The following is a 42,409-nucleotide window of genomic DNA, read 5'->3' as shown; positions in this document are numbered from 1 at the left end:
TCCGCCAGCCACCCCGTCTCCGAGGCGACCTTTCCAGCCTACCAGACTGGAATCTTCCCTGCAACCGCGACATTCTCCAACTCCGAAGAAGAACAGGAAGTCCGCCAGGCGCAGGACCGCTACTCTACCCCCACCACCCCGGCAAGATCAACTCACCGACCGGAAGGGCATTTCGCTCGCCAGCACCGACGCGCTGACCTGCAATAAGTTACACACCGTTGAGGCTGAGTCCCAAATCGCCAGGTCAGCGGTCCGACTGTGCGGTCAAGCGCCGATCTTGGCGCCGGCGAAGGTCTTCTTACCGCGGCGCAGGACGAGCCACTTGCCGAACAACAGGTCATTCGAACCCGGCGTCCAGTCCGCGTCGGTAACCTTGACGTTGTTCACGTAGGCACCGCCCTCGTCGACGGCCCGGCGAGCGGCCTTGTTGCTGTCGGCGAGTCCGGACGCGACGAGGAGCTCGACGATAGAGGGCGTGGCACCGGCGTCGAACTCGGCGAGGCCCGTCTCCCCCAGCGCGGCGGCGAGGGTGGGCTCATCGAGCTCGTTGAGTTCGGCGCGCCCGAACAGTGCGCGACTCGCCAGCTCCGCGGCGGCCGTCTGGTCTGCACCGTGGATGAGGGTCGTCAGCTCTCGAGCGAGGCGCTTCTGCGCCTCGCGGAGGAATGGCTTCTCGGCCGTGAGCTTCTCGAGCTCCTCGATCTCCTCCCGGCTCAGGAAGGTGAACCACTTGAGGAACTTCACGACATCGGCGTCAGCCGTGTTCACGAAGTACTGGTACCAGGCGTACGGACTGGTGAGCTCAGGATCGAGCCACACGCTGCCGCCCCCGGTCGACTTGCCGAACTTCTTCCCGTCGGCCGAGGTCACCAGCGGCACCGTCAGCGCATGGGCCGTACCACCGTCGACCTTCCGGATCAGGTCGACGCCGCCGATGATGTTGCCCCACTGGTCGGATCCGCCGATCTGGAGCACGCAGCCGTACTTGCGGTACAGCTGCAGGTAGTCGTTGGACTGCAGAAGCAGGTAGCTGAATTCGGTGTAGCTGATTCCGTCGGATTCGAGGCGCCGCTTCACCGTGTCACGCGCGAGCATGACGTTGACGGAGAAGTGCTTGCCGATGTCGCGCAGGAACTCGATGGTCGACATCGGGGCGGTCCAGTCGTTGTTGTTGACCAGAACGGCACCTGTGTCGGAGTCGTCGATGGTCACGAACCGCTGGAGCTGGCCGACGATCTTGTCCGCCCACCCCGCGACCGTGTCCACGGAGTTCATCGTCCGCTCGCCGACGTCGCGCGGATCACCGATGAGTCCGGTGGCGCCGCCCGCCAGCACCACGGGACGGTGACCGGCGAGCTGGAACCGGCGCAGAGTCAGCAGCGGGACCAGGTGTCCGGCGTGCAGGCTGGACGCGGTCGGATCGAAGCCGGCGTACAGCGAGATCGGCTTCTCCAAGGTCTCGCGCAACGCTCCCTCGTCGGTACTCTGCCCGATGAGTCCGCGCCAGATCAGGTCGTCGAGGATGTTCTCGGCCACCGGCGGTTCACGCTTCCTTTCCGGTGAAGCGGGCGTGCTCCTCATCTGAGACCGCACGCGCGTCGTCGATCAGCATGTCGGGGATCCCGTGGGCGTCGATGGCATAGGCGACGCGCAGACGCGGGTTGTAGAGTTCGTCGCCCGCATCGATCAATTCACCCAGATCCTGGGGGCACACCAGTCGGTCGCGAACCACCGGATCGATGCCCTCGGCACGTGTTGCCATCAGCTCCCACTTCGTCTCGTCGATCGCGCCGCTCATCGCCTGTCGCGAGCGGCGCCTACCGCCTTCAGGCTACTCGGCGCCACCATCGTCTCCGGCGGGGAGCGCCGTCCAGTCGATGGTCGCGGCCGCGGACGCCGTGTAGCGGCGATAGCGACCGTCCTGGTCCCGATACCAGACCCGCGGTCCGGGCTTCGGCAGACCGCGCGCCGCGATCCGGCTGGTCATGGCCCGGAACGACTCCGACAGCGGGATGGAGTCGGCGACCCACACCAGGTGCGGGCGCTCGGCCGCGGGAAGCTCGCCCAGGCCGACGCGGATCTGGGTCGGAGTGAGCGACGTCGCGCCGCCGCGCAGCGTGACGGCGGCGACGGCGAGCTGCTCGCCCGGCTCGCCGACCGCGTACACCGCGGCGAGTTTGATGTCCGGGATCAACGAGAGCGCATGTTGGATGGGCACCGGATAGATCGGGCCCGACCGGCTCCGGATCACCGCCTGCGCCGATCCCATGTACCAGAGGTCGCCGTCGGCGTCGGATTGGAACAGACTCCCCCCGACCTCCCAGCGATCGTGCGGGCGGAACACGTCGCGCAGGACCAGACCCGCCGCCTCGAAGCGCTGGCCGGCGTGCGCGACCAGCATGCCGACCTCGCCCGGCCCCGCTTCCCGGACGAAGCCGGTGTCGCGGTCGATCTCCATGCGCTCGGCCACCGGGTCGTAGGCGGCGACGCGCACCGGGTTGGTCTCGGGCAGGGCACGGCCCATCGCTCCGATCTTGCTGTCGTCGACATTCGCCAGGATCGCGGATCCGTCCGCGGTGGCGAAGAACTCGAGCACCCGCGCATTCGGCAACGTCTCGCGCAACCGAGTCCACACCCCCGCCGACAGTCCGGAACCCATGAACAGGCGGACGCTGCCGAGCTGACCGGGATCGAACTCCGGCGCGTCGACGATGTCGGCCAGCATGTTCCAGGTGTACGAGACCACGGTGACGCCGTAACGGCGCACTTCACGGGTGAATCGCTCGGGATCGATCCCCGTGGACAGCGCGATGCGCGACCGCCCGGCGGCGGTGGCTCCCAGCGTGGTCAGCAGACCCGAGGCATGGTGAAGTGGCGGCAGGCAGTAGACCGTGTCCCGGTTCGACAGTCCGGCCGCGGCGGCAGCACCGAATGCGGACATGGCGAAGCGATGGTTGGTGACCGACCACCGATTGAGCCGGCCCTGCGTCTCGGTGAACAGGATGAACGCGAGGTCGCCCGCCAGTCCGGGGTCCGGGCGGTACCAGACCGGCATACGGACGCGTTCCGGGTCGATCTTCTCCATGTCGACGATGTGCTCACCGTCAGCGCGCTCGATGGCACGGGCGTCGCTGCTGCCTCCACCCAGCACCAGCACCCGGTCGCACACGGCGGCCGCACGGTCGAGGTGAACCGGATCGGAGACGATGATCCGCGTCTCCGCCAGGGTGAGCATCTCCGGCAGCGCGTCGCTCGACGAGAGCAGCACCGCCACGGCGCCCAGTCGCGACAGCGCGGCGATCGTCACCAGGGCGGACGGGCGCGGGTCCATCATGAGGCCGACGTGCACCCCCGGCCGGATGCCGCACTCGATGAGGCCGGCGACCACGTTGTCGATCCGCGCGTTGACCTGAGTGTGCGTCAGCACCCGGTCCTCGAACAGAAAGACCTCGTCGTGGGGCGTGCGCTTCGCGTTCTCGCTCATCAGCTTGCCGAGCGAGACGCGGGTCGACGGCTGGATCTGGCCGAGCCGGAACAGCCGCGGAACGGTGCGCACCGACTCGGTCGCCACGGCCCGGGTGGTGCGCTGGAGCGAATTGACCGCCTCGAGAAGCTCCTTGGAGACCGCGGTGCCCGCACCGGCGACCTGTCCGACACCGTAGGTCAGCCGGTTGCTCCAACTGATCCCGCTTCCGGACTCGCTGCGAGTCCTGCTCATCGGCGTCACCGCCGCCGGCTGCTCTCCGTTGCCCTCGCGCCATTGGATCCACTCGCCGACCGTCGGCCAGGTGAGACGTCCGGCGTTCGATCCGACGACGAGACCGAAGTGCCCGACCGGCGCGGCGGTCTCGTACACCTCGGCGTCGGGCGCGGCGCGGACGATGCCGCGCACGGCCAGTGGCTGACCGATGTCGTCGGTCTCACCGACGAAGGCGAGGACCGGGCAGGTGATCTCGGTCATCGACACCACTTCGCCGTCGATGACGAAGCCACCCGACATCATGCGGTTGTGAACCACGAACTGGCGGAGCAGTTCGGCCACGGCCGGACCCGACCACGCGACCCAGCCCTCCTGCTCGATGAATCGTCGCTGGTCCTCGCGCGGCAGCAGGGCGTCGCGATCGTGGAGTTTGCGCAGGAAGTCGATCCGGCTGCGGGCCGTCTTGACCGGATCGGCCAGCTGGAACCCGGTGCGTGCCAACCAACTCGGGATCCACAGTCGGTTGAAGACATTGTCGGCGACGAACTCCGCACCGGGAACCACGAGCTGTGCGGGCAGGCCCAGCGGAAGGGCCGCCAGTACGTCGACCGGACTACCGAAGGTGACCACGCTGGCAAGTCCCTCTGAGCGCCGGTAGGCCGCCGTCTGATAGGCGAACATGCCGCCCTGCGAGTATCCGCCGAGGTGAACGTCCTGGCCGACGACCCGCCGGACCAGATCGATCACCCGGCTGATCGCCACCACGTGGTCGGTGAGCGTGCGCTCCATCCCGCCCTCTTCGTGGTCGGGCGAACCGAAGTCGACCACCCAGGGAATCACCTTGTGCCGGTACAGAACCGAGACTGCGCCGTTCTCCTGCGTCACGTCGTAGACGTTGGCCGACACCATCATCGGCGGGATCAGGATGATGTGGGCGAAGCCGTCGCCGGCGTCGTCTGGAAAGTACCGGCGGAGGCGGTACATCTTCTCGGTCTCGACCACCTTGTAGGGTGTCGGCTCGGTGCCGGTATCCAGGCCCCCCATCCGAATGACTTCGAGACCGTTCTGTGCGGTCGCGACGATCCGTCCGACCGTGCCGGCGACATTTGGCAGACCCTTCACCGCGGTAACTCCCCTCACCACTTCCGATGCCGCGGCCGCCGACTGATTCGGCGTGTGCGAGCACGTGCAGTGTACTAGTCGCCGAATCCGTCACGGCCGTCACCGACTGTGAAGTACCCGCGAGTCGGCGCGTACGGTGATGCCGGTTACCTGCCCGGACACGCCGCGCCGGAGTCAGGCGAGCGCCGTCCGGAGGTCGGCGATCGTGGCGTTGGCCACCGAGATCTGGCGCTCCACCTGCGACGAGGCGGTACCGCCGAAGGCATTGCGTGACTCGATCGAGCCCGAGACCGTCAGCACCTCGCGCACCTGCGGCGTCAGCGCCGGATTGATGCGGGCCATCGTCTCATCGTCGAGTTCGTCGAGTCCGACCCCGCGGCTCTCGGCCTCACGGACGCAGGCGCCCGCCACCTCATGCGCGACCCGGAAGGGAACACCTTGGCGGACAAGCCATTCCGCGATATCGGTCGCGAGGGTGAAACCGGCCGGCGCGAGTTCGGCCATCCGGTCCGGATGGAAGGTCAGGGTGCCGACGAGTCCCGCCATCGCCGGCAGCAGCAGTTCCAGCTGCGCGACGGAGTCGAAGACCGGTTCCTTGTCCTCCTGCAAGTCGCGGTTGTACGCCAACGGCTGGGCCTTCAGCGTGGAGAGCAGACCGGTGAGGTTGCCGATCACTCGACCGGCCTTGCCGCGTGCCAACTCGGCGACGTCGGGATTCTTCTTCTGCGGCATGATCGAGCTGCCCGTCGACCACGCGTCGGCCAACGTCACATAGCCGAACTCCGGGGTGCTCCAGAGGATCACGTCCTCCCCCAGGCGGGACATGTCGACCGCGACCATCGCGAAGACGAAGGCCGCCTCGGCGGCGAAGTCGCGGGAGCTGGTCGCGTCGATGGAGTTCTCGGCCGCACTGGCGAAGCCGAGGTCGGCGGCGATAGCCTCCGGGTTCAGCCCGAGCGACGAGCCGGCGAGCGCACCCGACCCGTAGGGCGAGACGGCGACGCGCCGATCGGCGTCCACCAGACGCGCGACGTCGCGCAGCAGGGGCTGGGCGTGCGCGAGGAGAGTATGGCCGAGGAGCACCGGCTGGGCCGCCTGCAGGTGCGTCTTACCCGGCATCACCACACCCGGGTTGGCGGCGGCCTGGTCGACGAGCGCCTGCGCGAGGTCGAGCACGCCCGCGCCCACCCGCCGCATCGCTGCCCGCAGCCACATCCGGAACAGGGTCGCGACTTGGTCGTTGCGGGACCGGCCCGCGCGCAGCCTGCCACCGAGTTCGGGGCCGACCCGTTCGATCAGCCCGCGTTCGAGCGCGCCGTGTACGTCTTCGTCCGACTCCGCGGGCACGAACACGCCCGCGGCGACGTCCGCGGCCAGACGATCGAGTCCGGCCTGCATGGCCTCGGCGTCCGAGTCCGTCAGTAGACCCGCCGTCGCGAGGACGCGGGCGTGCGCCTTCGACGCCTGGATGTCGTACGGGGCCAACGCCCAGTCGAAATGCGTCGACTTGCTCAGCGCGGCCATCGCCGCGGCCGGGCCGTCGGCGAACCGGCCGCCCCACAGAGCCCCCTCGTTGGTGCCCTCGTGGCTGTTCTCGGACGATGTGGTGTCGGATGTCGACATGAGGGCAGTACTCCTCGCGTGGGTGTGTTTCGGTTCGGTGGTCGGTGAGCGCGTTCGCTCAGCCTACGATCTGGAGACCAGTCCCTCGATCCGCGCGGCCAGATCGGCGCCCGTGAGCGGCCGTCGGGCCAGGACGAAGATGGTGTCGTCGCCGGCGATGGTGCCGACGACTCCGGGCAGTCGCGCGCGGTCGAGCGCGCTGGCGAGATAACCGGCGGCGCCGGGCGGTGTGCGGAGCACCGCGACGTCGCCGGACGAGTCGGTCGACACCAGCAGTTCGGACACCAGTCGCGAGACCCGGTCGGTTCCGCCGGACACGCCGCGGACCGGACTGCCGTCCTCGGGGACGGTATAGACCCCCGCGCCGCCGTCGGCGGCGCGCAGCTTCACCGCGCCGAGTTCGTCGAGATCGCGCGACAGCGTCGCCTGGGTGGCCTCGATCCCCAGCTCGGCCAGCTTCTGCTGCAGTTCGCCCTGGCTCCGGATCTGTTCGGTCGCCAGGATCTCGACGATCCGGGCGTGCCGGCCGGCCCGCGTGGCGGCGAGCCTCGCCGACTCGGCCCGGCGGGCAGCGGTTCGGTCGGGGTCCGCGCGGTCCACTAGCGGTCCATCAACCAGGCCAGCAACGCCTTCTGGGCGTGCAGGCGATTCTCCGCCTCGTCGAAGACGACGCTCGCCGGACCGTCGATCACCTCGTCGGTGATCTCCTCGCCCCGGTGCGCGGGCAGGCAGTGCAGCACGATCGCCTCGTCCGCGGCGTACCCGAGCAGCTCCGAGTTGATCTGGTATGGACGGAAGGGACCGACCCGGTCGAGCCCGTCGCCCTCATGCCCCATCGAGACCCACGTGTCGGTGACGAGGACGTCGGCGCCGGTCGCCGCAGCGATCGGGTCGCCGATCAGTTCGACGCTGCCGCCGGTCTCGGCCGCGCGCCGCCGCGCCGCTTCGACCACGGCCGGATCCGGTTGGAAGGCCGTCGGTCCGCTGACCCGGACATGCATGCCCGCGGTGACGCCGCCGAGCATCAGGGAATGGGCCATGTTGTTGGCGGCGTCTCCGAAGTAGGTCAGCGTCAGGCCCGCGGCCCGACCCTTCCGCTCGATGATCGTCTGCAGATCGGCGAGCACCTGGCACGGGTGGAAGCTGTCGGACAGAGCGTTGACGACGGGAACGGTCGCGTACTCCGCCACCGCCTCGAGGCGGTCCTGACCGAAGGTGCGCCACACGATCGCGTCGACGAACCGCGACAGCACCCGGCCGGTGTCTGCGAACGACTCGTCACGGCCCATCTGCGTGTTCGCGCCGTCGACCACGACGGCGTGCCCGCCGAGCTGGCTGATGCCGACTTCGAAGGAGAACCGGGTCCGCGTGGAGTTCTTGTCGAAGATGACTCCGACAGCGCGAGGGCCATCCAGCGGGCGGAACCCGAAGCGGTCGCGCTTCATCCGCGCCGCCAGCTCGAGCACCTCCGCCTGTTCGGCGGGTGTCAGATCGTCGTCGCGCAAGAAGTGCCGAGTGTTCTCTGTCATGTCACGCATTCCCATTCTGTGCGTCGATCGCAGCGTCGAGGATGTCCGGCAGGTCGGCGACGAATCCGGCCGCCTGCTCGTCGGTGAGGATGAGCGGAGGCGCCAGCCGCAGCACGTCGGGCGCGGGTGCGTTGATCAGGTACCCGGCCGCCCGCGCGGACTTCTCGACGCTCGCCGAGATGCCGGAGTTCAGCACGACGCCGAGAAGCAGACCGTCGCCGCGCACACCCGCGATTTGCGGATGGCCGAGCTCCTCGATGCCGTCGGCGAGCGATTTCCCGACGCGCTCGACGTGCGAGAGGAGGTCGTGGTCGTCGATGTAACGCAGGACGGCGAGCGAGGCGGCGGCGCACGCGGGATTGCCTCCGAAGGTGGTGCCGTGCTGGCCGGGCTCGAACAGCGCCGCCGCCGGCCCCGTCGCCACCACGGCACCGATCGGCATGCCGCCGCCCAGGCCCTTGGCGAGGGTCATGACGTCGGGCACGATTCCCGCGCGCTGGTGCGCGAACATCCAGCCCGTGCGGCCGATACCGGTCTGTACCTCGTCGAGCATCAGCAGCGCACCGTGCTCGGCGGTGATCGCCCGTGCCTGAGCGAGGTAGTCCGGGGGCGGGACCACCACGCCGTTCTCGCCTTGGATCGGCTCCAGGATCACCGCTGCGGTCCGCTCGGACACGGCGGCGCGGAGCGCCTGCGCATCGCCGTAGGGAACGAAGTCGACGCCGGCGGGCATCGGTTCGAAGGGGGCGCGCTTGGCCGGCTGCCCGGTCATCGCGAGCGCACCCATGGTGCGGCCGTGAAATCCCCCCTCGGCCGCGATGATCTGCGGTCTGCCGGTCCTGCGGGCGAGCTTGAAGGCCGCCTCGTTGGCCTCCGTGCCGGAATTGCACAGGAAGGCGCGGGCCCCGTGGCCGACGGCCGCGCAGAGCCGCTCGCCCAGTTCCACGACCGGCCGCGAGATGTACAGATTCGACACGTGGCCGAGAGTCGAGAGTTGAGCGGTCACCGCCTCGACGATGGCCGGGTTCGCATGGCCGAGCGCGTTCACCGCGATGCCGCCGAGCAGGTCGAGGTACTCCCGGCCGTCGGCGTCGTACACGACCGCGCCGTCGCCGCGCACCAGCGCGACCGGCGGGGTGCCGTAGTTGTTCATCAGCGCAGCGGACCACCGCTGCTGCAGGGGTGCGGTCACTGCCGTCCTCCATCGGGATCGTCGGCGACGACGGTGGTTCCCGACGTCGACGCGGTGAGCAGGGCGGCCAGCACGGAATGCGCTTCACGGCCGTCGATGACGTGTGCGGCACCGATCCCCTCCTGAACGGCGCGCATGCAGGCCTCCATCTTCGGCACCATGCCGGAGTCGAGGGAGGGCAGAAGTGTCGCGACCTCACCCGCGGTGATCGTCGAGACCAGCGACGAGCGGTCCGGCCAGTCGGTGTAGAGACCCTCCACATCGGTCAACATCACCAGATGCTCGGCACCGAGCGCTGCAGCGACGGCGCCCGCGGCGGTGTCGGCGTTGATGTTGTGCACCTGGCCGTCGGCATCCGGCGCGATGGTCGAGATCACCGGGATCCGGCCGGCCGCGATCAGGTCGTCGACCGCGGAGGTGTTGACCGCCGCGATGTCGCCGACCAGCCCGATATCGGTGGGCTCTCCGTCGACCATCACCGTCCGGCGCGTCGCCGTGAACAGGTGGGCGTCCTCGCCGGTGATGCCGACGGCGTACGGTCCGTGCGCGTTGATCAGGCCGACGAGTTCACGGCCCACCTGGCCGAACAGGACCATCCGGACGACGTCCATGACCTCGGGCGTGGTGACGCGGAAGCCGCCGCGGAACTCGCCTTCGAGACCGAGGCGTGCGAGCATCGCGGAGATCTGCGGACCGCCGCCGTGCACCACCACCGGATGGATGCCGCACGCGCGCAGGAGGACCATGTCGGCGGCGAACGCCGTCTTCAGGTCAGCGTCGACCATCGCGTTTCCGCCGTACTTGACGACGACGCGCTTGCCGTGGAGCGCCTGCAGTGCGGGCAGCGATTCGGCGATGACGCCGGCCTTCTGCAGCGGTGTGGCGGTGCTCAGCGGTGAGGTGTCAGTGTTCGTCATGACGAGTAGGCCGAATTCTCTTCCACGTAAGCGTGCGACAGGTCGGTGGTGCGAATGGTCGCCTCGGCGTTCCCGAGGCCGAGGTCGGCGACGACCTCGATGCGATCGCCGGAGAGGTCGACATCGCGGGCCCCGGGTACTCCGGTGCCGTTGCGGCAGATCGGAGAACCGTTGAACGACACCGTGATCCGATCGGGATCGATGGTCACGGGCGCGGCGCCGATGGCGGCGAGGACGCGGCCCCAGTTCGGATCGGAGCCGAAGAGCGCGGTCTTGACGAGCGAGTCGCGCGCCACCGACCGCGCGATCACCAGCGCGTCGTCCTCGGTCGCCGCGCCGGTCACGGTGATCGCGATCCGCTTGGTGACGCCCTCGGCGTCGTTCTGCAGCTGACCGGCCAGATCGTCGCACACGGCGAAGACCGCGGCGTCGAGCTCGGCCTGGGAGACCTCGATCTGGCTGGCGCCGGACGAGAGCAGCAGCACTGTGTCATTGGTGGAGATGGAGCCGTCGACGTCGAGACGGTCGAAGGTGCGCGCGGTGGCGCGGCGCAGCGCGAGGTCGACCGACTCCGCGCTCACCTTGGCGTCGGTGGTCAGCACCACCAGCATGGTCGCGAGCGACGGGGCGAGCATGCCCGCACCCTTCGCCATGCCGCCGACGTTCCAGCCGCCGGTGTGGTGCAAGGCCACCTGCTTCGGGACGGTGTCGGTGGTCATGATCGCGTAGGCGGCGTCGGTCCCGCCTTCGAGTCCGCCGCCCATCTCGTGCACGATCTCGGTGACTCCGGCGAGCACCTTGTCCATCGGCAGCCGCTCGCCGATCAGGCCGGTCGAGCAGACGGCCACCTCGACGGGCCCGGTCTCGGTACCCCAGCTCGACAGCGTCGACGCGACCGCTTCCGCGGTGGCGTGCGTGTCCTGAAAGCCCTCGGGCCCGGTACATGCGTTCGCTCCACCGGAATTGAGGATCACGGCGCGCAGAGACCGGTTCTCGATCACCTTCTGCGACCACAGCACCGGTGCGGCCTTGACCTGATTGCGAGTGAACACCGCCGACGCCGCCAGGTCGGGGCCCTCGTTGAACACCAGCGCGAGGTCGGGCTTCCCGTTGGCCTTGATCCCCGCCGCGATTCCCGCCGCCCGGAAGCCCAGCGGCGCCGTGACGCCCTGGCGGCGGGTCATCCGCGAGCCGACCAGGAGATCGATGTCCGGCACGGGAACGGTCTGGGTGTCTGTCACGGTCGGGTCCTTCACGCTGTTCGAGCCTGTCTCTGCTTCGGTCACGGTGCCACTCCCACGGTCGCCAGGCCCTCGCCTTCGCCCCAACCCAGGGCCAGGTTCATCGACTGGACGGCCGCACCGCCGGTGCCCTTGGTCAGGTTGTCGACGGCGCCGACGGCGACGAAGGTGCCGGACCGCTCGTCGACGGACAGACCGATCGAGACCATGTTGGTTCCGACCACGGACCCGGTCTCGGGGAACTCTCCCTGCGGCAGGAGATGCACGAAGGCCTCGTTCTCGTATGCCTTCTCATAGGCCGACCGGAAATCATCGATCGACGCGTCGGTGCGCGCGGTGCACGTCGCGAGGATGCCTCGCGACGTGGGCACCAGCACCGGAGTGAAGGAGACCGACACCGGGAGCGATGCTGCCCGCGAAAGAGCCTGCGTGATCTCCGGAGTGTGCCGGTGCACACCGCCGACACCGTAAGCGCGGACCGATCCGATCACCTCGGACGCCAGCAGATTCACCTTCGGCGCCCGGCCGGCACCCGAGGTGCCCGACATCGCGACGATGGTGACCGCCGGTTCCACCAGGCCCGCGGCCAACGCGGGCAGCAGAGTCAGAATCGACACCGTCGGATAGCACCCGGGCACCGCGATCCGGCTCGCTCCGGCGATCACGTCCCGGTTGCCCGGCAGTTCCGGCATGCCGTACGGCCAGGTGCCCGCGTGGTCACCGCCGTAATAGGCCGTCCACTCCGAGGGGTCCTCGAGCCGGAAGTCGGCGCCGCAGTCGACGATCAGGGTGCTGGGAGGCAGGGCATCGGCGATCGCAGCCGACTGTCCGTGCGGCAGCCCGAGGAAGACCACGTCGTGACCCGCCAGAACCTCCGGCGTCGTCTCCTCGAGCACGCGGTCGGCGAGCGGGAACAGGTGGCGGTGATGCTCACCCAGCCGCGTGCCGGCGTTTCCGCCCGCCGTCAGTGCGCCGATCTCCAGTTCACCCGAACCCAGGCGCGGATGCCCGCACAGCAGTCGGAGGATCTCACCGCCCGCATAGCCGCTCGCACCGGCGACAGCAACCTTGATAGTCATGAAATCATTATGCACTACAGCGCAAAATAATTCACCTAGTCGTGCTCCGCGTCAGCGCAAGCGGGCGCCCACGACCTCGCCCGCATGCGCTACCGCAGCCATCTTGGCCTCGGTCCCCTCATCCTCGGTGAGCGTGCGGTCGGCGGCGCGGAAGGTGAGCGCGAAGGTCAGGGACTTGTTGCCTTCGCCGACTTGAGCACCGACGTAGACGTCGAAGAGCGAGATGGATTCGAGCAGTTCTCCCGCGCCGGCAACCAGCGCATCCTGCACGTCCTGGGCGGCCACGTCCGCGGCCACCACGACGTTCACATCCTGCAGCACGGCGGGGAACGGCGACACCTTCGGCGACGGCAGGTTCTGGCGCAGCGGCAGCGCGTCCACGTCGATCTCCACCGCGCACAGCCGCGCGGGCAGACCGGTGCGTTCCAGCACCGCCGGATGCAGTTCCCCGGCATGACCGACGACGACGCCGTCGACCTCGAGCCGAGCGCAGCGGCCGGGGTGCCAAGGCCGATGGTCGTCGGCCACGAGTTCGAGCTCCACCCCCGCGGCCCGGCCGATCTGCCGAGCCGCCTCGAACGCGTCGTAGGCGTCCGCGGTGCGGCCCGGCCCGAGCGGACCCGCCGGCTCGCGCAATCCGGTGAGCAGGACGGCCACGTGCAAGGGCTGGTCGGGCAGGGATGCGTCGAGCGCCGTCTGCTCGGCCTCGGTAGGCCGGCGCGTCACATCCAGCGGGGGCACGGTCGGACCCTGCTGACCGCCGATGACGACCTGACCGATCGTGTACAGCGCGAGATCACGGCGGCCGCGGGCGATGTTGCGCGCCGCCATCTCCATCAGTCCGGGCAGCAGAGTGGTGTTCAGCTCCGGCCGGTCGGACTCGAGCGGATTGAGCACGGAGACGGTCCGGCGGCGGACGTCGTCGGCGGGCAGATCCCATGTATCGAAGACGTCTGCGGGAAGGAACGGGTAAGGCAGGACTTCGACGTACCCATCGGTGGCCAGGCCGACGCCGATGGCACGGCGACGGCGCTGAGCGGGGCTCAGCCCGCGACCACCGGTGGCTCGCGGCACCACGGCCGGGATGTCCTCGAGACCCTCGAGTCGCAGCACCTCCTCGACGAGGTCGGCACGCTGGCGCAGGTCGGGTCGCCACGACGGCGGGGTCACCAGCAACGGCGAGTCACCGTCGACGACGCATCCCACCTCGCGCAGACGCGCGGCGGTGGTCCCAGCCGGGTACTCGACACCGGCGGTCGCATCGGGAAGTCCCGGGTCGATCTGGATGGCGGCGGAGGGAACGGTCGCGGTACGGACGTCCGACAGCGGACCGGCGACGCGGCCGCCCGCCAGTTCGGCGATCAGCGCGGCGGCCCGGTCGGAGGCCACCGCGGTGATCTCCGGATCCACGAGCCGTTCGTAGCGCTTCGCCGCCTCCGACGACAGCTTGTGGCGCTTGCCCGTACGGAACACCCGCACCTGGTCGAAGTTGGCCGACTCCAGAAGGATGTTCGTGGTCTCGTCGGAGACCTCGGTCGCGGCTCCACCCATCACCCCCGCGAGGGCGATCGGGCCGGAGTCGTCGGCGATCACCACATCCTCAGGGTCCAGCTTGCGCGTGACGCCGTCGAGAGTCTCGAGGGTCTCCCCCGCTCGTGCGGAGCGGACGCTGACCGTGCCGCGGATCTTGTCCGCGTCGAAGGCGTGCAGTGGCTGACCCAGTTCGATCATCACGTAGTTCGTGACATCGACGATCGCGGAGATCGGCCGGATACCCGCCACCATCAGTCGTTTGGCGATCCACCACGGCGACGACGCCGTAGCGTCGACACCGGTGACGACGCGGGCGGTGTAGCGGGTGGCGTCACTGTCGGCGTCGATCGCGACCGGCCATGACTCCCGATCGACATCGGCCGCCAGCGGCTCCCCGGCCAGACCGTGATCGACGTAGGGCACTTCGAAAGCACTGGCCAACTCGCGGCCGAGTCCGCGCATGGAGAAGGCGTAGCCGCGGTCGGGCGTGACGTTGACCTCGATCGCCGTGTCGGCCAGGCCGAGGACCTCGCGGGCGTCGGCACCGGGCTCCGCGGTCCCCGGTGCGAGCACCAGGATGCCGGAGTGGTCGTTCCCGATCCCGAGTTCGGTGACCGAACAGATCATCCCGTCGGAGGTCTTGCCGTACGTCTTGCGCGTGGCGATCGCGAAGTCGCCCGGCAGCACTACGCCGGGCAACGCCACGACCACCAGGTCGCCGACAGTGAAATTGCGTGCACCGCAGACGATGTCGCGAGGCGCCTCCTCCCCGACCGCCACCTGGCAGAAGCGGATCGGCTTCTTGAACTCGGTGAGCTCCTCGATGGCCTCGACACGGCCGATGACGAGCGGACCGGTGATCTCCGGGAAGGGCTCGATGTCCTCGATCTCGAAACCGACGCGTACGAAACCCGCGTCGATCTCCTCGGTCGAGGCGGTCCAATCCGGGGAGCCTTCGCGGAGGACCTCGGTCAGCCAGGACTTTGGGAGACGCACTTGTTCACCAACTACTTTCGTGTGATCGCTGCGAAGATTCTGCTAGAGGGCCGGACCGAACGGGAGGGTGAAGCGCACGTCGCCTTCGACCATGTCGCGCATGTCGGGCAGGTCGTTTCGGAACTGGAGGGTCCGCTCGAGTCCCATTCCGAAGGCGAAACCGGTGTACACGTCCGGGTCGATGCCGCTGGACCGGAGGACGTTCGGGTTCACCATGCCGCAACCGCCCCACTCCACCCATCCGGCGCCGCCCTTCTTTCCCGGGAACCACACGTCGACCTCGGCGGAGGGTTCGGTGAAGGGGAAGTAGCTGGCGCGCATCCGAGTGGTGGTCTCGGGACCGAAGAGCGCCTTCGCCAGCACCTCGAGCGTGCCGCGCAGGTTGGCCATCGTCAGGCCCTTGTCGACGGCCAGCCCTTCGATCTGGTGGAAGACCGGGGTGTGGGTCGCATCGAGTTCGTCGGTCCGGAAGGTGCGGCCGGGGCAGGCGACGTAGATCGGCACTTCGCGGCTGAGCATCGAGCGGACCTGCACCGGCGAGGTGTGGGTGCGCAGCACCTGCCGCGATCCCTCGGGCGCGATGTAGAACGTGTCCTGCATCGAGCGCGCCGGGTGGTCGGGCAGGAAGTTGAGAGCGTCGAAGTTGTGGTGCTCGGTCTCCACCTCGGGGCCCTCGGCGATCTCCCAGCCCATGCCGACGAAGACGTCGGCGATCTGGTCGCCGATCACCGTGATCGGATGACGGGCACCGCGGCTGCGGCGGCCCGATGGAAGCGTGACGTCGATGGTCTCGGCGACCAGTACCGCGGCGTCGCGTTCGGCGGTCAACGTCTCGGTGCGGGCGTCGAGTGCCGCCTGAACCCTGCCGCGGACCTCGTTGACGAGCTTGCCCGCCGTCGACCGCTGATCCTTCGGCAGCGTGGCCAGTGCCCGTCGCGCGAGAGCGATGGGCGACCGGTCACCGAAGTACGCGGCTTTGGCCTTGGCCAACGCCTCCAGATCGCCGGCGGCGTCGAACGCGGCGACGGCGTCCGCGACGGCCGCGTCCAGCTCGGCGCTGGTGGGGAATTCGTTGACAGCAGAATCGTCAGCCACCGGGCTCGCATCTCCTATTGCGTAGAGGCCTGAAAGAACTCGGGTCAAGGGTAGTCGAAACGACCCGCGCCCCTCCCCTCAGGCCGCCGTCGGCCGCCGTCGCGGGCCCGCCCCGGCGTCGACGTCGTCGTTCGCTCGGGAGACGGTGTCGCGCGTATCGGCCCGCTTATGGTCTACCGTCATCAAAACATCGATTTCAGCAGGTCGCACTGTTGGGGGCCGAGCAGAGGAAGGCAGCCAGTTGTCGAAAGCGCCGGGAACGACCATCGCCGGTTATCGCGTGGTCGAACTGCTGGGTTCGGGTGGCATGGGCGACGTCTACGTCGTCGAGAACGAACAACTCAGCCGCCGCGAGGCGATGAAGGTGATCTCCGTCGGAGGGGCGTCGAACCCCGATTTCCAGCAACGTTTCAGCAATGAGGCGCGGACGATGGCGGCACTCGATCATCCGTCGATCGTCACGATTCACAATTACGGGATCGCCGACGACCAGCCGTGGTTCACGATGAGTTTCATCGACGGACCCAATCTCGCCTCGGCGCGGCTGACTCCCGCCGAGGTGGTCCAGGCGATCGTGCAGGTGGCAGACGGACTCGACTACGCCCATTCGCGGTCAGTGGTGCACCGGGACATCAAGCCCGCGAACATCGTGGTCACCCGGTCGTCGGACGGCTCCCTGCACCGGGTGGTCCTTCTCGACTTCGGCATCGCCAAGCTCGCCGATTCGCCGCAGCTGACGGCGGTGAACTCGATCATCGGCACTGTCGCCTACACGGCTCCCGAGGTGATCGGCGGCGCCCACGCCGGACCTGCGTCGGACCAGTACTCACTCGCGTGCACCGCGTATGAGCTCCTGGCCGGGCGGCCGCCCTTCGCCGCCGAGAACCCGACCGCGCTGATGATGGCCCACGTGCAGCAGCCGCCTCCTCCGCTCGGCGCGGTGCGTCCCGACCTCGACGCGCTCACCCCCGTCCTGATCCGCGCGATGGCGAAGGATCCCGCAGCGCGATTCCCCGACTGCCGCGGCTTCGCCGCCGCGCTCGACGCGGCTCTGCGCCAGACCGCAGCCGGACAGCACACGATGGTGGCGCCGGTGGCGCCGCCCGGTCCGAGCGGACCCACCCCGGCACCCGCACCGACACCGGCTCCCACGCCCGCGCCGACCCCGTGGCCGGGACCGCAGCATCACGGCCAGGCGCCGGTGCCGTACGGCGACAGCGGCCCCCAGCCAGCCCCACAGTACTCCGGACAGGCGCCCTACCAGGCGGCACCGCACTACCCGGGCCAGCCCTACCCGGGACAGCAGTTCTCGGGACCCGGCCCCTTCCCCGGCGGACAGCAGGCGGGACCCGGCCCCTACGGATTCGCGGGACCACCGCCGCAGCCGCCGAAGAAGCGGCGGCGTATCGGCTGGATCGTGGCCGCCGTCGCCGCGGTCGCCGTCGTCGCGGTGGCCGCGACCTCGCCTCTGTGGTGGCCGTCGTCCGACGAGCCCGCCGCCGAGGTATACGCGACCCCGCAGATCGCCGGGGCGTACGGCAGCGAGTGCATGATCGGCTCCGGCAGCCTCTACTGCTGGGGCGACAACTCCAGCGGCCAGCTGGGAGACAGCACCACATCCGAACGCAAGACGCCGACCAAGGTGGCCGGGCTCTCGAACGTCACCGCGGTCTCGATGGGCGCCTTCGACTCCACGGGATCGAACTCCGCGGTCACCACCTGCGCGGTCGCGGACGAATCGCTGTACTGCTGGGGAGACAACCTCTTCTGGCAGGCCGGCGACGCCGGAACGATGAGCAAGAAGACCACCCCCTTCAAGGTGCCCGGGCTGGGCAAGGTGACCACGGTCTCGACGTCCAACTCCTCGACGTGCGCGGTCTCCGACGGCGACCTGTACTGCTGGGGCTTCTACTCGGGAGGGCAGCTGGGCAGTGGGTCGACCACCGACAGTCTGAAGACTCCCACGAAGGTGGCCGGGCTCTCGAACGTCACGGCGGTGTCCTCACGGGCCGGGTCGGTCTGCGCCGTCGCATCCGACGAGCTGTACTGCTGGGGGCGCAACTGGGACGGCCAGCTGGGCGACGGAAGCACCGACGATCACAGCACCCCCACCAAGGTCACCTCTCTCAAAGACGTGTCCGCGGTGTCCGTCGGTGGCGGCACCATCGACAACACCCCGTTCTGGAACACCTGCGCCATCGCCGAGGGCGCTCCGTACTGCTGGGGCAGCAACAAGAATCAGCAGCTCGGCAAGGACTCCGAGGCCAAGAAGAGCTCACCGGCGAAGGTGGAGGGTCTCACGGGCGTCAGCGGGATCTCCGTCGACATCGGAACGTTCTGCGCGGTGGCGGACGGCGACGTCAGCTGCTGGGGCAACAACCTCTACGGTCAGGTCGGTGACGGGTCCACCTCACAGCAGTACAGCCCCCAGCACGTGTCAGGCGTGAGCGACGTCCGCCAGGTCGTCACCTCCTACAGCGTGACGTGTGCGGTCACGGGTTCGAGTCAGTACTGCTGGGGTCTCAACAAGACCGGACAGCAGGGCGACGCGACGCGTACGGAGGATCAGATCACCACGCCGCACGAGGTGAAGCTCGCTGCATGATCAGCCGGCGTGCCTGCCGCGCCGGCCGATCGGCACCACCATCGGTGTGCCGCCGATCGGATCGGTGACGATCTGTGATTCGAGACCGAAGGCCGCCGCGAGCAGTTCCGGGGTCAGCACGTCGTTCGGCGATCCCTCGGCGACGATCTCGCCCGAGCGCATGACCACGAGCGAATCGCTGTAGCGGGCCGCGAGATTCAGATCGTGCAGCACCATGACCACCGTCTTGCCGTGCTCGGTGCGCAGTTCGTCGACCAGATCGAGGACGTCCACGGCGTGCGCCAGATCCAGGTAGGTGGTCGGCTCGTCCAGCAGCACCAGATCGGTCTGCTGCGCCAGCGTCATGGCGATCCACACGCGCTGGCGCTGACCGCCGGACAGGGAGTCGACGGCGCGGTCGGCCAGTTCGGTGGTCGAGGTCAGTTCCATCGCCTCGGCGACGGCGACCTCGTCCTCCCGCGACCACTGCCGATACCAGGACTGATGCGGGTGCCTGCCGCGGGAGACGAGATCGGCGACGGTGAGGCCGTCGGGCGCGATCGGGTTCTGCGGGAGCAGACCGAGGGTGCGCGCCACCTGCTTCGGCTTCTGCGTCGCGATGTCCTTTCCGTCGAGGATCACCACTCCCGCCGACGGCGACAGCAGCCGCGAGAGCGTGCGCAGCAGAGTCGATTTGCCACAGCCGTTGGGACCGACGATGGTGGTGACCCGGCCGGTCGGGATCGTCACGTCGAGGCCGTCGATGATCGTCGTGCCGTCGTATCCGACCGACAGCCGCTCGGCCGACAGCCGCGGTTCGGCGGAGCCTGCGATCACGGCGTCGGTTCGGTCGGCGACCTCCGGAGAAACTGACACCTCACACCCCTTCGATTAGGTTTCCGCACCATCGACTCCGATAGTAGCCTCACCTAACTTAGGTGAGTGAAGCCTATCCCTCCAAGACTGCCGCGTCCTCGTGTGCCAGATACACCCACGCACGGATGCCGGAGCTCAGCGTCACCTCGACGCGACGATAGTCGTCGACCTCGTACTCGTCCGCCGCACGCAGACCGGCGTCGTCGAGTTCCAGCCGGGCGCCGGGCACTTCCGCCTCGGGTGCCCCCGGCCGCAGAATCAGGTGGGTCGCGGTACCGCTCAATGCGATGACCTCGGGATCGGTGATCGTCACCGTGCCGATCTCGAAGCCCGGCAGGGTGTCGGGCTCCGTCGGCATCCGGGCGCCGAAGACGCCCTCCTGCACCGCGGGATCCGTCAAGGTGCCGTAGCTGAAGAGGACGTGCATTCCGGAATCGTACTGCCGCAAGGATTTCCGGAGAACCTCACCCGGCCAGGACCCCTCGGAGATCAGCGTCCGCGGTTCTGCACGCGGGAGCTGGCGTACAGGCAGATCGCGCTCGCGGCGGCGAGGTTGAGGCTCTCCGCGCGCCCGCGCAGCGGAATCCGGACGCGGTGGTCGGCGCCGTCGAGCACCTGCCCGGGCAGTCCGTGGGCCTCGTTCCCGAACAACCACGCGTGCGGCCGGGCGAGGACCTCGTCGGCGTCGTCGAGGCTCAGCTCGCCGTCCATCTCCGTCGCCAGCGTCGTGATGCCCGCCGCGGCGACGGCGGCCAGTGCACCCGCGACATCCGGTTCGCGGACGGTCGGGATGTGGAAGAGACTCCCCGCACCCGCCCGGACGCTCTTGCCGTTGTGCGGGTCGACGGACTCCCCCAGCAGGACCACCGCGTCGGCCCCCATGGCGTCCGCACACCGAGTCAGGGTGCCGAGGTTTCCCGGCTCGCGCGGCTCGACCGCGATGACCAGAAGCTTCGGTGAGCGCGCGAGGACGTCGCCGAGCGCCGCCGTCAGCAACTCGCACACCGCGAAGATCCCGGGCGCCGTCGACGTCTCGGACAGTTTGTCCGCCGCGCGGTGTGAGAGGCGCTGCACACGAACGCCCGCGTCGAGCGCACGGTGGACCAGATCGGCGTGCCGATCGGCGTCGTCGTCGCGCACCAGTACCTGCAACGCACGGCCGGTGCTCAGCGCCGCATCGACGGCATTGAATCCCTCGACGAGGAATCGGCCCTCGCTCCGGCGCACCGACGCGCGATGCAGCTTCGCCAACGAAACGACCCGCGACGAACGTTCGGTGAGAACATCCGTCGCGGGTCCAGAACGCGTCACTGCGATCTCAGCGGAGATCAGGCAGCGGGAGCGTTGACGTCCGCGGGCAGCGCGGCACGAGCCACCTCGACCAGACCGGTGAACGCGGCCGGGTCGGTGACGGCGATGTCGGCGAGCACCTTGCGGTCCACCTCGACGCCGGCGAGCTTGAGGCCCTGGATGAAGCGGTTGTAGGTGATGTCGTTCGCACGAGCCGCCGCGTTGATGCGGGTGATCCAGAGCTTGCGGAAATCACCCTTCCGCGCCTTGCGGTCCCGGTACGCGTAGGTCAGCGAGTGGAGCTGCTGCTCCTTGGCCTTGCGGTACAGGCGCGACCGCTGTCCGCGGTAGCCCTTCGACGCCTCGAGAACGGAGCGGCGCTTCTTCTGGGCGTTGACAGCCCTTTTCACACGTGCCATTAGTCAGTGTCCTTCTAAAGTCTTAAGCGGAAAGTCAGCGGTTCAGCAGGCGCTTGATCCGCGGGGCATCGTTCTCGCTCACCACGGTGATGCCGTCCAGGCGACGCGTGACGCGCGAGGACTTGTGCTCCAGGAGGTGGCGCTTGCCTGCCTTCTGACGGACGATCTTGCCGCTGCCGGTCACCTTGAATCGCTTCGCGGTGCCCTTGTGCGTCTTGCTCTTCGGCATTGGTTTCCTTCATTCGGGCGGACCCGAGTCCCGCCCGGAGCGATCCGGGCGGTTCGGGTCCACTGCTACTTCAGTGTGGTGGGTTCAGGATCCCTGCTGGGCCTTGGCCCTGGTCTTCGCGCCCTTATGCGGGGCGAGGACCATGGTCATATTGCGTCCGTCCTGCTTGGCCGAGGTCTCGACGAAGCCGTACTCCGCGACGTCGTCTCCCAAGCGCTGCAGCAGGCGGTAGCCCAACTCGGGGCGGGACTGCTCGCGACCGCGGAACATGATCGTCACCTTCACCTTCGAACCCGCTTCGAGGAACCGGATGACGTGACCCTTCTTGGTCTCGTAATCGTGGTCGTCGATCTTCGGGCGGAGCTTCTGCTCCTTGATGACGGTCATCTGCTGGTTACGGCGGGACTCGCGCTTCTTCTGCGCCGCCTCGTACTTGAACTTGCCGTAGTCCATGATCTTGCACACCGGCGGGCGCGCGTCGGGCGCAACCTCCACCAGGTCCAAGTCGGCTTCGTAAGCCAGGCGAAGCGCATCTTCAACACGCACAATGCCCACCTGCTCACCGCCGGGTCCGACGAGACGGACCTCGGGGACGCGGATGCGCTCGTTGATGCGGGTTTCAGTGCTGATGTGGCCTCCTCGATCAATGTTTTCCATGTGGCCGGCCAATACGACTGGCAAGCGTGAGGAGATTCGAGGCCGAGAACACCATAATGCCCGCCGAGAGCCGAGTGACCTCGGTTCATCGACTGGCGATGGTGTGACCGGAACCGTGAAACTGCGTGTCTGGGACAGCGTCGCACGGTGGGACTCGAAGAATCCTCTTGCTACCCCGGCGCGAACCGAGGCGGTCATGCTGTGACAGTCTAACAGGCGTGAACGATAACTCCTATTCGACCGGCGACACCTCCTCCGACGACGCGAACGTCCACGTCGCCCCGGGAGGTGTCGGCGGAGACGACGCGAACCAGGACAACGTTCGCGAGCTCGCCACTATTCCCGCAGTCGAGGTCACCACCCGCGCGGCGATCATGCTGATGAGCGCCGCGGCCGAGAAGATCGGCCCCGATGCGGGCGGAGACGAGGAGTTCAAGGATCTGCCCGACGCCCGCGCGCTGATCAACGCACTGGCCGGCCTCGTCTCCGCCGCCGCCCCTGATCTCGGCCTGCATCGCAAGCCGATCCAGGACGGGCTCAAGGCGCTGCAACTCGCATTCCGCGAGGCGTCGTCGTACCCCGACGCTCCCGGCGAGGGGCCCGGCGAGAAGTACACCGGACCGGTCAAGGGCTGATCACGCCGCCCGGGGTCGTAGACGTCCGAGTCGGAGGCGTCCGGGTCGCAGACGTCCGGGTCGCAGGCGTCCGGCGTAGGCTGGAGCGATGACTCACTCCGGCGACGACGAACCCCTCGACGCCGAAATCGTGCCGCCCGACTCCGCGCCGCCGGTACAAGCACCCTCGTACGAAGACGTCACCGGATACACGCCGGCGGGTGTGCCGACCTTCGATCATGTCCGCGACAAGATCGAGCAACGCACTGCGACGGCCATCGGGAGCCAAGAGCTGTCGGAGATGTCGGCGGAGGCCGAAGCGCTCGACGACGCGATGGCGAAACGTGAAGAAGCCGCCAAGAAGAAGCTCGAGGAGCTCCGGCGGTCGATGGGGCTCTAACGCCGCGGCGCGGCCGCCACCACGACCACCGTCTGCCCGTCCTCGCCGGACACCACCCGCGGGCGCAGGCCGACAGCGCGAGCGGTCTCATTGGCCGCGGGCGCCTGTCGGGCGTTCATCTCGATCGCGACAGCGCCCCCCGGCGCCAGCCACTCGGTCGCCTCGCGCAGCAGATCCGACGCGTGCCCCAGACCGTCGTCGCCCCCGCCGATCAGCGCCGAGCGCGGCTCGTGATCGGTGGCCTCATGCGGAAGCAGCTCCAGCGCCTGGGCCGGCACGTACGGCGGGACCGCCGCGATCACGTCGATCTCCCGGCGCAGCTCCGCAGGCAGTCCCGACAGCCCCGCGCCCCGGTACACCGCGCCCGAGATGAGATTGCGGGAAGCGAACCCGACCGCAACCGGATCCGCGTCGGTCGCGGCCACCTGCGCGGACCGGCACCGGGCCGCGACGTACGACGCGATCGGCGCGACTCCGCAGAACGCCTCGACGAACACCGGCGCGGGCCGGGCTCCGAGCAGGTCGACAGCTACCCGCGCCAGCAGCCGCGACCGCTGTCGTGGCACGAAGGCTCCCGGCCCGACGGCCAGTTCCAGACCGGCGAAATCGACGTGTCCGACGACGTGCTCCAGCGGCTCACCTGCGGCCCGCTGCCGCGCCCACTGGCCGAGTTGTGCCTCGCCGTCCGCCCAGCGGCGGAGAATCGCGGCCTCCTCTTCAGCGAACACGCAGCCCGCCGCACGCAATCGCGTGGTCAGCCAGTCGTCTCCGCCGGCCGAGGTCACGGCGCGAGCAACTCCCTGATGAAGGCGCCGGTGTGGCTCCGGGCAACCTCTGCCACCTGCTCGGGTGTGCCCTCGGCGACCACGGTGCCGCCGCCGCTGCCGCCCTCGGGTCCCATGTCGATGATCCAGTCGGCGGTCTTGATCACGTCGAGGTTGTGCTCGATGACGATGACCGTGTTGCCCTTGTCGACGAGCCCGTTGATCACCAGCAGCAGCTTGCGGATGTCCTCGAAGTGCAGGCCGGTGGTCGGCTCGTCGAGGATGTACACCGTGCGGCCGGTCGACCGCTTCTGGAGTTCGGCCGCCAGCTTCACCCGCTGCGCCTCGCCTCCGGACAGGGTGGGTGCGGGCTGACCGAGCCTCACGTACCCGAGACCCACGTCGACCAGCGTCTTGAGATACCGGTGGATCGAGGTGACCGGCTCGAAGAAGTCTGCGGCCTCCTCGATCGGCATATCGAGGACCTCGGCGATCGTCTTGCCCTTGTAGTGCACCTCGAGCGTCTCGCGGTTGTACCGCGCGCCGTGGCACACCTCGCAGGGCACATAGACGTCGGGCAGGAAGTTCATTTCGATCTTGATGGTGCCCTCGCCCATGCACGCCTCGCACCGGCCGCCCTTCACGTTGAACGAGAACCGACCGGGCTGGTAGCCGCGCACCTTCGCCTCGGTGGTCGCCGCGAACAGCGTCCGGATCTTGTCGAAGACGCCCGTGTACGTGGCCGGATTCGATCGCGGTGTGCGGCCGATCGGCGACTGGTCCACCTGGACCAGTTTGTCGAGGTGGTCGAGGCCCTTGATCCGCTTGTGATGGCCGGGCACCTGCCGCGCGCCGTTCAGCTTGTTCGCGAGCACCGTGGCGAGGATGTCGTTCACGAGGGTCGACTTGCCCGACCCCGAGACGCCGGTGACCGCGGTCAGGACCCCCAGCGGGAACGACACGTCGATGTTCTTGAGGTTGTTCTCGCTGGCACCGACGACGGTCAGCATGCGCTTCTTGTCGATCGGACGCCGGATCGACGGAACCGGCAGCACTTCGCGGCCGGACAGATACGCGCCGGTGATCGACTCCGGATTCGCCAGCAGGTCCGGGTAGCTGCCGCTGTGCACCACTCGCCCACCGTGCTCGCCCGCACGCGGGCCGATGTCGACGATCCAGTCGGCGGCCCGGATGGTGTCCTCGTCGTGCTCGACGACGATCAGCGTGTTGCCCAGGTCGCGCAGCCGGACGAGAGTGTCGATCAGCCGCCGGTTGTCCCGCTGGTGCAGACCGATGGACGGTTCGTCGAGCACGTACAGCACTCCCGCGAGCCCGGCTCCGATCTGCGTCGCGAGGCGGATGCGCTGAGCCTCGCCGCCGGAGAGCGAACCCGCCGCCCGCGAGAGCGAGAGGTACTCGAGGCCGACATCGAGCAGGAATGTGATGCGCGCCTGCACCTCCTTGAGGACCCGTCCGGCGATGGCGGCCTCGCGCTCGCCGAGTTCCAGACCGTTCAGGTAGTCGGCGCACTCGGCGACCGACAGCGACGTGACGTCGGCGATCGACTTGGGACCGTACACCGGGTGGTCGAGCGTGACCGCCAGGATCTCCGGCCGCAGCCGGGCGCCGTTGCAGGCCGGGCACGGCACGTCGCGCATATAGCCCTCGTAGCGGTCCTTCATCTGCTCGGACTCGGTGGTCTCCGCACGCCGCGACAGGAACGCCATGACGCCCTCGAACTCGGTGTAGTACGACCGCGTCCGTCCATACCGGTTGCGGAACTTCACATGGACCTGATGATCGGAGCCGTTCAGCAGTGCTCTGCGCGCGGTACGCGGCAACGACTCCCACGGGGTGTCGACGTCGAACCCCATCTGGTCGCCCAGACCCTCGATCAGCCGGAGGAAGTAGTCGGCGTTATGACCGGTCGACCAGGGGGCGATCGCACCCTCCCGCAGGGTGAGGTCGGGATCCGGCACCACGAGCGATTCGTCGACCTCCTTGCGGACGCCCAGACCGTCGCACTCGGGACAGGCGCCGAACGGCGAGTTGAACGAGAACGCGCGCGGCTCGAGATCGTCGATCGCGATCGGGTGGGAGTTCGGGCAGGCCATCCGCTCCGAGAAGCGCCGCTGCCGGTTCGGGTCGGATTCGTCGACGTCCACGAAGTCCAGCACCACGATGCCGTCCGCCAGCCGCAGCGCCGTCTCCACCGAGTCGGTCAGACGCTGGCGGGCCGACGGCTTCACGACCAGGCGGTCGACCACCACGTCGATGTCGTGCTTCTCCTGCTTCTTGAGCTTCGGCGGATCCGACAGCTGGTGAACGGCTCCGTCGACCATCGCGCGCGCGAAACCCTGGACCTGCAGTTCGGCGAACAGATCCACGAACTCGCCCTTGCGGCTGCGCACCACGGGGGCGAGGACCTGAAAGCGCACGCCCTCGGCCATCGCCAGCACCTGATCGACGATCTGCTGCGGCGTCTGGCGGGCGATCTTCTCGCCGCACACCGGACAGTGCGCGGTACCGGCGCGCGCGTAGAGCAAGCGCAGGTAGTCGTAGACCTCGGTGATGGTGCCGACCGTCGAGCGCGGGTTCCGGTTGGTCGACTTCTGATCGATCGACACCGCGGGCGAGAGCCCCTCGATGAAGTCGACGTCGGGCTTGTCCATCTGCCCGAGGAACTGCCGCGCATACGCCGACAGGGACTCGACATAGCGTCGCTGCCCCTCGGCGAAGATCGTGTCGAACGCAAGCGACGACTTCCCGGAACCGGACAGGCCGGTGAACACGATCAGCGAATCGCGCGGCAGGTCGACATCGATCCCGCGCAGATTGTGCTCCCGTGCACCCCGGACGATCAGGCGATCAACCACAGAAAGTTCCTTACGTTCACGTCGCAGAATTATCCGGCTGCAAGCGTACGCGGACCCTCCGACAATTCCGGCTGGGCATCACGGCCGAGGACGTTAACCTGGGAATATGAGCATCGAGGTAGAACTGACCGACGACTACACGGGCAACGTGTCCCCCGATCCCGATCACCACGGCGCGCATGCGCAGCGCCGGGCGCTCGACAACGCGACGATCGTCAAGATGTCGGTGGGACCGATGGACAACAACGTCTACATCGTCACCGACTCCGCGACCGGGAAGAGCCTGCTGATCGATGCGGCGAACGATCCGGAGACCATCCTCGCGCTGCTCGACGCGCTCCCCGGCGAGGTGACGCAGATCCTCACCACGCACGGACACTTCGACCACTGGCAGGGCCTCGAGGAGGTCCATCGGGTGCTTCAGGTGCCGATCGTCGTCGGGGAGGCCGACGCCGACGAGCTCCCGCTCGACCCCGACCGCACGCTCACCGGCGGCGAGACCATCGAGGTCGGAGACCTGTCGCTCGAGGTGATCGCCATCAGCGGCCACACCGCCGGATCCGTCACGCTGGTCCTCACCGAACGCTCCGGACGCGTGCACCTGTTCACCGGCGACACCCTGTTCCCGGGCGGCGTGGGCAAGACCTGGCAGCCGGGCGACTTCGAGATCCTGCTCGACGGCGTCACCGAGAAACTCTTCGACCGATTCGGGGACGACACCGTCGTCTACCCCGGGCACGGCAAGGACACCACTCTCGGCGCCGAGCGTCCGCATCTGAGCGAGTGGCGCGAACGCGGCTGGTGAGCCGGGCCCGGATCGGTAGCCTCGGAGGAGGGACGTCGCTCGGCCACTGCCGACCGCATCGAGGATCGGGCCGGCCGGGCGTCCGGATCACAGTCCCCCGATGAAAGGACGACCATGCTGTTACGCAAGATCGCACGACCTCTGCTCGGCACCGCGTTCATCGCCTCCGGCGCCGACGCGCTCACCTCACCGTCGCGCCGCGCCCAGGCATCCGAGCCGCTGGTCGATTCCACGGTTCGCGCCGAGACCGTCGTTCAGGTCGCCGGAGCCGTACAGATCGCCGCGGGCGTCGCCCTCGCCACCGGCCGCGCACCGCGGCTGGCGTCGTCCGTCCTCGCCGGAACCATCGTTCCGACCATGGTCCTGGCCAGCGACTTCTGGAACGAGACGGACCCGGCCCGGCGTGCGCTGAAGCAGTCGTTGTTCGTGAAGGATGTGGGACTGCTCGGCGGAGTCCTGATCGCCGCCGCCGACACCGAGGGACGCCCGTCCCTGGGCTGGCGCGCCCGGCGGACGCTCGAGCAGGCGCAGGTGCAGGCACACCAGCTGGCGGACCGGGCTGCGAAGCCGCTGCACGCCGCGGCCGAGGTGGAACCGGAACGGTTCACCGACCGCGCGAGTGCGCTCGCGCACGATGCGGCCGAACGCGCACAGGAAGTGGTAGACCGCGTGCCCGTGGACGAGATCCGGGACCGCGCCTCACAGCTCGCGGGCACCGCCCGCGCGCAGCTCGCCGACACCACCCAGGAGATCGTCGATCGCGCACCCGAGTTCGCCGAACACGCACGCGACGTCGCGACGAGGGTCGGCGAGGAGACCGCTGTCCGCGCCCGCCGGTGGCGCCGCCAGCTCGCGAGCTGACTCCCGGCCCCTTCTGGGCAGATCCCGGTAACATGGAACGACTGTGACAGCGCCACACCCCCGTTCCGTGCCCTCCGACCCCACGCCGGCCGACACCGCATCCGATCCGCGACTCGCGCAGGAGCAAGTCCATCTGGATGCGGTGTACGGCCGGCTCGACCGCATGCGTGCCAACGCCAAGCGCAGGCTGAGCGAGACTCTCCGCGAGTCGGCGGGCACACCGCAGGCGCTCTCCGAACGCGAGTCGTACGAACGGATGTACCAGGAGGACCTGGTCAAGATCGACGCCGCCGAACACAACCTGTACTTCGGTCGGCTCGACATGACCGACGGCACCGACACCGACACCGTCCGGCGCATCGGCCGGATCGGAATCCTCGACGACGACGAGCAGGACACGACGCTGCTCCTCGACTGGCGCGCCCCACTGGCCCGGCCCTTCTATCTCGCGACCCCCGCGTCACCGGAAGACGTGGAACGCCGCAGGCACATCCGGACGCGGTCGCGTGCGGTCCGATCCGTGTCCGACGAGTACCTCGCATCCGGCCGCATCGAGACGAGCTCCGACGGCGCCGAGCTCGGCGGCAACGTCGTCAACGAGGCGGCCCTGGTGGACGCTCTCAACGCCGCTCGCACGGGCGAGATGACCGACATCGTCGAGACGATCCAGCGCGAGCAGGACGAGATCATCCGCTCCACGCATCGCGGCGTCACGGTGGTCCAGGGCGGGCCGGGCACCGGTAAGACCGCGGTAGCGCTGCACCGCGCCGCATACCTGCTGTACACCTACCGCGATATGCTCTCGCGCAGCGGTGTGCTCATCATCGGGCCGAACGCCGATTTCCTTCAGTACATCGGCCAGGTTCTTCCCTCGCTCGGCGAGACGGGAGTCCTGCTCTCCACCATCGGAGACCTGTTCCCCGATGTGCGCGCGCGGGCCAGAGACTCCCGCACCGCAACCGCGCTGAAAGGCGACCAGCGGATGCTGAACGTGCTCCGCGCCGCGGTCCGCGCCAAACAGGCGCTCCCCGGCCGCGGTGTCACCGTCCCGTTCGACGGCTATGAGCTGCCGATCGACGCCGAGGTGGTCAAGGCTGCGCGGGCGCACGCGCGGTCCACGCGACGGGCCCACAATCTCGCGCAGCGCGCATTCCTGCGGGCGGCGCTCGACGAACTCGCAGAGGTGCACGCCCGCCAGGTGGGAGCGGACCCGCTGGACGGCAGCCAACTGCTCACCAGCGCCGATCTGGAGGACATCCGCCGGGAGCTGGAGTCCGATCCCCACGTCGTCCAGGCGCTCGGCGAGTTCTGGCCTGCCTTGACACCGCAAGGGGTTCTCCGCGAGCTCTACGACGACCCCGCACTCCTGCGGAAGTCGACGCGCGGTTGGACCGACGAGGAACGCGACGCACTCCGTCGCGATGCGCATCCCCTGCGCGACGGCGCCGACTTCTCTCCCGCCGACGTCCCGCTGCTCGACGAACTCGCGGAACTGATCGGATACCGTACCGACGAGGCCGAACAGGTCCAACGCGCGCAGTGGCGGCAACGGCTCGCCGAAGCCCAGGACGCCCTCGACATCCTGACCGGTTCGGCACCGCAGGATCTGGAGGACGACCTCGACCCCGAGATCCTGATGGCGTACGACCTGATCGACGCCGAGCAACTGGCCGAACGGCAGGTGCACACCACGAGCCGGACCACCGCCGAGCGGGCCCACGACGACCGGACCTGGACCTTCGGGCACGTCATCGTCGACGAGGCGCAGGAACTCTCCTCGATGGCGTGGCGAATGGTGATGCGGCGGATCCCCAATCGCTGGATGACCGTCATCGGCGACACCGCCCAGACGGGCGATGCCGCGGGCGCCGATTCGTGGCGCGAGGTCTTCGAACCCTACGTCGCCGACCGCTGGCGATTGCACGAACTGACCGTCAACTATCGCACTCCGTCGGAGATCACGCGGTACGCCAACCGTGTTCTGAACTGGATCAATCCGGATCAAGCACCGCCGGAGTCGTTGCGCTCCAACGGGATCGAGCCATACGCGATCCGATCCGACGATGCCGCCGCCGCGGCAGTCGCGCTCGCGGAGGGCTCCCGCTGGCCCGGCCTCACCACGATCATCGCCTCGGACGGCACCGCCGAGGACGTCCGCGCACTCGCGTCGCCCGGCGATCGGGCCACGGTGCACGCGATCACCGCGGCGAAGGGTCTGGAGTTCGACAACGTGATCCTGCTCGAGCCCGCCGACCTGATCGCGGAGTCGCCGCGCGGATACAACGACCTGTACGTGGCGCTCACCCGAGCCACCCAGCGTCTGGTGGTGGTACACGCGCGCGCCCTGCCGCCCGACCTCGCCGACCTCCCGGACGACCTCCCGCACGAATGACGAGAACGGAGCCCGGCCGAGCCGCGTGAGGCGGTTCGGCCGGGCTCCGGTTGACCGTGGCGGTCGATACGAATCGCCCCGCGTCGTGCCGGTCTACGTGGTGTGGACGATCAGGACATCGCAGGCGGCCTTGCGCGCGACGTCGGCCGGGACCGAACCCAGCAGGCGGCCGGCGATCGAGTTCAGGCCCTTGTTGCCGACCACCAGCAGATCCGCCTGCACGTCGACGACGAGCTGCAGAAGCGCGTCGACCGGGGCGCCCTGCACCGCACGCTGGACCACCTTGGTGGCACCGGCCTTGACGGCCCGCTCCTTCGCGGTGCGGAGGATCTCCTCGGTCGGCGACGATCCCATCACCTGGTACGCCTCGTCACGCAGCGTGTCCGACGCGGCGGCGGCCGCCTTCCCGTCGTTCGGGAAGTACGCGCACGCGATGACGACGGTTGCGTCCCCGGCGATCGCTCCAGCACGCTCGACTGCCTTCATCGACGACTCCGAGCCGTCCGTGCCGACCACGACTGTGGTGTAACCGCTCATGCCTGTCTTTCCCTCCAGAAGCGACGTGGGGCCGATATGTGAACGATCTCCGCATCCGGCCTCGGAATGCCTTACCGGTCATGAACATACCTTGACTCACCGCGGATCTGCGTCACTTGATCCCTGCGGCGTCCATTCCGCGCAGTTCCTTCTTGAGATCTGCGATCTCGTCACGCAGGCGTGCCGCCAACTCGAACTGCAGATCACGGGCCGCATTCATCATCTGCTCGGTGAGTTGTTGCACCAGATCGGCCAGTTCCGCGCGGGGCATGGCCGATGTGTCCCGATTCTCGATGACCCCCGAGGTTGCGACCTTCGACACTTCGCCCTGCGCGCGTCGCCCTCGACTGGCGTTGCGTCCTGAGCCGCCGATCTCCACCGCGTCCTCGGCCTCCGCGTACACCTGGTCGAGGATGTCGGCGATCTTCTTCCGCAGCGGCTGCGGGTCGACCCCCTTCTCCTCGTTGTAGGCGATCTGCTTGGCACGACGCCGGTCGGTCTCCTCGATCGCATTCGCCATCGAATCGGTGATCTTGTCGGCGTACATGTGGACCTCGCCCGAGACGTTTCGGGCGGCGCGACCGATGGTCTGGATCAGCGATGTGGTGCTGCGTAGGAAGCCCTCCTTGTCCGCGTCGAGAATCGCGACCAACGAGACCTCCGGAAGGTCGAGGCCCTCACGGAGCAGGTTGATGCCGACGAGCACGTCGTATTCACCGGTGCGCAGCTGTCTGAGCAACTCCACGCGCCTGAGGGTGTCGACCTCCGAATGCAGGTAGCGCACCCGGATGCCGAGTTCGAGCAGGTAGTCGGTGAGGTCTTCGGCCATCTTCTTGGTGAGGGTGGTGACCAGCACCCGTTCCTGGCGGTCGGTGCGTTCGCGGATCTCGTGCACCAGATCGTCGATCTGTCCCTTGGTCGGCTTCACCACGATCTGCGGATCGAGCAGGCCGGTCGGTCGGATGACCTGCTCGACGAACTCGCCTCCGGACTGGCCGAGCTCGTAGGGTCCCGGCGTGGCGGACAGATACACGGTCTGTCCGACTCGGTCGACGAACTCGTCCCACGTGAGCGGACGGTTGTCGACGGCGGACGGCAGACGGAACCCGTATTCGACCAGATTGCGCTTGCGGGACATGTCGCCCTCATACATCGCGCCGATCTGCGGGACAGTCACATGAGACTCGTCGATCACCAGGAGGAAGTCGTCCGGGAAGTAGTCGAGCAGGGTCGCCGGGGCGGTCCCCGGTCCGCGGCCGTCGATATGGCGCGAGTAGTTCTCGATACCCGAGCAGAAGCCGACCTGACGCATCATCTCGAGGTCGTACGTGGTCCGCATCCGCAGTCGTTGCGCTTCGAGCAGCTTGCCCTTGGCCTCGAGGTCGGCGAGCCGCTCCTCGAGTTCCTTCTCGATGCTCGCCATCGCGACCGCCATCCGTTCCGGACCGGCGACGTAGTGGGTCGCGGGAAAGATCCTCAGCGAGTCGACCTTGCGCACCACCTCACCGGTCAGCGGATGCAGATAATAGAGCGCGTCGACCTCGTCGCCGAAGAACTCGATCCGGACCGCGAGCTCCTCATACGAGGGGATGATCTCGACGGTATCGCCCCGTACGCGAAACCCGCCACGGGTGAACGCGACGTCGTTCCGCGTGTACTGGACGTCGACCAGCAGCCGCAGCAGCGCGTCGCGGTCGATCGAGTCGCCGACGGACAGTTCCACCGAGCGGTCGAGGTACGACTGCGGCGTCCCCAGGCCGTAGATGCAGGACACGGACGCGACCACCACCACGTCTCGGCGCGACAGCAGACTCGACGTGGCCGCGTGCCGGAGCCGCTCCACGTCGTCGTTGATCGAGCTGTCCTTCTCGATGTAGGTGTCCGTCTGCGCGATGTACGCCTCGGGCTGGTAGTAGTCGTAGTACGAGACGAAGTACTCGACGGCGTTGTGCGGCAACATCTCTCGCAACTCGTTCGCGAGCTGAGCGGCAAGCGTCTTGTTGGGCGCCATTACCAGGGTGGGCCGCTGCACGCGCTCGATGAGCCACGCGGTGGTCGCCGACTTGCCCGTGCCGGTGGCACCGAGCAGGACGATGTCGCGTTCACCGGCCTTGAGCCGTCGCTCCAGGTCTGCGATCGCGGTCGGCTGGTCGCCCGCCGGCTCGTATTCGCTGACGACCTCGAACTTCGCGTCGGTACGCTCGATCTCTCCGATCGGCCGGAACTCCGAGTGCGCGATCACCGGTTTCTCCGCTGGGAATGCCATGACACCAGGGTAGACGCGTGGTCTGACATGGGCCGGATCGAAACGAGGGCGCCCTGGAGGGGTAGTCGATGTCCGACCCCTGGTGCAGAATCGCCGTACAGCCAATCGGTCCTCGGAGGTCGCCATGACAGTTCCCGCCGTTCCACCTCCCGTCAGCGCGATCACTCTCGGCGTCCGCGACGTCGAGCGGTCGACGACGTTCTATGCCGATGGACTCGGCTTCCGCGTCCTGAACTCGATCCCCGGCGAGATCACGTTCCTGCAGATCGGCCCCGGCTTGATGCTCGCACTGTGGAACGTCTCCTCCATGCCCGGCGAGTACGGCGCTGTGGGTCACGGCGAGCTCGCCCCGCCGATGTCGCTCGGACACAACGTCGGCGACGCCGCCACCGTGCAGCGCATGTTCGACGCGGCCGTCGCCGCCGGCGCGTCAGCGATCAACCCGCCGACGACTCAGGAGTGGGGCGGCACCAGCGCATGCGTCGCCGACCCGGACGGCTTCCGGTGGGACTTCGTATGGAACCCGGCCTTCTCCGTCGACGACGACGGAACCATCCGCGGCGTCTGACCGCACCGGCACTCGGGCTGCGCGATGATGAATCCGCATCGACTCGCTACCGAAGGGACCGACCAGCCATGTCTTCTGACACCCCGACCTCAACCAGCCCCGCGGGCGTCTCGCGCCGGACCTTTGTCGCGGGCGCGGGTGCCACCGCCGGAGCCCTGACTCTCGGCGTCGCGCTGAGCGCGTGCGGTTCGCGCGAGTCCGCTCCGGCGGGCGTGACCCCGCCGTCCGGAGCCCCGGCCGGCACGCTGGCCACCGTCTCCGACGTCCCCGTCGGCGGTGGGGTGATCGCCGGTGACGTGGTGATCACCCAGCCGAGAGCGGGCGATTACCAAGCGTTCAACGCTACGTGCACGCATGCGGGCTGCACCCTCTCCGGAGTCAGCGACGGCACCATCGACTGCCCGTGCCACGGCAGTAAGTTCCACCTCGACGGCACCGTCGCGAACGGCCCCGCCGACCGGCCGCTCAGCAAGGTCTCGGTGCGAGTCGACGGTTCCAACATCATCCGGCAGTGACGCCGCGGGCCTTGTGCTCAGTGCACAATCACCGCCGCGAATTCTGGCTTCGCAGGCCGTAGCCCGCCCACGAACACCTTTCTAGTGTTGTCTCTCACAACATCAATGAAAGGTGACCCACGTGACTCCGACCGCGTCGTACTTCCCCTGGGACAATGCCGTTCGAGGCGAGGCACCGTGCATTTGAGACGACCGCCACGAACACTCGTATGCGGCGTTCGCGACTCGGGTCGACGCTTGCGCAGAACAACTCGCCGCACGCGGCGTCGTCGCGGGCGACGTCGTGGCCGCGATGCTGCCGAATCGTGCGGAACTGATCGTGGTGATGGCCGCCGCGTGGCGGCTCGGCGCGACCGCGACGCCGGTCAATCCGGCGTTCACCGACGAGGAGTCCACCCATCAGCTCGACGATGCCGGCGCGAGAGTCGTGGTCGCCGACCGTGCCGTCGGCGACCGGCCCGTCCTCGACGTGGAGGACCTCGCCCTCGAACCGAGTTCCGGGTGGATCGCGCCTGCGGCCCCGCCGCGTGATGCGGTGGCCCTGCTGATCTACACATCCGGGTCCACCGGGCGCCCCAAGGGCGTGCAGCTGACCCACGCCAACCTGCACTTCATGGCGACGTCGATGGTGCGGTTGCTGGAACTGACGGCCGCCGATCACGCCCTCCTCATTCTGCCGCTCTTCCACGTGAACGCGATCTGCGTGTCCGTCCTCTCACCGTTCCTCGCAGGCGCTCAGGTCAGCATCACCGGACGGTTCTCCGTGAGCAGGTTCTTCGACGACGTGCGTCGCCTGCGGCCCACGTACTTCTCCGGTGTCCCCACCGTCTACGCGCTCCTCGCGTCCTCCTCCGACTCCGCCGACGCCGACATGTCCTCGATCCGAGTCGCGATCTGCGGTGCGGCTCCGATCTCGCGAGAGCTCCTCACGCTGGTCCAGTCGCGGTTCGCGTTCCCGATCCTCGAGGGCTACGGACTCACCGAAGCCACATGCGCCAGCGCCTGCAATCCGCTGCGCGGCGAACGCCGGCTCGGCACGGTGGGACCCGCCCTGCCCGGCCAGACGATCGCCGTCGTGGACGCCGAGGGCCGCGCGCTGCCCGCAGGCGAGACGGGCGAGATCGTGATCAGCGGTCCGGCGGTGATGCTCGGCTACCTCGGCCGGCCCGGCGCGACCGCTGACGTCCTCGTCGACGGGCGGCTGCACACCGGTGACGTCGGACGCCTCGACGCCGACGGCTACCTCACCGTGGTCGACCGCATCAAGGACATGATCATCCGCGGCGGCGAGAACCTGTATCCGAAGGAGATCGAGGCGGCGCTCGCGACGCACCCGGACGTCCTCGAGTGCGCCGTCGTCGGCGCACCGGACAGCCTGTACGGAGAAGTGCCCGTCGCCTACGTCGTCCGCCATCCCGGCGCCACCGTGGACTCCCATGAGATCACCGCGCACCTCGCCGGGCGGCTGGCGCGGGTCAAACTCCCCGACGCCGTCCACATCGTCACCGAACTCCCCCGCAACCCGGTCGGCAAGATCGACAAGCCCGCCCTCCGTCGCGGGCTCGTCTCCAGCTGACGCTCTCGCACCCCGACTTCCCGCACGCCGCGCACGCCGCGGCGCGATACCCCCTGTCCGGCGAACACTTGCTCTCCGCTCTCTCCCTACACGATTGGAGTGACCAACCATGGGTCTCACGCAACCCGACTTCCCGCCGGTCGATCCGGCGACCTTCCGCCGGCGACCGCTGCTGGACCGCCTGCGCGTGCTCAGCACGCACTGGGCCGAGTACGGCTTCGGTACGCAGAAGGCGGTTCACCTCATCTACCTCGCCAAAGTCCTCATCCTTTACATCGGTGTCGGCGTCACGATCGCCACGCTGAGCTCGGGCCACTCGCCGCTGGCCGTCTCGGAGTGGTGGAACCAGCCGGTGGTGTATCAGAAGCTGGTCCTCTGGACACTCCTCGTCGAGACGCTGGGCGTCGGCGGCTCGTGGGGACCGCTGGCCGGGCACTTCAAGCCGATGACCGGCGGCGCGCTGTTCTGGCTCCGGCCCCGGACCATCCGGCTGCCACCGTGGCCGGACAGAGTTCCCTTCACCAAGGGTGACTCCCGAACCCTCTTCGACGTCGCGCTCTACGCGGCGATCGTCGTGAACCTCGTCGTGGCACTGTTCCTGCCCACCGTGCACGGGAGCCGGCTCGACGCTCTGGTGCCGGGCAATCACGGTCTCGTGGATCCGGCCGTGCTCTATCCCTACCTCGCGATGATGGTGATCCTGGGGCTGCGGGACAAGGTGCCGTTCATCGCGGCGCGATCAGAGCAGTATCTGCCTGCGGTGGCCTTCTTCGCCTTCCTGCCCTTCGTCGACATGATCCTCGCGCTCAAACTGCTCATCGTGGTGGTGTGGGTCGGTGCCGGCGTCTCGAAGGCCACCTGGGCCTTCGCGCCCGGCGCCGAGGAGAAGCTCAACCGCCACGTGGTGCGCTCCTCGCTCAACACGAAGACGCAGCTCACGGCGACGTTCCCGGACGAGGTCGCCGACGTGGTGATGCACCAGATGCTCGCCTGGCGATCGATGCACAGCCAGGGCCGCGGCCTGCTGTCGCTGATGCAGCGGCATCTCGGCGACGACCGGATGAACACCTACGACCTGCGCGAAGCCGAGTTCTCCTGCAACTCGCTGGTCGCGTTCAACTTCGGTGACGGCCATCTCCACGACACCAAGATGATCGCCGCCCTGCAACGTCGCTGTGGATTCGCACCGGGCGAGTTCACCGTGGTGTGGGCCGAGTCCCAGCCCATCCACCGTGGAACCCAGGACTATCTGATCATCGACGCCGCACTCGGTGTCGTGGAGCGCGGCCGGTGGCGGGTCCGCGACGCGGTGAACGAACAGCCGTGGCTGCCGCACGGCCCGATCCCGGTGGAGGTGACCTGGCGTCGCGAGTTCGCGAGCCCGCATCCGGGCATTGACGCCTATACCAGCGTCGACCAGGCTGAGACCGTGAATCATCAAGCCGGACCCCGCACTTCGACGGAGACGGAGACAGTCGCGAAGACGGACACGCTGGCGGAGACGGATACGCCTGCGGCGGAGACCGTCTGATGTCCACCGCGGTCATCGTCGGCGGCGGGCCCAACGGGCTCGCCGCCGGGCTGCAGCTCGCACGCAACGGCGTGAAGGTCCAGGTGCTCGAAGCCGCGGACACCGTCGGCGGGGGTGCTCGCTCGGCGGAGTCGCTGGTGCCGGGTGTGATCCACGACCTGTGCTCGGCGTTTCATCCGATGGGGGTGGGTTCGCCGTTCTGGAGGGAGATCGATCTCGGCCGCTACGGCTTACGATGGCGCCGGCCCGAGATCGACTGCGCCCATCCCCTCGACTCCGGTGAGACCGCGCTGCTGTTCCGGTCGATCACCGAGACCGCGGACGGGCTGGGCGCCGACGGGCGCCGTTGGCGCGCCGTCCTCGGGGATCTCGCCAGGAACTTCGACGATCTCGGACACGATCTGCTGCGGCCGATCGCCCATGCACCCGTCCACCCGTTCGAACTCGCGGCCTTCGGCCCGCGGGCGCTGCTCCCGGTGTCAGTGATGGCCAGGCTGTTTCGCACCCCCGCCGGGCGTGCACTCTACGGCGGCATCGCCGCCCACGTGTACACCGACTTCGACCGACCGCTGACCGCCTCGCTGGGCTTGATGATCGCTGCGAGCGGGCACCGATACGGCTGGCCGGTGGCCGAAGGCGGCTCCGGCTCCATCATTGCCGCGGTCACGGCCGCCCTGGCCGATCACGGCGGCACGATCGAGACCGGTGTCACCATCACGTCCCGCGATCAGATCCCCGCCGCCGATGTCGTGCTGCTCGACCTCTCTCCCGCACAGGCCGAACGGCTCTACGGCGATCGGATGCCGCCGCGTATCCGGCGCGCTTACCGCAGGCACCGGGTCGGTGCCGCCGCGTTCAAGGTCGATTTCGCGATTCGCGGCGACATCCCGTGGCGCGATAAGGACTGCGGACGTGCGGGCACGGTCCATCTGGGCGGGACCTTCGAGGAGATCAGGCGCGCCGAGAAGCTCCGTGACCGGGGAGTCCTGCCCGACCGGCCGTTCGTCCTGGTCGGACAGCAATACATCGCCGATCCGACGCGCAGTTCGGCGGGGATCAATCCGATCTGGTCGTACGCGCACGTTCCGGCCGGTTACTCCGGCGACGCGACGCAGCAAGTGATCTCGCAGATCGAGCGGTTCGCGCCCGGATTCCGCGACACCATTGTGGACATGAAGACCACGACGGTCCCCCAGATGGCCGCGTACAACCGGAATTACGCCGAAGGCGACATCATGGGCGGGGCCAATGACGGCCTGCAGCTCCTGTTTCGTCCCAGGGCAGCGTTGGATCCGTACTCGACCGGAGTGGACGGGGTGTTCCTGTGCTCGCAGTCCACACCGCCCGGCCCCGGCGTCCACGGTCTGTGCGGCTATCACGCGGCCGAGTCGGCGTTGCGGCATCTGCGACGGGCGGGCGACGGGCGACGACGGTGACCGAGATCGTCCGTGCCCGGGCCGCGGAGGTCGGCCGAGCGCTCGGCGCCGGACACCTGGCACTCTCGGACGTCGTCGCCGAGGCACTGGCGCGCGGGATCGAACCGCTCGACACCGATCCGGTGCTGGTCGAGATGCTCGAGGCCAGTGTCCACGCCAACGTGACCAACATCGTTCACATCCTGACCAACGACATTCCGCTGGCTCATCTGCAGCCGCCGACCGCGGCCGTCGAATACGCGCTGCGTCTGGCTCAGCGCGACATTCCGTCGAACGCGCTGGTCCGGGCCTACCACATGGGCCAGAACCTGGTTCAGCAGCGCTGCTACCGACTCATCGCCGACCAGCACCTGGGTGCGGCCGAGACCGTCGAGCTCACCGAGTACGTCTCGACCGTGCTGTATCGCTACATCGACTGGATCACCGCCGCGGTGTTCGAAGTGTACGAGGACGAACGGCGCAGGTGGATCGGGACGCAGGGCACCGTTCTGTCCTCGACGGTGCACAATCTCCTCGCGGCTCCCGAAGCCGGCGCGGCCACATTCGAACGCGAGACCGGCTACCGCCTCGATCGGGTGCATCGCGCGATCATCCTGTGGCTCACCGAACGCGCGTCCCTGGAACTGGCGGACCTCGATCGGGTGGCGCGCCGAGTCTTCGCCGGAATCGGGTCGGCGGGACCGGCGCTCATCGCTCCGGTCGACGCCTCCACCCTCTGGGCGTGGGTGCCCCTGGCGGACCGTGCGCGCGGCGCGGACGCCGTCGCCGCCCTGCGGACCGCCTCACTGCCGGAGGGTGTGCGGATGGCGTTCGGCGACGCTGCGCCGGGGACCGCCGGATTCTGCCGGAGTCACGAGCAGTCGCGCGCCGCATTCACCGTCGCGCATCTGCCGGACAGCCCGACCGGCCAGGTGACCGGCTTCGGGGATCGCGGGATCGCGCTGGCGGCGATGCTGGAACGCGACATCGAGCACACCCGGCCGTGGGTCCGCGAAGTCCTCGGCGACCTCGCGGAAGACAGCCCGTCGGCCGCGTCGCTGCGGGAAACCCCGGCCGTCTTTCTCGCGACGGGCGACAGTCACGTGCGGACCGCCGAACGGCTCAGCCTCCACCGGAACAGCGTCAAGTACCGCATCGACAAGGCGCTGGCGACCGTCGGGCCGGACCACGACCGGCTAGACGTGGGGTTGGCGCTGACCGCGTGCGAGTTCCTCGGCCCGATGGTGCTCATCGCACGATGACGCCGTTCCGCACCGCCGGCCGTCCGTCGCTGTGACAAGCTGGGCGCATGGCCGATCTGCATCCGCCCAAGCGCGAGGTCTTCGACGTCCCCGCGATGACGAACACCGATAACAAGGGCGTCGTGCGCGAGGTGCTCGACTACCGCGTCACCGACTTCGGGCTGTACATGTCGCGCACCGCCGACCATCCGCGCTTCACTCATCTGGAGAGCTGGCTGCTGCCGTCTCTCGGACTGCGCGCCAACATCTTCCACTTCGTGGCCGGCCACCGCCCGGGACAACGCCTGTATCTCGATATCGGCGAGTTCTCCGGTCCCGACGAGGCGGGCCGCTGGCACGCGGTCGACTGGTATCTGGATCTCGTAGACGTTCCGGGCGAACCGCTCGCGCTGATCGACGTGGACGAATTGTTCGACGCGCATGCCGCCGGGTTCCTGACCACCGCACAGGCCGAAGACGCCGTGCGGATCGCGACGACGGCGCTGATCGGCGCGACGACCTCGGGAGATGTGCAGTCGTGGCTCGACGCGCAGGCGGGTACACCACTCGAATGGCTCGATCGAGCCTGATCGCCGGTATCGGACGAACGTGTGACAGACTCCCCTACGGTTCTCATCTGCCTCACAGGAAGTCCGCCGTCGATGACGCCTCCGACCCCGCCCCACCAGCCCGAGCCGGCCGGCCGACAACCTGCGCCGTATCCGCAGCCCGGACCCCAGCCTCAACCGTATCCTCAGTACGGACAGCCTTACCCGCAGCCGCAAGCGCCCGTCGGCGGGTTCGCTCCCGTCCCCGGCACGCCGGGCTATCCGCCGCCGCCGAAGAAGAACGGGATCCGACGCGTCGTCATCGTCGCCGTCATCCTCCTCGCAGTGGTGATCGCCGGAGCCGTAGCTGCGACGATCCTGAAGGACAAGGACAGCGGGACGAGCGTCGACTCGAGCCCCATCGGTTCGTGCATCACCGTGGACGGATCGACCACCGATGTGACGACCGCCGCCATCGACTGCGCCGACACGAGCTCGGTCTCGTACATCGTCGGCGCCAAACTGGACTCCCAGGCGGCATGCGAAGCCGGCCACTACAACTACTACGTGTACGAATACGGCACCGGCGCAGCAGACAAGGTGATGTGCCTGATCCCGAACTACCGGGTGGGCACGTGCTACGAGGAATCGACCATCTCGATCGGCGCCGACCTCAAGACCGTCGCCTGTTCGACGCCCTCGTCGAGCCTGACCGCCCGATACAAGATCACCGAGCGCGCCGAGTCCGCGAACGTGCCGAACTGCACCGATTCCGAGAAGCAGAAGGCGTTCACCTACGAGGTGCAGACCGATCCGGCGCGCCGGATCGGCTTCTGCGCCGAGATTCAGGGCGACGGGTACGGCTGGAAGTAGCCCGTCCCGGCACCGGCCTCATCCGACCGATCGCGCACCCGCACTCATCCGCGGATGATGCCGGCGATCAGTCGGGTGAGGCCGAACTCGTACGCGTGGTCGGCGTTTCCCGGGCCGGCGAACTCCTCGCCCACGGCGGTGCCGACCTGGGACGAGATCGGATACCGCCCCTCGGGCATCGCATCGGCGAGCAATGGCCCGGCCGTCTCCCACCACTGTTCGTCGGTCATTCCCGAGTTCGCGTACGTCACCATCTGGTCGATCCGCGAGCGGGCATTGCCGATGGCGAAGGCTCGCAGCGAAGCGATCACCGCGTCCAGCTCCACATCGCCGAAGTGCTTCCCCGACCTGGCCCCGGCCGCCGCGACGGCGGAAAGCTGGACCTCGTATCTATGCGAGGAGCCCGGTCCCGGGACCGGGCGCCACGCAGGGACGTCGAGCAGCCACGGATGCCGGAGGATCTCGTCACGGTACTGATCGGCAACCGCCCGCAGCACTGCGTCGATAGTCGCGCTCGTGTCGATCGCGGTGTCTTCGACCGCCAC

37 protein-coding genes and 1 pseudogene (1 of these 38 running past the window's edge) are annotated in these 42,409 nt (G+C 68.4%); 15 read left to right on the top strand and 23 right to left on the bottom strand.

Annotated elements, in window-relative coordinates; translation table 11 throughout:
* On the top strand, positions 1 to 207 hold a 207-nt coding region (locus GSI01S_RS20395; protein WP_217997338.1), incomplete at its 5' end, for a hypothetical protein.
* Between the two features lie 57 nt (positions 208 to 264).
* Here the strand turns inward: GSI01S_RS20395 and tyrS are convergent.
* The 12 genes from tyrS to pheS form a co-directional block, all read right to left on the bottom strand.
* Positions 265 to 1,581 carry a tyrosine--tRNA ligase gene (gene tyrS, locus GSI01S_RS05545; RefSeq protein WP_045539027.1) on the bottom strand — a complete coding sequence of 439 codons (1,317 nt, stop codon included), beginning with the start codon at positions 1,579 to 1,581 and terminating at the stop codon, positions 265 to 267.
* Complete coding sequence (locus GSI01S_RS05540) at positions 1,544 to 1,762, bottom strand: Trm112 family protein (RefSeq protein ID WP_039867034.1); 219 nt, start codon at positions 1,760 to 1,762, stop codon at positions 1,544 to 1,546. Before GSI01S_RS05540 ends, tyrS begins: the two co-directional genes overlap by 38 nt.
* A gap of 69 nt (positions 1,763 to 1,831) precedes the next feature.
* Complete coding sequence (locus tag GSI01S_RS05535; RefSeq protein WP_006895477.1) at positions 1,832 to 4,822, bottom strand: AMP-binding protein; 2,991 nt, start codon at positions 4,820 to 4,822, stop codon at positions 1,832 to 1,834.
* 174 nt (positions 4,823 to 4,996) lie between these two features.
* Entirely contained in the window at positions 4,997 to 6,445 is a 1,449-nt protein-coding gene (gene argH / locus GSI01S_RS05530) for an argininosuccinate lyase (RefSeq protein ID WP_006895476.1), read from the bottom strand.
* A gap of 63 nt (positions 6,446 to 6,508) precedes the next feature.
* Entirely contained in the window at positions 6,509 to 7,045 is a 537-nt protein-coding gene (locus GSI01S_RS05525) for an arginine repressor (RefSeq protein ID WP_006895475.1), read from the bottom strand.
* Positions 7,045 to 7,974, bottom strand: a complete 930-nt coding sequence (argF, locus tag GSI01S_RS05520) for an ornithine carbamoyltransferase (RefSeq protein WP_006895474.1) — start codon at positions 7,972 to 7,974, stop codon at positions 7,045 to 7,047. The genes GSI01S_RS05525 and argF overlap by 1 nt, the downstream gene beginning before the upstream one ends.
* Before the next feature lies 1 nt (position 7,975).
* A complete protein-coding gene (locus GSI01S_RS05515) occupies positions 7,976 to 9,166 on the bottom strand; it encodes an acetylornithine transaminase (protein ID WP_006895473.1) in 1,191 nt (396 codons plus the stop codon).
* On the bottom strand, positions 9,163 to 10,083 hold the full coding sequence (gene argB, locus GSI01S_RS05510; protein ID WP_006895472.1) for an acetylglutamate kinase: 921 nt from the start codon (positions 10,081 to 10,083) through the stop codon (positions 9,163 to 9,165). Before argB ends, GSI01S_RS05515 begins: the two co-directional genes overlap by 4 nt.
* Positions 10,080 to 11,267: a bifunctional glutamate N-acetyltransferase/amino-acid acetyltransferase ArgJ gene (gene argJ, locus GSI01S_RS05505; protein ID WP_231650268.1), complete on the bottom strand. Its 1,188-nt coding sequence runs from the start codon at positions 11,265 to 11,267 to the stop codon at positions 10,080 to 10,082. The genes argB and argJ overlap by 4 nt, the downstream gene beginning before the upstream one ends.
* Before the next feature lie 98 nt (positions 11,268 to 11,365).
* Positions 11,366 to 12,403 (bottom strand): N-acetyl-gamma-glutamyl-phosphate reductase, encoded by a 1,038-nt coding sequence (gene argC / locus GSI01S_RS05500; RefSeq protein WP_006895470.1) that lies wholly within the window; start codon positions 12,401 to 12,403, stop codon positions 11,366 to 11,368.
* Between the two features lie 51 nt (positions 12,404 to 12,454).
* Positions 12,455 to 14,932 carry a phenylalanine--tRNA ligase subunit beta gene (gene pheT, locus GSI01S_RS05495; protein ID WP_006895469.1) on the bottom strand — a complete coding sequence of 826 codons (2,478 nt, stop codon included), beginning with the start codon at positions 14,930 to 14,932 and terminating at the stop codon, positions 12,455 to 12,457.
* 42 nt (positions 14,933 to 14,974) lie between these two features.
* A complete protein-coding gene (pheS, locus tag GSI01S_RS05490) occupies positions 14,975 to 16,027 on the bottom strand; it encodes a phenylalanine--tRNA ligase subunit alpha (protein ID WP_006895468.1) in 1,053 nt (350 codons plus the stop codon).
* A 241-nt stretch (positions 16,028 to 16,268) separates the two neighbouring features.
* On the opposite strand from pheS, the gene GSI01S_RS05485 reads away from it, so the two are divergent.
* Entirely contained in the window at positions 16,269 to 18,632 is a 2,364-nt protein-coding gene (locus GSI01S_RS05485) for a protein kinase domain-containing protein (RefSeq protein ID WP_006895467.1), read from the top strand.
* On the opposite strand, the gene GSI01S_RS05480 is transcribed toward GSI01S_RS05485, so the two are convergent.
* The 6 genes from GSI01S_RS05480 to infC all read right to left on the bottom strand — a co-directional run bounded on the left by GSI01S_RS05480 (position 18,633) and on the right by infC (position 22,082).
* Entirely contained in the window at positions 18,633 to 19,487 is an 855-nt protein-coding gene (locus GSI01S_RS05480) for an ABC transporter ATP-binding protein (RefSeq protein ID WP_006895466.1), read from the bottom strand. It abuts the gene before it with no gap.
* Positions 19,488 to 19,560: 73 nt separating this feature from the next.
* Complete coding sequence (locus tag GSI01S_RS05475) at positions 19,561 to 19,914, bottom strand: gamma-glutamylcyclotransferase family protein (protein WP_006895465.1); 354 nt, start codon at positions 19,912 to 19,914, stop codon at positions 19,561 to 19,563.
* A 62-nt stretch (positions 19,915 to 19,976) separates the two neighbouring features.
* Positions 19,977 to 20,804: a TrmH family RNA methyltransferase gene (locus GSI01S_RS05470; protein ID WP_039867011.1), complete on the bottom strand. Its 828-nt coding sequence runs from the start codon at positions 20,802 to 20,804 to the stop codon at positions 19,977 to 19,979.
* Positions 20,805 to 20,815: 11 nt separating this feature from the next.
* A complete protein-coding gene (gene rplT / locus GSI01S_RS05465; protein WP_006895463.1) occupies positions 20,816 to 21,196 on the bottom strand; it encodes a 50S ribosomal protein L20 in 381 nt (126 codons plus the stop codon).
* A 34-nt stretch (positions 21,197 to 21,230) separates the two neighbouring features.
* On the bottom strand, positions 21,231 to 21,425 hold the full coding sequence (gene rpmI / locus GSI01S_RS05460; RefSeq protein ID WP_006895462.1) for a 50S ribosomal protein L35: 195 nt from the start codon (positions 21,423 to 21,425) through the stop codon (positions 21,231 to 21,233).
* Positions 21,426 to 21,509: 84 nt separating this feature from the next.
* A complete protein-coding gene (gene infC / locus GSI01S_RS05455; RefSeq protein WP_006895461.1) occupies positions 21,510 to 22,082 on the bottom strand; it encodes a translation initiation factor IF-3 in 573 nt (190 codons plus the stop codon).
* Positions 22,083 to 22,300: 218 nt separating this feature from the next.
* On the opposite strand from infC, the gene GSI01S_RS05450 reads away from it, so the two are divergent.
* Together GSI01S_RS05450 and GSI01S_RS05445 are read left to right on the top strand one after the other, a co-directional pair.
* The gene (locus GSI01S_RS05450) at positions 22,301 to 22,717 is read left to right on the top strand and encodes a DUF1844 domain-containing protein (RefSeq protein ID WP_006895460.1); all 417 of its coding nucleotides are present in this window, start codon (positions 22,301 to 22,303) and stop codon (positions 22,715 to 22,717) included.
* Between the two features lie 88 nt (positions 22,718 to 22,805).
* On the top strand, positions 22,806 to 23,096 hold the full coding sequence (locus tag GSI01S_RS05445) for a hypothetical protein (RefSeq protein WP_006895459.1): 291 nt from the start codon (positions 22,806 to 22,808) through the stop codon (positions 23,094 to 23,096).
* Here the strand turns inward: GSI01S_RS05445 and GSI01S_RS05440 are convergent.
* Both GSI01S_RS05440 and uvrA read right to left on the bottom strand, forming a co-directional pair.
* Entirely contained in the window at positions 23,093 to 23,881 is a 789-nt protein-coding gene (locus tag GSI01S_RS05440) for a class I SAM-dependent methyltransferase (protein ID WP_006895458.1), read from the bottom strand. The genes GSI01S_RS05445 and GSI01S_RS05440 overlap by 4 nt on opposite strands.
* On the bottom strand, positions 23,878 to 26,736 hold the full coding sequence (gene uvrA, locus GSI01S_RS05435) for an excinuclease ABC subunit UvrA (RefSeq protein ID WP_006895457.1): 2,859 nt from the start codon (positions 26,734 to 26,736) through the stop codon (positions 23,878 to 23,880). Before uvrA ends, GSI01S_RS05440 begins: the two co-directional genes overlap by 4 nt.
* Before the next feature lie 106 nt (positions 26,737 to 26,842).
* On the opposite strand from uvrA, the gene GSI01S_RS05430 reads away from it, so the two are divergent.
* From GSI01S_RS05430 to GSI01S_RS05420, 3 genes are all read left to right on the top strand, one after another.
* The gene (locus GSI01S_RS05430; protein ID WP_006895456.1) at positions 26,843 to 27,541 is read left to right on the top strand and encodes an MBL fold metallo-hydrolase; all 699 of its coding nucleotides are present in this window, start codon (positions 26,843 to 26,845) and stop codon (positions 27,539 to 27,541) included.
* Positions 27,542 to 27,655: 114 nt separating this feature from the next.
* Positions 27,656 to 28,402, top strand: coding sequence for a DoxX family protein (locus GSI01S_RS05425; RefSeq protein ID WP_006895455.1), 747 nt, complete (start codon positions 27,656 to 27,658; stop codon positions 28,400 to 28,402).
* A gap of 67 nt (positions 28,403 to 28,469) precedes the next feature.
* Positions 28,470 to 30,794 (top strand): HelD family protein, encoded by a 2,325-nt coding sequence (locus GSI01S_RS05420; protein ID WP_039867009.1) that lies wholly within the window; start codon positions 28,470 to 28,472, stop codon positions 30,792 to 30,794.
* Positions 30,795 to 30,887: 93 nt separating this feature from the next.
* Here the strand turns inward: GSI01S_RS05420 and GSI01S_RS05415 are convergent, their stop codons facing one another.
* Both GSI01S_RS05415 and uvrB read right to left on the bottom strand, forming a co-directional pair.
* On the bottom strand, positions 30,888 to 31,331 hold the full coding sequence (locus GSI01S_RS05415) for a universal stress protein (protein ID WP_006895453.1): 444 nt from the start codon (positions 31,329 to 31,331) through the stop codon (positions 30,888 to 30,890).
* 112 nt (positions 31,332 to 31,443) lie between these two features.
* A complete protein-coding gene (gene uvrB, locus GSI01S_RS05410; RefSeq protein ID WP_039867008.1) occupies positions 31,444 to 33,597 on the bottom strand; it encodes an excinuclease ABC subunit UvrB in 2,154 nt (717 codons plus the stop codon).
* Positions 33,598 to 33,721: 124 nt separating this feature from the next.
* Between uvrB and GSI01S_RS05405 the strand changes: the two genes are divergently transcribed.
* The 8 genes and pseudogenes from GSI01S_RS05405 (at position 33,722) to GSI01S_RS05370 (ending at position 41,864) form a co-directional block, all read left to right on the top strand.
* Positions 33,722 to 34,165, top strand: coding sequence for a VOC family protein (locus GSI01S_RS05405; RefSeq protein WP_006895451.1), 444 nt, complete (start codon positions 33,722 to 33,724; stop codon positions 34,163 to 34,165).
* A 68-nt stretch (positions 34,166 to 34,233) separates the two neighbouring features.
* Positions 34,234 to 34,680: a QcrA and Rieske domain-containing protein gene (locus tag GSI01S_RS05400; protein ID WP_006895449.1), complete on the top strand. Its 447-nt coding sequence runs from the start codon at positions 34,234 to 34,236 to the stop codon at positions 34,678 to 34,680.
* 112 nt (positions 34,681 to 34,792) lie between these two features.
* Positions 34,793 to 36,256, top strand: a pseudogene (locus GSI01S_RS05395) (class I adenylate-forming enzyme family protein).
* Positions 36,257 to 36,365: 109 nt separating this feature from the next.
* Complete coding sequence (locus GSI01S_RS05390; protein ID WP_006895445.1) at positions 36,366 to 37,787, top strand: DUF3556 domain-containing protein; 1,422 nt, start codon at positions 36,366 to 36,368, stop codon at positions 37,785 to 37,787.
* Positions 37,787 to 39,223 (top strand): phytoene desaturase family protein, encoded by a 1,437-nt coding sequence (locus GSI01S_RS05385; protein ID WP_006895443.1) that lies wholly within the window; start codon positions 37,787 to 37,789, stop codon positions 39,221 to 39,223. The genes GSI01S_RS05390 and GSI01S_RS05385 overlap by 1 nt, the downstream gene beginning before the upstream one ends.
* Complete coding sequence (locus GSI01S_RS05380; protein WP_006895442.1) at positions 39,220 to 40,464, top strand: PucR family transcriptional regulator; 1,245 nt, start codon at positions 39,220 to 39,222, stop codon at positions 40,462 to 40,464. The genes GSI01S_RS05385 and GSI01S_RS05380 overlap by 4 nt, the downstream gene beginning before the upstream one ends.
* Positions 40,465 to 40,511: 47 nt before the next feature.
* Entirely contained in the window at positions 40,512 to 41,033 is a 522-nt protein-coding gene (locus GSI01S_RS05375; RefSeq protein WP_006895441.1) for a ribonuclease FAU-1 family protein, read from the top strand.
* 72 nt (positions 41,034 to 41,105) lie between these two features.
* Positions 41,106 to 41,864, top strand: a complete 759-nt coding sequence (locus tag GSI01S_RS05370) for an LppU/SCO3897 family protein (RefSeq protein WP_006895440.1) — start codon at positions 41,106 to 41,108, stop codon at positions 41,862 to 41,864.
* 44 nt (positions 41,865 to 41,908) lie between these two features.
* Here the strand turns inward: GSI01S_RS05370 and GSI01S_RS05365 are convergent, their stop codons facing one another.
* Positions 41,909 to 42,409, bottom strand: the 3' portion of a protein-coding gene (locus GSI01S_RS05365) for a TetR/AcrR family transcriptional regulator C-terminal domain-containing protein (protein ID WP_006895439.1). 258 nt of this gene lie beyond the right edge of the window; only the last 501 of its 759 coding nucleotides appear in the window; its start codon lies beyond the right edge, outside the window — the gene reads right to left on this strand; it ends in the stop codon at positions 41,909 to 41,911.

Source organism: Gordonia sihwensis NBRC 108236, assembly GCF_000333035.1.
GTDB lineage: Bacteria > Actinomycetota > Actinomycetes > Mycobacteriales > Mycobacteriaceae > Gordonia > Gordonia sihwensis.
Note: the sequence above shows the minus strand (reverse complement) of the source record. Positions and strands in the feature narration are given on the sequence as shown.

Bases quoted from the DNA above. Each gene is read 5' to 3' on its own strand.
- tyrS (WP_045539027.1), bottom strand. From the start codon at position 1,581: ATGAGGAGCACGCCCGCTTCACCGGAAAGGAAGCGTGAACCGCCGGTG.
- GSI01S_RS05540 (WP_039867034.1), bottom strand. From the start codon at position 1,762: ATGGCAACACGTGCCGAGGGCATCGATCCGGTGGTTCGCGACCGACTG.
- argH (WP_006895476.1), bottom strand. From the start codon at position 6,445: ATGTCGACATCCGACACCACATCGTCCGAGAACAGCCACGAGGGCACC.
- argF (WP_006895474.1), bottom strand. From the start codon at position 7,974: ATGACAGAGAACACTCGGCACTTCTTGCGCGACGACGATCTGACACCC.
- argB (WP_006895472.1), bottom strand. From the start codon at position 10,083: ATGACGAACACTGACACCTCACCGCTGAGCACCGCCACACCGCTGCAG.
- argJ (WP_231650268.1), bottom strand. From the start codon at position 11,267: ATGACCCGCCGCCAGGGCGTCACGGCGCCGCTGGGCTTCCGGGCGGCG.
- argC (WP_006895470.1), bottom strand. From the start codon at position 12,403: ATGACTATCAAGGTTGCTGTCGCCGGTGCGAGCGGCTATGCGGGCGGT.
- GSI01S_RS05475 (WP_006895465.1), bottom strand. From the start codon at position 19,914: ATGCACGTCCTCTTCAGCTACGGCACCTTGACGGATCCCGCGGTGCAG.
- rplT (WP_006895463.1), bottom strand. From the start codon at position 21,196: ATGGCACGTGTGAAAAGGGCTGTCAACGCCCAGAAGAAGCGCCGCTCC.
- rpmI (WP_006895462.1), bottom strand. From the start codon at position 21,425: ATGCCGAAGAGCAAGACGCACAAGGGCACCGCGAAGCGATTCAAGGTG.
- infC (WP_006895461.1), bottom strand. From the start codon at position 22,082: ATGGAAAACATTGATCGAGGAGGCCACATCAGCACTGAAACCCGCATC.
- GSI01S_RS05445 (WP_006895459.1), top strand. From the start codon at position 22,806: ATGACTCACTCCGGCGACGACGAACCCCTCGACGCCGAAATCGTGCCG.
- GSI01S_RS05430 (WP_006895456.1), top strand. From the start codon at position 26,843: ATGAGCATCGAGGTAGAACTGACCGACGACTACACGGGCAACGTGTCC.
- GSI01S_RS05425 (WP_006895455.1), top strand. From the start codon at position 27,656: ATGCTGTTACGCAAGATCGCACGACCTCTGCTCGGCACCGCGTTCATC.
- GSI01S_RS05415 (WP_006895453.1), bottom strand. From the start codon at position 31,331: ATGAGCGGTTACACCACAGTCGTGGTCGGCACGGACGGCTCGGAGTCG.
- uvrB (WP_039867008.1), bottom strand. From the start codon at position 33,597: ATGGCATTCCCAGCGGAGAAACCGGTGATCGCGCACTCGGAGTTCCGG.
- GSI01S_RS05405 (WP_006895451.1), top strand. From the start codon at position 33,722: ATGACAGTTCCCGCCGTTCCACCTCCCGTCAGCGCGATCACTCTCGGC.
- GSI01S_RS05400 (WP_006895449.1), top strand. From the start codon at position 34,234: ATGTCTTCTGACACCCCGACCTCAACCAGCCCCGCGGGCGTCTCGCGC.
- GSI01S_RS05390 (WP_006895445.1), top strand. From the start codon at position 36,366: ATGGGTCTCACGCAACCCGACTTCCCGCCGGTCGATCCGGCGACCTTC.
- GSI01S_RS05385 (WP_006895443.1), top strand. From the start codon at position 37,787: ATGTCCACCGCGGTCATCGTCGGCGGCGGGCCCAACGGGCTCGCCGCC.
- GSI01S_RS05375 (WP_006895441.1), top strand. From the start codon at position 40,512: ATGGCCGATCTGCATCCGCCCAAGCGCGAGGTCTTCGACGTCCCCGCG.
- GSI01S_RS05370 (WP_006895440.1), top strand. From the start codon at position 41,106: ATGACGCCTCCGACCCCGCCCCACCAGCCCGAGCCGGCCGGCCGACAA.